At 70.9% G+C, this 44598-nt stretch carries 36 protein-coding genes and 2 pseudogenes (1 of these 38 cut by a window edge); 15 read left to right on the top strand and 23 right to left on the bottom strand.

The features are described 5' to 3' along the window. Position 1: 1 nt before the first annotated feature. Both ODJ79_RS35935 and ODJ79_RS35930 read right to left on the bottom strand, forming a co-directional pair. The gene (locus ODJ79_RS35935; protein WP_263028120.1) at positions 2 to 1036 is read right to left on the bottom strand and encodes an ABC transporter substrate-binding protein; all 1035 of its coding nucleotides are present in this window, start codon (positions 1034 to 1036) and stop codon (positions 2 to 4) included. Between the two features lie 325 nt (positions 1037 to 1361). Continuing rightward, positions 1362 to 1952 carry a TIGR03086 family metal-binding protein gene (locus tag ODJ79_RS35930; protein ID WP_263028119.1) on the bottom strand — a complete coding sequence of 197 codons (591 nt, stop codon included), beginning with the start codon at positions 1950 to 1952 and terminating at the stop codon, positions 1362 to 1364. A 132-nt stretch (positions 1953 to 2084) separates the two neighbouring features. On the opposite strand from ODJ79_RS35930, the gene ODJ79_RS35925 reads away from it, so the two are divergent. After that, a complete protein-coding gene (locus ODJ79_RS35925; RefSeq protein ID WP_263028118.1) occupies positions 2085 to 2735 on the top strand; it encodes a TetR/AcrR family transcriptional regulator in 651 nt (216 codons plus the stop codon). Positions 2736 to 2741: 6 nt separating this feature from the next. Here ODJ79_RS35925 and ODJ79_RS35920 read toward each other — a convergent pair whose 3' ends face one another. From ODJ79_RS35920 to ODJ79_RS35900, 5 genes are all read right to left on the bottom strand, one after another. Next, positions 2742 to 3209 carry a hypothetical protein gene (locus ODJ79_RS35920; protein WP_263028117.1) on the bottom strand — a complete coding sequence of 156 codons (468 nt, stop codon included), beginning with the start codon at positions 3207 to 3209 and terminating at the stop codon, positions 2742 to 2744. Between the two features lie 59 nt (positions 3210 to 3268). Then, a complete protein-coding gene (gene pflA, locus ODJ79_RS35915) occupies positions 3269 to 4084 on the bottom strand; it encodes a pyruvate formate-lyase-activating protein (protein WP_263028116.1) in 816 nt (271 codons plus the stop codon). After that, the gene (gene pflB / locus ODJ79_RS35910; RefSeq protein ID WP_263028115.1) at positions 4081 to 6342 is read right to left on the bottom strand and encodes a formate C-acetyltransferase; all 2262 of its coding nucleotides are present in this window, start codon (positions 6340 to 6342) and stop codon (positions 4081 to 4083) included. Before pflB ends, pflA begins: the two co-directional genes overlap by 4 nt. A 78-nt stretch (positions 6343 to 6420) precedes the next feature. Next, entirely contained in the window at positions 6421 to 9120 is a 2700-nt protein-coding gene (gene adhE, locus ODJ79_RS35905; RefSeq protein ID WP_263028114.1) for a bifunctional acetaldehyde-CoA/alcohol dehydrogenase, read from the bottom strand. A gap of 223 nt (positions 9121 to 9343) precedes the next feature. Then, entirely contained in the window at positions 9344 to 9886 is a 543-nt protein-coding gene (locus ODJ79_RS35900; RefSeq protein WP_263028113.1) for a hypothetical protein, read from the bottom strand. Between the two features lie 62 nt (positions 9887 to 9948). On the opposite strand from ODJ79_RS35900, the gene corA reads away from it, so the two are divergent. After that, positions 9949 to 11013, top strand: coding sequence for a magnesium/cobalt transporter CorA (corA, locus tag ODJ79_RS35895; protein ID WP_263028112.1), 1065 nt, complete (start codon positions 9949 to 9951; stop codon positions 11011 to 11013). Positions 11014 to 11016: 3 nt separating this feature from the next. Here the strand turns inward: corA and ODJ79_RS35890 are convergent, their stop codons facing one another. Then, positions 11017 to 11844, bottom strand: coding sequence for a patatin-like phospholipase family protein (locus ODJ79_RS35890; protein ID WP_263028111.1), 828 nt, complete (start codon positions 11842 to 11844; stop codon positions 11017 to 11019). A 186-nt stretch (positions 11845 to 12030) separates the two neighbouring features. On the opposite strand from ODJ79_RS35890, the gene ODJ79_RS35885 reads away from it, so the two are divergent. Then, positions 12031 to 12882 carry an SGNH/GDSL hydrolase family protein gene (locus tag ODJ79_RS35885; protein ID WP_263028110.1) on the top strand — a complete coding sequence of 284 codons (852 nt, stop codon included), beginning with the start codon at positions 12031 to 12033 and terminating at the stop codon, positions 12880 to 12882. 73 nt (positions 12883 to 12955) lie between these two features. Here ODJ79_RS35885 and ODJ79_RS35880 read toward each other — a convergent pair whose 3' ends face one another. The 4 genes and pseudogenes from ODJ79_RS35880 to ODJ79_RS47275 form a co-directional block, all read right to left on the bottom strand. Then, positions 12956 to 14221 (bottom strand): cation:proton antiporter, encoded by a 1266-nt coding sequence (locus ODJ79_RS35880; protein WP_263028109.1) that lies wholly within the window; start codon positions 14219 to 14221, stop codon positions 12956 to 12958. A gap of 69 nt (positions 14222 to 14290) precedes the next feature. Then, the gene (locus ODJ79_RS35875) at positions 14291 to 15481 is read right to left on the bottom strand and encodes a Dyp-type peroxidase (protein ID WP_263028108.1); all 1191 of its coding nucleotides are present in this window, start codon (positions 15479 to 15481) and stop codon (positions 14291 to 14293) included. Then, the gene (locus ODJ79_RS35870; protein ID WP_263028107.1) at positions 15478 to 16665 is read right to left on the bottom strand and encodes an EfeM/EfeO family lipoprotein; all 1188 of its coding nucleotides are present in this window, start codon (positions 16663 to 16665) and stop codon (positions 15478 to 15480) included. The genes ODJ79_RS35875 and ODJ79_RS35870 overlap by 4 nt, the downstream gene beginning before the upstream one ends. Before the next feature lie 1369 nt (positions 16666 to 18034). Then, positions 18035 to 18511: pseudogene (locus ODJ79_RS47275) on the bottom strand (cellulose-binding domain-containing protein); the annotation flags it as partial. 143 nt (positions 18512 to 18654) lie between these two features. On the opposite strand from ODJ79_RS47275, the gene ODJ79_RS35860 reads away from it, so the two are divergent. Beyond that, positions 18655 to 19530, top strand: coding sequence for a class II glutamine amidotransferase (locus ODJ79_RS35860; protein ID WP_263028105.1), 876 nt, complete (start codon positions 18655 to 18657; stop codon positions 19528 to 19530). Positions 19531 to 19557: 27 nt separating this feature from the next. On the opposite strand, the gene ODJ79_RS35855 is transcribed toward ODJ79_RS35860, so the two are convergent. The 4 genes and pseudogenes from ODJ79_RS35855 to ODJ79_RS35845 form a co-directional block, all read right to left on the bottom strand. Then, positions 19558 to 20541 (bottom strand): phospholipase D-like domain-containing protein, encoded by a 984-nt coding sequence (locus ODJ79_RS35855; RefSeq protein WP_263028104.1) that lies wholly within the window; start codon positions 20539 to 20541, stop codon positions 19558 to 19560. Between the two features lie 122 nt (positions 20542 to 20663). Next, on the bottom strand, positions 20664 to 20858 hold the full coding sequence (locus tag ODJ79_RS35850) for a transposase family protein (RefSeq protein WP_263028103.1): 195 nt from the start codon (positions 20856 to 20858) through the stop codon (positions 20664 to 20666). Between the two features lie 469 nt (positions 20859 to 21327). After that, a pseudogene (locus ODJ79_RS47270) lies at positions 21328 to 21423 on the bottom strand (NUDIX hydrolase); the annotation flags it as partial. 6 nt (positions 21424 to 21429) lie between these two features. After that, the gene (locus tag ODJ79_RS35845) at positions 21430 to 22152 is read right to left on the bottom strand and encodes a hypothetical protein (RefSeq protein WP_263028102.1); all 723 of its coding nucleotides are present in this window, start codon (positions 22150 to 22152) and stop codon (positions 21430 to 21432) included. 188 nt (positions 22153 to 22340) lie between these two features. Here ODJ79_RS35845 and ODJ79_RS35840 point away from each other — a divergent pair, with 188 nt between their 5' ends. Then, positions 22341 to 23171, top strand: a complete 831-nt coding sequence (locus tag ODJ79_RS35840) for a transposase (RefSeq protein WP_263028101.1) — start codon at positions 22341 to 22343, stop codon at positions 23169 to 23171. Here ODJ79_RS35840 and ODJ79_RS35835 read toward each other — a convergent pair. After that, on the bottom strand, positions 23143 to 24009 hold the full coding sequence (locus tag ODJ79_RS35835) for a DUF3626 domain-containing protein (protein WP_317620730.1): 867 nt from the start codon (positions 24007 to 24009) through the stop codon (positions 23143 to 23145). The genes ODJ79_RS35840 and ODJ79_RS35835 overlap by 29 nt on opposite strands. Positions 24010 to 24140: 131 nt before the next feature. Between ODJ79_RS35835 and ODJ79_RS35830 the strand changes: the two genes are divergently transcribed. Then, positions 24141 to 24866, top strand: a complete 726-nt coding sequence (locus ODJ79_RS35830; RefSeq protein WP_263028100.1) for a hypothetical protein — start codon at positions 24141 to 24143, stop codon at positions 24864 to 24866. Next, positions 24863 to 25192, top strand: coding sequence for a winged helix-turn-helix domain-containing protein (locus ODJ79_RS35825; RefSeq protein WP_263028099.1), 330 nt, complete (start codon positions 24863 to 24865; stop codon positions 25190 to 25192). The genes ODJ79_RS35830 and ODJ79_RS35825 overlap by 4 nt, the downstream gene beginning before the upstream one ends. Before the next feature lie 19 nt (positions 25193 to 25211). Here the strand turns inward: ODJ79_RS35825 and ODJ79_RS35820 are convergent, their stop codons facing one another. Beyond that, positions 25212 to 30692 carry an AAA family ATPase gene (locus ODJ79_RS35820; protein WP_263028098.1) on the bottom strand — a complete coding sequence of 1827 codons (5481 nt, stop codon included), beginning with the start codon at positions 30690 to 30692 and terminating at the stop codon, positions 25212 to 25214. 108 nt (positions 30693 to 30800) lie between these two features. Between ODJ79_RS35820 and ODJ79_RS35815 the strand changes: the two genes are divergently transcribed. Further along, positions 30801 to 31619 carry an isocitrate lyase/phosphoenolpyruvate mutase family protein gene (locus ODJ79_RS35815; protein WP_263028097.1) on the top strand — a complete coding sequence of 273 codons (819 nt, stop codon included), beginning with the start codon at positions 30801 to 30803 and terminating at the stop codon, positions 31617 to 31619. An 11-nt stretch (positions 31620 to 31630) separates the two neighbouring features. Here ODJ79_RS35815 and ODJ79_RS35810 read toward each other — a convergent pair whose 3' ends face one another. From ODJ79_RS35810 to ODJ79_RS35800, 3 genes are all read right to left on the bottom strand, one after another. Beyond that, complete coding sequence (locus ODJ79_RS35810; protein WP_263028096.1) at positions 31631 to 32032, bottom strand: hypothetical protein; 402 nt, start codon at positions 32030 to 32032, stop codon at positions 31631 to 31633. A gap of 4 nt (positions 32033 to 32036) precedes the next feature. Further along, positions 32037 to 34022, bottom strand: coding sequence for a cellulase family glycosylhydrolase (locus tag ODJ79_RS35805; protein ID WP_263028095.1), 1986 nt, complete (start codon positions 34020 to 34022; stop codon positions 32037 to 32039). 98 nt (positions 34023 to 34120) lie between these two features. After that, positions 34121 to 35245: a PLP-dependent aminotransferase family protein gene (locus ODJ79_RS35800; protein WP_263028094.1), complete on the bottom strand. Its 1125-nt coding sequence runs from the start codon at positions 35243 to 35245 to the stop codon at positions 34121 to 34123. Positions 35246 to 35530: 285 nt separating this feature from the next. Between ODJ79_RS35800 and ODJ79_RS35795 the strand changes: the two genes are divergently transcribed. From ODJ79_RS35795 to ODJ79_RS35775, 5 genes are read left to right on the top strand one after another with little or no spacing between them, the layout of a single operon-like run. Then, complete coding sequence (locus tag ODJ79_RS35795; protein ID WP_263028093.1) at positions 35531 to 36691, top strand: ABC transporter substrate-binding protein; 1161 nt, start codon at positions 35531 to 35533, stop codon at positions 36689 to 36691. 44 nt (positions 36692 to 36735) lie between these two features. Then, positions 36736 to 37647 carry a carbohydrate ABC transporter permease gene (locus ODJ79_RS35790; protein ID WP_263028123.1) on the top strand — a complete coding sequence of 304 codons (912 nt, stop codon included), beginning with the start codon at positions 36736 to 36738 and terminating at the stop codon, positions 37645 to 37647. A gap of 2 nt (positions 37648 to 37649) precedes the next feature. Continuing rightward, positions 37650 to 38483, top strand: a complete 834-nt coding sequence (locus tag ODJ79_RS35785) for a carbohydrate ABC transporter permease (RefSeq protein WP_263028092.1) — start codon at positions 37650 to 37652, stop codon at positions 38481 to 38483. A gap of 19 nt (positions 38484 to 38502) precedes the next feature. Beyond that, positions 38503 to 39672 carry an ABC transporter ATP-binding protein gene (locus ODJ79_RS35780; protein ID WP_263028091.1) on the top strand — a complete coding sequence of 390 codons (1170 nt, stop codon included), beginning with the start codon at positions 38503 to 38505 and terminating at the stop codon, positions 39670 to 39672. A gap of 13 nt (positions 39673 to 39685) precedes the next feature. Next, positions 39686 to 41248: a glycoside hydrolase family 13 protein gene (locus tag ODJ79_RS35775; RefSeq protein WP_263028090.1), complete on the top strand. Its 1563-nt coding sequence runs from the start codon at positions 39686 to 39688 to the stop codon at positions 41246 to 41248. Between the two features lie 42 nt (positions 41249 to 41290). Here the strand turns inward: ODJ79_RS35775 and ODJ79_RS35770 are convergent, their stop codons facing one another. Then, on the bottom strand, positions 41291 to 41488 hold the full coding sequence (locus ODJ79_RS35770; RefSeq protein ID WP_263028089.1) for a DUF397 domain-containing protein: 198 nt from the start codon (positions 41486 to 41488) through the stop codon (positions 41291 to 41293). A 33-nt stretch (positions 41489 to 41521) separates the two neighbouring features. Further along, positions 41522 to 42397 carry a helix-turn-helix domain-containing protein gene (locus tag ODJ79_RS35765; protein WP_263028088.1) on the bottom strand — a complete coding sequence of 292 codons (876 nt, stop codon included), beginning with the start codon at positions 42395 to 42397 and terminating at the stop codon, positions 41522 to 41524. 418 nt (positions 42398 to 42815) lie between these two features. On the opposite strand from ODJ79_RS35765, the gene ODJ79_RS35760 reads away from it, so the two are divergent. Beyond that, on the top strand, positions 42816 to 43217 hold the full coding sequence (locus tag ODJ79_RS35760; protein WP_263028087.1) for a hypothetical protein: 402 nt from the start codon (positions 42816 to 42818) through the stop codon (positions 43215 to 43217). Between the two features lie 70 nt (positions 43218 to 43287). After that, positions 43288 to 44598: the start of a bifunctional lysylphosphatidylglycerol synthetase/lysine--tRNA ligase LysX gene (lysX, locus tag ODJ79_RS35755; protein ID WP_263028086.1), read on the top strand. It continues 1989 nt past the right edge of the window; the window shows 1311 of its 3300 coding nt (coding positions 1-1311); its start codon is at positions 43288 to 43290; its stop codon lies off the right edge, out of view.

Raw genomic sequence — 44598 nt, 5'->3', positions numbered from 1 at the left:
GTCAGCTCTGCGTCACGAAGCTGAAGTCGGCAACCTTGTCGGGCGTCAGTCCGGCCGGCATCAGGCCGTTGCCCTGCAGGACGGCGATGCTCCGGGCCACCCGCTGCTGGTCGAGGTAGCCGAGCGGGGCGCCGTTCGGCGGCGACGTGTACGGCTTCATCGCGGTGATCTCGCCGATCGCGGCCGGGATCTTGGCGGACGGCTCGGCCTTGTTGAGGATCGCGGCCGCCTCGTCCGGGTGGTCCAGGGTGTACTGCAGGCCCTGCAGCATCGCGCCGACGAACTTCTTGACCAGTTCCTTGTCGGAGTTGATGACGTCGTCGCGGGCGACGATGACGTTGCCGAACAGGTCGCCGAGGTAGTCGCTGTACGGCATGACCACGACCTCCTTCTTGGAGGTCGTCTCGAGCGCCTTCTTGCTGAGCAGGAAGGTGCTCAGCGCGTCCACCTTGCGCTGCGCCATCAGACCGTTCAGCGCGGTGGGCTGCACGCCCTGCATGGTCACCGTCTTGGGATCCAGGCCGGCGAGCTTCGCGTACGCGGGGAACAGCAGCTCGCTGACCGTTCCGCTGCCGGTCGCGATCTTCTTGCCCGCCAGGTCGGTCGGCTTGGTGATGCCGGTGTCCTTCGTCGTCATGATCGAAACCAGCGTCTGCTGGTGGATCGCGGCGACCGCGCGCCAGTTGGTGAACTTGCCCTGGCCGGACAGCACCGTGGCGCCGGAGAAGTCCATGGCCGCGAACTGAACCTGCCCGGACTTGAGCAGCGTCAGGTTCTGGGTGTTGCCGGCGCCCTTCTGGATGTCGACGTCCAAGCCGGCGGCCTGGAAGTAGCCCTTCTCCTTCGCCACCCAGGCGAAGGCGTCCCGGCCCACCGCGCCGAACCCGGTCACGTAGCTGACCTTCGTGGGCTCGCCGCTCTTTCCGTTGGCCGCCGCGGCGCTGCTGTCCTTCTTGTCCGAGCCCGAGCAGGCGCTCGTGGTCACGAGCACTGCGGTCAGCAGTACCGCCGCCAGCGCACGAGAACGTCTGATCATCAATGGCCTCCTGAGCCGCCATCCGGCGGCGGAAATGGCTTCGTGCTCGCCGGGTCGATGAACGCCGATACGTCCGGCCGGTGTTCGGACGAGATCGTAGGGCAGGTGCGGATCGCCTGTCATGGCGGGCATTTGCCGCAAGTCGGTCCACACCGCGATTCCGAGACGTTCCGAAGTGGACATCGATGCAGGTCAGCCGATGGTTGACAATCCCATTGACCGAACGCGATGCTTCGCACCGGATTTCTGAGGATATTTTGCACGCGGTGGCCGGTGCCCACCGCGGTTTCCGGCTGACCACCTTTCATCGGGCGACGACGACGCCTCAGCGAGCCGGCGACCAGTGCGGGTCGCGGCCGAGGTAGCGCAGCAGCTCCGCCGCGGCGCCGTCGTCCTCGTGGGACTCCAGCGCGGGGGCGTAGGCGCCGTACGGGCGCAACGGCTCGACGATCGCCCGGGCCACGGACAGCAACCGCGCGGCGAGCTCGTCGTCGAGCGGCGAGCGCTGACCGGTCGCGACCGCGACGTCCCAGGCATGGACGCCGGCGTCGAGGGCGGCGGCACCGGCCGCGGTGGCGGCGGGCAGGGCACCCTGCGGCAGCGGGGTCGGCGTCGACGCGGCCGGGTCGACCGAGGCGAAGGCGACGGCCGACGCGGTGAGGGCGGGCTCGACCAGCTCGGCCGGGGTGCCGGCCAGGACGCCGGAGGGCGCGAACGGATTTTCCGCCGGGCCGCCCTCCCCGGTGATCGCCGAGACGTAGGCGAGCTGGTCGCCGGCCGCGTGCTGGAGCACCTGGGCGACGGTCCACTCGGCGCAGGGGGTCGCCCGGCCGAGGTCGGCGGTGGTCAGCGCGGCGGTCGCGGCGCGCAGCGCCGTGTGGGCGTGGTCCAGGATCGTCCAGGTGGAGGTGGTCATCATTTCTCCTCGGCAGTGCGGTCTGGCAACTTCGGAACGGAACGAATCGTTCCGTTCCTGCAGCGTAACGGAACGCTCCGTTCCGCACAAGTGCTAATCTGACGACGCTCCTTGACCAGGCGGAGGGTGACCATGAGCGAGCACACCGAGCGGAGGGTCCTCAACGGCCGACGGGCCCAGGCCGCCCGCAACGACGACGCGATCCTCGCCTCCGCGCGGACGGTCTTCATCGCGGAACCGGACGCCCCGATCGGCGAGGTCGCCCGGGTGGCAGGCGTCGGGATCAGCGCGCTGTACCGGCGCTACCCCAGCAAAGAGGCCCTGCTGGCGACGCTCTGCCTGGACGGGCTGCAGGAGTTCGTCACGATCGCGCAGCAGGCGGGCGAGCTCGCCGACCCGTGGGAGGGGTTCGTCCAGTTCCTGCGCGGGATCGTCGACGCCGACGTCCACTCCCTCACGGTGCATCTCGCCGGCCGGTTCACGCCCACGCCGGAGCACCGCGAGCTCGCCGCCCGGGCGGGTGTGCTCGCCGACGCCATCCTGCACCGCGCCCAGCAGAACGGCGCGGTCCGCCCTGACCTCCGGAACACCGACCTGACGATGGTCTACGAGCAACTCGCCGCGATCCGTCTCGGCGATGCCGAGCGGATCCGCGAACTGCGCCGGCGCTACCTCGACATGCACCTCGCCGGCCTGCGCACCGCGGCGAGCTCGTACGGCGCCCTGACCGGCACCGCACCCACCCAGGCCGAGCTGGGCGCCCGCTGGAACCGCGCCACCTGACCCCGGTCAGCGCAGGGTCAACCGGAAGGACCGGGCGCCCGCGACCCAAGCCGCTCGCAGATCCGCCGGATCGGGATTGCCACGCTCGTCGAACCCGATCCGGTTGAACTGGGCGAAGTTGCGGTTGTCGCGCGCGATCACGGCGTAATCCTCGACCACCGCGTCCTCGTCGGCGTGTACGACAACATCCGCCGTACGTCGTCGGCCCTTGTACCGGACCTCGATCGGATCACCGGTCCGCAGGTTGCGGCCCCATCCGAACGGCGACCCGATCAGCAGGGCCCCCTCGTGCGGGGTGTACGCAACCGGAACGGCGTAGTGCTTCCCGGACTTGCGCCCCACCACATACAGCGTGATCAGTCGTTTCCCGATGCCGCGGGACACCAGCGGCGCCCGCAACAGTCCTCGTACGATCCGGTTCGCCAGCCCCTGCCAGGCAAGGGTCTGTGCGACGCCGGCTCGTTCGTTCGTCATACGGCGACTCTCCCGCACGGCCGATGCCCCGGCAAGCACCGCCCCGGCCGAGGTTCGGGTCATTGCGTGGTGACGCGCAGGCCGCGGCTGGTGAAGTGCTCGGCGGCCGCGGCGAGTTGCTCCGCGGTCGGCGGCGCGATGTCCGCCAGCGGATACTCCAGCCCGAGCGCCTCGTACTTGGCCACGCCGAGCCGGTGGTAGCCGAGGATGTCGACCTGCTCGACCACGCCACCCTGCTCGACCGGACCCCAGTCGGCGGCGACCTCGGCGACGCCCGCGACGTTGTCCGGGGCGTCGGTCAGGCCGGGCACGAGCACGAACCGGATGCGGATGCGGTTGCCCCGGGCGGCGAGCCGGTCGCCGAAGACGATGGTCGGATACAGATCGACGCTGGTCAGCTTCCGGTACGTCTCCGTGTTGCTGGATTTGACATCGAGCAGGACCAGGTCGGTGTCGTCGAGCAGCTGGTCGCTGGCCCGGGCGCCGAGGTACCCGGCGGTGTCCAGGGCGGTGTGCAGCCCTTCCTGCTTGCAGCGGTGCAGGTACGCCTCGACGAAGTCGCTCTGCAGCAGCGGCTCGCCGCCGGAGACGGTCACCCCTCCCCCGGACGCCCGGATGAAACCGGAGAAGGTGAGCATCTTGGCGACCAGGTCGTCGAGGGTGATCCGCTGGCCGTTGCGGCCCTCCCAGGTGTCCGGGTTCTGGCAGTACAGGCAGCGCAGCGGACAGCCGGCCAGGAAGGTGACGAACCGGGTGCCGGGCCCGTCGGAGGCGGTCACCACGTCCCACGAGTGCACCAGCGCGACGAGCTCACCGGGCGTGCGCGTCCCGGCCGGGGCGATTCCCAGGTCGGGGCGCTGGACGACGGCGTTCACAGCGCGCCGTGGAAGGTGCGGGAGATGACGTCCCGCTGCTGCTCGGCGGTCAGGCGCACGAAGTTCACCGCGTACCCGGAGACCCGGATGGTCAGCTGCGGATAGTTCTCCGGGTGCGCCATCGCGTCCTCCAGGGTGGCGCGGTTGAGCACGTTGATGTTCATGTGGAACCCGTACTGCGTGGTGTAGCCGTCGAGGACACCGACCAGGTTGCGGACCTGCTCGTCGCGGGAGTTGCCCAGACCGTTCGGGGTGACCGTGGTGGTCAGCGAGATCCCGTCCAGGGCCTGCTCGTACGGCAGCTTCGCGACCGACAGCGCCGCGGCGACCATCCCGTGCTTGTCGCGGCCGTTCATCGGGTTCGCCCCCGGCGCGAACGGCTGCCCGGCCCGCCGGCCGTCCGGCGTGCTGCCGGTGTGCTTGCCGTAGACGACGTTCGAGGTGATGGTCAGCACCGACTGGGTGTGCACCGCCTGCCGGTACGTCGGGTGCGTGCGGATCTTGGCCATGAACCTCTCGACCAGCCGGACGGCGATGCCGTCGACGCGGTCGTCGTTGTTGCCGTAGGTCGGGAAGTCGCCCTCGACCAGGTAGTCGACGATCAGGCCGCGGTCGTCGCGCACCGGCCGCACGGTGGCGTACTTGATCGCCGACAGCGAGTCGGCGGCCACCGACAGACCGGCGATGCCGCAGGCCAGGGTGCGCAGGATGTCGGTGTCGTGCAGGGCCATCTCGATGCGCTCGTACGCGTACTTGTCGTGCATGTAGTGGATGATGTTGAGAGCGTTGACGTAGGTGGCGGCCAGCCAGTCCATCATCGTGTCGAACCGCGCGTCGACCAGCGCGTAGTCCAGCACGTCGCCCTCCAGCGGAGGCAGGGCCGGGCCGACCTGGGCGCCGCTGATCTCGTCGCGGCCACCGTTGATCCCGTACAGCAGGGTCTTGGCGAGGTTGATCCGGGCGCCGAAGAACTGCATCTGCTTGCCGACGGCCATCGCCGACACGCAGCAGGCGATCGCGGTGTCGTCGCCGAAGCGGGGACGCATCAGCTCGTCGGACTCGTACTGGATGGCGCTGGTGTCGATCGACACCTGCGCGCAGAACTCCTTGAAGCCCTGCGGCAGCCCGGCCGACCAGAGCACGGTCAGGTTCGGCTCCGGCGCCGGGCCCAGGTTGTAGAGGGTCTGCAGGTACCGGAAGCTGCTGCGGGTGACCAGCGGGCGGCCGTCGGCGCCGATCCCGCCGATCGCCTCGGTGACCCAGGTCGGGTCGCCGGAGAACAACTCGTCGTACTCCGGGGTGCGCAGGAACCGCACGATCCGCAGCTTGATCACAAAGTCGTCGACCAGCTCCTGCGCCTCGGACTCGGTGAGCCGGTGCTCGGCGAGGTCACGCTGCAGATAGATGTCGATGAAGGTGGACGTGCGGCCGAGCGACATCGCGGCGCCGTTCTGCTCCTTCACCGCGGCCAGGTAGGCGAAGTACAGCCACTGGATGGCCTCCCGGCCGGTGCGGGCCGGTCCGGCGATGTCATATCCGTAGCCGGCCGCCATCTGCTTGAGCTCGGCCAGGGCACGGATCTGCTCGGACAGCTCCTCGCGGCGGCGGATCCTGTCCTCGGTCATGGCATCCGTCGCGCAGGCGTCCTTGTCGGCCTGCTTCGCGGTGATCAGCTGGTCGACGCCGTACAGGGCGACGCGCCGGTAGTCGCCGATGATCCGGCCGCGACCGTACGCGTCGGGCAGGCCGGTGATGATGTGCGACTTGCGGGCGGCGAGGATGTCCGGGGTGTAGGCGTCGAACACGCCGGCGTTGTGGGTCTTGCGGTACTTCGTGAAGATCTCCGCGACGGCCGGGTCGGGTGCGTATCCGTACGCCTTGAGCCCGCCCTCGACCATCCGCCAGCCGCCGTTCGGGATGATCGCGCGGCGCAGCGGCGCGTCGGTCTGCAGCCCGACGATCAGCTCCTTGTCCTGGTCGATGTAGCCCGGCTGATGGCTGATGATCGTCGAGGGGGTGACCGCATCGACGTCGTAGATGCCGCGTTCCCGCTCGACCGGGAACATCGCCGACAGCTGCCGCCAGATGTCGCGGGTGCGGTCGGTCGGGCCGGCCAGGAACGACGCGTCCCCGGCGTACGGCTCGTAGTTGGCCTGGATGAAGTCGCGTACGGCGATACTGGTCCGCCAGTCCTCGCCGGCGAATCCGCGCCACGCGTCCAGGCCGGCGGTGGTGGTGTCGAGAACGGTCGCGGTCATGTCGATCCCCCCGGTCGTGTCCCTTCCCATGGTGGTCCGGTCGCCGCGGGATTTCCGACGAACGGCATCGGTCAGACATCACCGCCGAACACCGGACGGCTCGGCGGTGAGCTTGCGCGTGAGGCCCGTCTCGGGCCGGCGCCCCGGCAGCTCCCGGCCCGTGCCGTGGAACGCGGCGACCATGATCTGCTGCATGTCCTCGAGCATCGGCGCCCGCGGGTTGGCCGGCGCGCACTGGTCCTCGTACGCGTTCAGCGCCTGCTGCGGCAGGGCGGCGAGGAACGCCTTCTCGTCGACGCCGAGCTGGGCGAACGACGACTCGATGCCGACCGCGGTCCGCAGCCGCTCGATCGCGGTGGCGAGCGCCTCCACCGCCTCGGCGGGGCTGTCGGCGGGCAGGCCGAGCATGCCGGCGATCTCGGCGAACCGCTGCGGCGCCCGGTAGCTCTCGTACTTCGGCCAGCCGGACAGCTTCGACGGGGCGCCGCCGTTGTAGCGGATCACGTGCGGCAACAGCACCGCGTTGGTGCGGCCGTGCGCGATGTGGAAGGTCGCGCCGAGCGTGTGCGACATGGCGTGCACGATGCCGAGGAACGCGCTGCCGAACGCCATCCCGGCGATCGTGCCCGCGTTGTGCATCCGCTCCCGGGCGTCGGGGTCGCCCTTCGTCACCGACTGCTCGATGTTGGCGAAGATCAGCCGGATGGCGTGCAGGGCGAGACCGTCGGTGAAGTCGTTGGCGTAGACCGAGACGTACGCCTCGATCGCGTGGGTGAGCGCGTCGAAACCGCTGTCGGCGGCGATCGCCTGCGGCATGCTCGCGGTCAGCGCCGGGTCGACGATCGCGACCGTCGGGGTCAGCGCGTAGTCGGCCAGCGGATACTTCTTGCCGGTGCGGTGGTCGCTGATGACCGCGAACGGCGTCACCTCCGCGCCGGTGCCCGAGGTCGTCGGCACGCAGACGAGGCGCGCCCGCTCGCCGAGGGTCGGGAAGGCGAACGCCCGCTTGCGGATGTCGAAGAACTTCTGCCGCATGTCCTCGAAGTCGACCTCCGGGTGCTCGTACTTGAGCCACATCACCTTGGCCGCGTCCATCGCCGAGCCGCCGCCGAGCGCGACGATCGTGTCCGGGCGGAACGAGCGCATCAGCTCGGCGCCGCGGTCGACGGTGGTCATCCGCGGTTCCGGCTCCACGTCGTCGATGATCTGGAGCACCACGTGGTTCGGGTGGCTCTGCAGGACCCGGCTGATCCGGTCGACGAACCCGAGCCTGGTCATCGTCGCGTCGGTGACGACGGTGACCCGGCGCACGTCGGGCATGTCGCTCAGGTAGCGGATGGCGTTCGGCTCGAAGTAGATCTTCGACGGCACCTTGAACCACTGCATGTTGTTGGTGCGCCGCCCGATCCGCTTGATGTTGATGAGGTTGACCGCCGACACGTTGTCCGACACCGAGTTGCGCCCGTAGCTGCCACAGCCCAGCGTCAGCGACGGCAGGAACGCGTTGTACATGTCGCCGATGCCGCCCTGCGACGACGGCGAGTTCCAGATCACCCGGACCGCCTTGACCCGCTGCCCGAACTCGACGACGAGATCCGGGTCCTCGGTGTGGATCACCGCGCTGTGCCCGAGGCCGTGGAACTCCACCATCTCGGTGGCGGCCCGCAGCCCTTCCTCCCGCGAATGGACCCGCAGCACGGCCAGGACCGGGCACAGCTTCTCCCGGGTCAACGGCTCGTTCGGGCCTACCTCGCCGACCTCGACCAGGATCACCGAGGTGTCCGGCGGGACGCTGAACCCGGCGTGCTCGGCGATCCAGGCCGGGGACTGCCCCACCACGTCCGGGTTGAGCTTCGCGCCGCTGCACGCGGTCCCGTACGCCGCGGCGCCGAAGATGAACTCCTCCAGCTGCCGTTTCTCGTCGGCGGAGGCGAGGTGCGCGTGCAACCCGCGAAACTCCTCCAGCGCCGCGTCGTAGATCACATCGTCGAGGATCGCCGCCTGTTCGGAGGCGCAGACCATGCCGTTGTCGAACGACTTCGACAACACGATGTCGTTGACCGCCCGCGGGAGTTTCGCGCTCGCCTCGATCCAGGCCGGCACGTTGCCGGCGCCGACACCGAGCGCGGGTTTGCCCGCCGAGTACGCCGCCCGCACCATGCTGTTGCCGCCGGTGGCCAGGATCGTGGCGATGCCGTCGTGGTGCATGAGGGCGGTGGTGGCCTGGACGGAGGGCTGCTCGATCCACTGGATGCAGTTCTCCGGCGCCCCGGCGGCGATCGCGGCGTCCCGGACGACCTTCGCCGCCGCGGCGCTGCACCGCTGCGCGGCCGGGTGGAACGCGAACACGATCGGGTTGCGGGTCTTGAGCGCGAGCAGGGCCTTGAAGATCGCCGTCGAGGTCGGGTTGGTGGTCGGGGTGATCCCGGCGATGACCCCGACCGGATCCGCGATCTCGGTGATCCCGCTGATGTCGTCCTCGCTGATCACACCGACCGTGCGCAGCTTCGCCATGCCGTGCGTGACGTGCTCGCAGGCGAAGATGTTCTTGACCGCCTTGTCCTCGAAGATGCCCCGGCCGGTCTCCTCGACGGCGAGCTTCGCCAGCGCGGCGTGCTGGTCGAGCGCCGCCACCGACGCCTTCTTCACGATGTGATCGATCTGCTCCTGGTCGAAGGCGTCGTAGTCGGCGAGCGCCTTCAATCCGGCGGACACCAGGCTGTCGATCATGATGGTGACGTCGGAGGGTGCCAGGGCGGTCGGCTGGTTCGCGGTCATGGTTTCGGTCACCTCGACGGTCGTTGCGATGGGCCCGGGTATCCGCTTTCGCCGGTCGACTCCCGGATCGTGCGGGTGTGACCGCTCGCCGCGGGCCTGAGCCGATGGACAAGCCCTTCTGTCCGAGGATGGACCCCGCCCACCGCGACAGACCGCAGAATCGACGGTTACCAACGTCTGACCATCGAGCCCCTGGCGATCGCCGTGGCCGCGGCCGTGACCGTCATCGCCCGCCGGCGCCCCCGGCGGCCGCGCGATCGGAGCCCGGGGTGAGGTCGTGCCCGGCGCGTCCGGGCTCGTGGCCCGGATGGTCGCCGCGCGCGGCGCGCCGGGCGAGCCGGCGCATGCGGCGCTCGATGACCTGATCGACGTGCAGCGCTATCCAGCCGCACACCGCGGCCAGCGGCAGCTCGATGAAGATCGCGGACAGGATCGCCGCCGGCTGGTCGGCGTGGCCCGACGTGGTCACGTCGAACCAGGCGTCCACCACGAGCATCGTCGCGGTGACCGTGGCCAGCAGCCCGACGAGCCGGTTGCCTCGCGCGGCGAGGAATGCGGTCGCCAGCAGGACCACGACCAGCATCGCGTCGAACCCGACCCACGCCAGCCGGTAGTGCCGGGTGTGCGCGTGCGCCGGAAGCGTCATCGCAAGGTAGACGGTCCACGGCAGGGTGGCCGCGCCGAGCACCGCGAACAGTGGCGCGACCCAGCGTGGGGCGGGTTCCAGCCGTACCGAATCCGCGCCGGGCTCCTTCAGCGTGGCCATCGGTCAAGCATGCCACCGCCGCCCACCCTCGACGTACGCTTCGACCGGGGGTGACGAGAGTCTTGGATGCCCGACGCGACTGGCAACCGCTCCGGCCGGTCGGCCAGCGACGCGCCGACCACACCGCCATAGTGGGCTGTGACCTGTTCGTCGACGGCATCGCGGTGGAGAGCCCCGGCTCGGCCGCCGACCTGACGCGGCTGTACGAGACGGCACAAGAGCGGGACGGCGCCTTCGTCTGGCTCGGTCTGCACGAGCCCACCGAGGCCGCGCTCGCCCGCGTAGCCGAGGTCTTCGGCCTGCACCCGCTGGCGGTCGAGGACATCCTGCAGCGCGAGCAGCGGGTGAAGCTCGAGCGGTACGAGGACGTGGTGTTCCTGGTCGTCCGCGCCGCCCGGTACGTCGAGCACGAACGGGTCACCGCCACCAGCGAGATCGTCAGCACCGGTTTCGTCCGGCTCTTCGTCGGCCCGCACTTCGTCATCACCGTGCGGCAGGGCACCGTGATGGAGTTCGGCTCGCTGCAGGCCGACCTGAGCTCCCACCCGGAGATGCTGGCGCACGGCCCGTGGTCGGTGGCGCACGCCATTCTGGACCGTCTCGTCGACGGCTACGTCGACATCGCGGCGGCGATGCAGACCGACCTCGACCTGACCGAGGCGGCCCTGTTCGCGCCCGGGACGCCGGTCACCGTCGAGCAGATCTACCAGCTCAAACGCCAGCTGATGAAGTTCAAGGCGGCGGTGCTTCCGCTGCAGCGCGCGCTGGCCGACCTGATCGGCAAGCAGTTCGCCGACCCGCCCAAGGAGATCCGGCGCTATTTCGGCGACGTCGCGGACCACAACGCCGCCGCCGTGGAGCAGGTGGTTGCCCTGGACGATGTGGTCAACGCCCTTCTCCAGGCACGCCTCACCCAGGTGAGCGTGGACCAGAACAACGACATGCGCAAGATCGCCTCGTGGGCGGCCATCGCCGCGGTGCCGACCGCGATCGCCGGCATCTACGGCATGAACTTCGCGCACATGCCCGAGTTGACCTGGCGCTACGGCTACCCGAGCGTGATGCTCCTCATCCTGGTCAGCGCCACGACCCTCTATCTGCTGCTGCGCCGCGCCGGATGGCTGTAACCCTCAGGACCACACCGCGGCCACCCCGGCCGCTTCCCGGTCGGCCTGGGCGTGACCGGCCCGTGCCGCCGGCGCGCGGCGAGCCGGATCGAGCACGTTCCGGCCGAAGGCGCGCTTGGCCGCCCGGTCCGGCCGGACCAGGACGACCCGGGCGCCGAGCCCGTCCATCTGCCGGCCGATGCGGGTGCTGGGGCCGAAGCTCGCGGTCACCGGCGCGAGGATCACGACGCGGTCGTAGCCGGCGGCGAGGTCGGCGTTCACCGGCGATCGCACGCCGCCGTCGACATAGCGGCGATCGCCGATGGTGACCGGCGGCCACACGCCAGGCACCGCACAACTGGCGCCCACCGCGTCCACCAGGCCGGCGCCGTGCTCGCGGTCGAAGACCACGAACTCGCCGGTCCGCGCGTCGACCGCGGTGATCAGCAGCCGCCGCTCGGGCCAGTCCGCGTCGTTCAGCCGGGCGGCGATGACCTTCCGGCGGTCGGCCTCCGGCACGGTCTGCGCGGCCAGAGCCATGGCCCCGATCCGGGCCCGGGCCCGTTGCTCGTCGCGCCGGCCGGCCGCCACCCACGCCCAGCGCAGGATCGTCGGCAGTGCCAGCCGGGCGGGAATCTCCGCGACCGGCGGGGCGAGCTGGCCGGCGTACATGGTCTGCGGGTCGAGGCCGCCGGCCACCAGCGCGCCCACCACCGAACCGGCGGACGTGCCGATCACGACGTCGGCGCCGGACAGGTCGACCCCGGCCGCGGCCAGGCCGGTCAGCATCCCGATCTCCCAGGCCACGCCGGTCACCCCGCCGCCGCCCAGAACCAGAGCCCGTCTCGTCATACCGCGCACGCTAACCGAGCCGGCCCCGGCCGGGCCAGGGCGCGTACCTCGGCGCTGATCGGCCGACGCCGATGCCGATAGCTTGGTCCGATGGCGCGAAAGCCGGTCCAGGCCGGCGCGGAAGATTCAGCGCGGTCACAGCACACCCTGGGGTGATCCCTAGGAAGACCGGGCAGCCTTGCCGGCATGAGCGCGCACGCCGCCCGGGGTCGCCGCGCCGGCGGGTACGCGATCGCCGGCGTCCTGGTCGCCGCGACGCTGCTGCTGGTCGCCGGGCCGCAGGCGGCGCGGGCGCTGAGCCGGTCCGCGTCGCCGGCCGCCGCGCCGGTGGCTACACCGTCGCCGGCCTCGGCCGCAGAGACGAAGTCGCCGTACCGGGTGGTGGGGCTGGGCGACTCGGTGCCGGCGGGCAGCGCCTGCGACTGCGCCTCGTACGTCTCGCTGGTCGGCCGGCACGAGGCTCGCCGGATGGGCCGCGACGCCGTCGTGTCGAACCTCGCCGAGGGCGGCCTGACCACCGCCGGCCTGCTCGACCAGCTCGCGGATGCCGCCGTACGCCGCCGGGTCGCCGCCGCCGACCTGGTCATCATCACCGTCGGGGCGAACGACTTCGACACCGGCTCGGTCGCCGACGACTCGTGCGGCGCGCCCGGCCTCGACTGTTTCCGGTCCACCCTCCAGCGGCAGGCGGCCCGGCTCGACGCCGTGCTCGACCGGGTCGACGCGCTGCTCGGCGACCGGTCCGCGGCCGTCCTGGTGACCGGGTACTGGAACGTCTTCCTCGACGGCGACGTGGCCGCCGCCCGCGGCGACGCCTACGTGCGCAACAGCGTCGCCCTCACCCGGGCGGAGAACGACCAGATCGCCGCGGCCGCCCGGGGTGGGGGCGCCACGTACGTCGACCTCTACACCGCGTTCAAGGGCGCCGACGGAACGAAGAACGACACCGCCCTGCTGGCCGGCGACGGCGACCACCCCGACGCCGCCGGGCACCGCGAGATCGCCGACGCGGTGGAGTCGGCGCTCGCGTTGGCCTGAGCGCGTCCGCACGCTGCCAAGGCGAGCCGCCGCCGGCTTCTCACGCTGCCGAGGCAGGCCGCCGGCGGGCTTCTCACGCCGCGGAGGCGGGCCGCCGGCGGGTGCGCGGCAGCGGGGTCTCCTGAGCCTCGGCTCCGGTCGGCCCCGCCGCGCGGGCGCGGTCGTACCAGCGCCGGTACGCGGCGATCAGCGGCACCGCGGTCAGCCCGTGCAGCACCACGCTGAGCGCCACCGTCACGACGACGGTGGTCAGCACCGGGTTCGCGTTCGGAATGCCGTGCTCCAGCGCGATCAGGCCGAACACCACCGTGGCGAGACCGCGCGGGCCGAACCATCCGATGAAGACGGCGGTCTGCCAGCGGGCCCGGGTGCCGATGAAGGCGACCGCCACCGGGAGCATCCGCACGACCGTCAGGCTGAGGATCGCGTACGCCAGGACCCGCCAGGAGATCTCCGGCCAGACGGTGCGGAAGGCCACCGCGCCGAAGCCGATCCAGGTCACGGCGGCCAGCAGGTTCCCCGTCTCCTCGGTGAAGTACGTGGCCCGCAGGCCGTGTTCGCGGGACACCAGCCCGAACGCCCCGCCGCCGACGAACGCGGCGATGAAGCCGCTGCCGCCGAGCGTGACCGCGCCGGCGTACCCGGTCAGCGCCGCGGCGATGGTGAACAGCTGCACCCACTGACCGTGCAGCCGGCCCAGCTGCTCGGAGCGGCGGAAGAGCAGGCCGGCGACGACACCGCTGCCGATTCCGGCGACCAGCCCCCAGCCGATCTGCTCGGCGGCGTTGTGGACCACGGCCGACGGCAGGCTGTCGTGCAGGGTGGCCAGCGAGATGTCCAGGGCCACCAGGAAGAACGGGACCGCCAGGCCGTCGTTGAGACCGCTCTCCACGTCCAGCGCCTGCCGCACCCGGGCGGGCACCGCCGGGTCCTCCACCACCCGCTGGCCGAGCGCGGCGTCGGTCGGGCAGAGCATCGTCGAGAGCAGGAAGGCGCCGGCGAGCCCGATGCCGGGGAAGAGCAGCAGGCCGGCGCCGGTACCGAGGAGAATGGTCAGCGGCAACCCGATCAGCAGCAGCCGGCTCGGCCAGGCCAGGTGGCTCCGCAGCGCTCGCAGGTCGAGCCGGGCCGAGTCGCTGAACAGCAGGAGCACCAGGGCGAGCTCGGTGACCAGCCGGGCCGGCTCGCCCGCCGCCCCGGCGTGGAACCAGCCGGCCCCGCCGACGAGCAGGCCGGCGGTCACGAATGCGATCGCCGAGGTGACGCCCCACCGGTCGAGCAGGGCGGACGTCGCGGCGTACGCGATCAGGATGATCCCGACGATCAGCAGGGTGCCCACGCTCGAACAGCATCGCGGTGTCCGCCCCCCGGCGCCTCACCCGGCGCGAGTGACCTTGCCGCCCGCGACCTAACCGAGCAGGCCGCGGCCGTACCAGTCGTTCTCGGACGTCACGCCGGGCAGCGCGAAGAAGTAGCCGCCGCCGAACGGCCGGATGTAGTCGTTGAGCGGGTCCCCGGCGAGCCGGTTCTGCACCGCCTCGAACCCGCGCCGCAGGTCCCGCTGGTACCCGCAGAAGATCAGGCCCGCGTCCAGGCCGCCGCCGGGTACCAGCCCGTCGTCGTAGTTGTACGGGCGGCGGAGGATGCGGCTGCCCGCCGTCTCCGCGGTCCGCGGGTTGGCCAGCCGGATGTGCGCGTCGAGCGGGATCAGCACGCCCGCCGGGTCCCGCTCGTAGTCGGGCCGGTCCCGCTCGTGGACCCCGTCCAGCGGCGCCCCGCTGTCCCGCCGCCGGCCGATGATCGCCTCCTGCTCGGCGAGCGACACCCGGTCCCAGAATTCGGTGTGCATCCGGATGAACCGCAGCGCCTGGTAGCTGCCGCCGGCCGCCCAGTCCGGCTCGCCGGCCCCGGCCCAGACCAGCCCGGCGCCCTCGGCCTCGACCGGGTTGCTGGTGCCGTCCTTGAACCCCATCAGGTTGCGCGGCGTCCCGGACGGCCGGGGCGGGCTGAGGAAACCGGCGCGGCGGTAGCGCAGCACCAGGCTGCCCCGGGTGTTGCGGGCGATGTCCCGCAGCGCGTGGTGGACGGTGTCCGGGTTGTCCGCGCAGATCTGCAGCAGCAGGTCGCCGTGGCACCAGGCGGGCTCGAGCGCGTCACCCGGGAAGACCCTCATCGTGGTGAGCGTGCGCGGCTTGCGCCCGGTCAGGCCGAATCGCCCGTCGAACAGCGCGGCGCCGACCGAGACGGTGATCGTCAGCCGGTCCGCGGGGACGACCGGCCCGAGCACGCCGCTGTCGGCCGGTGGGGCGGTGATCGGGCCGGCCGCCGGCTCTCCCCCGGTGGTGAGGATGCGGGCCCGGACGGTCAGCGTCCGCATCGTCTGCCGAAGCTCCGCGACCGACGACACGGCGATGTCGAAGGCGGCGAAGATCGCGCTGCGTTGCGGCGGCGTGAAGATCCCGGCCTGGTGCGGGCCGTGGAACGAGGGCGCTGCGTCGGCGGCTTTCACCGAGGACGCGCCGGGCAGCGCCGCCACGGTGGCGACGCCGACCACGCCGGCGGTCAGCCGCTTGAGCGCGTCGCGACGGTTGACGGTCAAGATCCAGTCACCTCCAGCAGCCCGGGAGCCTGGGCGAGGGTTTCCAGCACACCGCCGAGAGCGGCGTCGACATCCCGGCGTACGGCAATCGCATGTCGAAGGTTTTCCAGCCTGGCGTAGGCGGCCGGGCGCAACGCCGGGCGGCGTTCGTCGAGCAGCGGGCCGAACAGGTCGAGCAGGGCCGCCGTGGCGTCGACGGCCGCTGCCGTCTCCGCCAGGCCGCTGCCGGCGCCCATGTCGGTCAGCCCGGTGCGATGGAAGCGCAGGGCGTCCTCCAGAATTTCGGGTACGCGCGGCGGCAGGTCGATCGCGTCCGGGGTGGCGGCGGCCAGGTCGCCGCGGAGTCGGGTGACCTGCCCGGCAACCGCGTCGACCAGCGGGAGCAGGGTGCCGAGCGGTGCGCCGTGCCAGAGCCCGTACTCGATCCGGCGCAGGCCGGTGAAGTGCGGGTCGCGGACCCCGCCGGGCAGGCCCTGCGGCAGGCCGTCGACGGCGTCCGCGTACTCGCCGAAGCTGCCGTACGCGGCGCCGACCCGGTCCCAGGTCAACTGCGCGGTGAGCCAGGCGGAACGGGCCTTCGCCCGGTCGGACCCGGCGACCGCGGCCCGCAGCGCGGCCACGTCCCCGGTGAGCCGGTCCAGCACGCCGCCCACGTACTGCTGGTAGGCCTCGCGTACGGAAGCCTGCTCTTGGGGAAGAACCGGGGGCGCGGGCGGGTACGGCAGCGTCAGGCACGGCGACGAGACGGCCAGGCGCAGGTAGCCGGCCGTGCGCCGGCTGATCCCGACGCGGAAGCCGGTGGCCGGGTCCTCGGCGAGCAGCTGCGAGTTCTGGCCCGGCACGTCGGTGACGACGCGGTAGCCGAGGTCGGCCCAGTGCGTTCGCAGGGCGTCGACGGCCGTCGCGCCGGCCGCGGCCGAGGGCGGCATCATGCTGTACCGCGCGGAGATCGTGTAGGTGCCCGGCGGGTCGGTGCAGGCGCCGGTCGTGCTGACCGCCTCGGCGTACCGGATGGTCTCGGAAATGTTCGTTGTGGAGTCGGTGCGATAGTTGTCGATCAGGGCCCGGGCCTCGGGCTCGGTCGGCACGGGAGTCGCGGCTTCGGAACGGGCCAGGACGAGGGCCCCCGCCGCCGCCACGACGGCTGTCGTGGCGGCGAGCAGGACAACTCGGAAACGCGTCATGTCAGTAGGTGAAGGAGTATCCGGCCGACGAGACACCGCACGCCGAGACGTACAGCGTGTAGGTGCCACGCGGCAGGCCGGAGGGCAGGGTGAAGTCGGTCGACTGGGCCTCGCCCGCCCGACTGGTGCCCATCGAGCTGAAGTTGAAGGTACGGGCGTAGTAGACGTGCCCGGCGCTGTCCCGCAGCGAGACGATCGGGTAGTTCTGCGGGTTCTGGTAGTCGTCCTCACCGAGGCTCACCAGGCCGCTGAGCTGCGTGCCGGACAGGTGGTAGGTGCCGCTGCCGGTGATCGAGGTGACGGTCGGCCGCCAGGCGTCCCGGGGGCCGCCGATCGGGGTGTAGACCCAGTTGCGGCTGCCCGCGGCGGCCAGCACCTGGCCGTTGGGCAGGTTGATGAAGTTGACCGGGGCGCCGCTGGGGTCGTTCGGCTTGCTGATCACCGCGATCGTGTTGGTGGCCGGGTCGAACTCGTTGACGTTCGCGCCGGAGGCGGACCCGCACTCGTTGGTCAGCCAGCTGCACTGCACCGAATCGAAGATCACCTTGCCGTTGACCTCGGGCGTCGCGTACACGTCGTCGGTGAACGAGCCCTGCGGGATGCCCGGGCCCTGCTCCCAGGAACCGGGGTCGCCGGGTCGCGCGCCGGGCGTGTAGACGACCGAGGTGTTGTGGCCCATGGCGAGGATCCGGCCGTCGTACATCAGCGTCACGGTCGAGGTGTCGACACTGCCGCTGGCGTACGTGGAGGGCGGGCGGGCCACGGTGTACCAGGCGTTGGCGGCCGGGTCGAAGCGGTAGGCGCCGCCGTTGCTGATCGAGACGATCGAGCCGTCCGGCAGCGGCACCCAGCCGTCCTCGGCAGCCGGCGCGGGACGGTTCGGCCCGGCGGTCCACGCGTTGGTCCTGCCGTCGAAGATCTGGGTACGGGCCTGGCGCTGGTCGCTCGCCAGGATCCGGCCGTCCTTGAGGTGGGCGGTGCCGGTGTCCCAGAGGTTGCCGTAGAGGCCGGACTGGCCGAGGGTCCACGTGTTGGCGACCGGGTCGTACAGCTGGACGCCGTTGTGGTCGTTCGACGAGCTGCCGGACGGCCACTGGTAGACGTACTCGCCGCCGGCCTGGTAGAACCGGCCGTCCGGGAGGATCTGCTCCTGGGCGGCGCCGACGCCGTACGGGCTGGTCGCCAGCTGCTTCCAGGTGCCCTTGGTGTAGTCGCCGAACTGGTCGGGCACGAGCTTCACCCACTGGTGCAGGTCGCTGCCGTTGGACAGGATGCTGCCGTCGGTGAGCAGCCACAGGAACGTGCCGGCGGCGCCGTTGTACGGGTTGACCGGCACCGCGGTCCAGGTGCCCGGGGTGCCGGGGACGGCCGGTGGCCCGCTGGACGGAGGAGCACTCGTCGGCGCGGTGGTCGGCGGGGAGGTCGTCGGCGTTACCGCGCCGGTACACGTCACTCCATTGACGGTGAAGGCGGTCGGCGACGGGTTCGAGCCGGTCCAGGAACCGTTGAAGCCGAAGCTCGCGGTGCCGTTGGTGGCGATCGTGCCGTTGTAGCCGACGTTGGTGGCGGTGACTGCGGCGCCGGTCTGGGTCACCGTGGCGTTCCAGGCCTGCGTCACCGTCTGGCCGGCGCCGTACGACCACCTCAGGGTCCAGGACGTGATCGGGTCGCCCAGGTTGGTGATCGTGACGTTGGCGCCGAACCCGCCGCTCCACTGCGAGCTGACCGCGTAGGTCACCTGGCAGCCTGCGGCGGCGGCGTGGGCGACGACCGCGCTGGTCACCGCCAGCGCGACCGCCGTGGCGGTGCTCGCCGAGACGAGCATCCGGCGGAATCCTTTCCGCATCGTCCTCTCCTTGCGGCTCGGTGGAGGGCCGCGATGTCCCACTCATCGACGGTCATCATTGAATCGCCAGCATGAGGGACGAAAACCTTTTCGGCAAGGGCTTACCAGCGTCGCCGAAACGTTTTCGGGTTATGGTCCCTCCTATGTGCCGGCTCTTCGGCCTGACCGCGGCGCCCCGGCGGGTGGCGGCGACGTTCTGGCTCCTCGACGCCTCCGACAGCCTTGCGGTGCAGAGCCGCCGCGAACCCGACGGCGTCGGCCTGGGCGTCTTCGGCCCGGACGGCACGCCCGAGGTGCACAAGGCGCCGATCGCGGCCTACCAGGATCCCGACTTCGCCCGCGAGGCGCGCGAGGAGCGGGCCGCCACCTTCGTCGCGCACATCCGGTACGCCTCCACCGGCGGCCTCACGCCCGCCAACACCCACCCGTTCGACCAGCACGATCGCCTGCTGGCGCACAACGGCGTCATCGGCGGCCTGCCCCGGCTGGAGGACCATCTCGGCCCGGCGATGAGCCTGGTGCACGGCGACACCGACTCGGAACGGCTCTTCGCCCTGATCACCACGTACGCGGAGCGGACCGGCGACGTCGCCGAGGCGATCACCCGGGCGGTTCGCTGGACCGCGGCGAACCTGCCGGTGTACGCGGTCAACCTGATCCTCACGACCGCCACCGACCTCTGGGCGCTGCGCTACCCGGAGACCCACGAGCTGTACGTCCTGCCCCGCGGGGCCGGCGGGCCGAGCGGCAACCGGCACCTCGACCACGCCAGCGCGGCCGGCACCGTACGGGTGCGCTCGGCCGACCTGGCCGTCACGCCGGCGGTGGTCGTCGCCTCCGAGCGGATGGACGAGGATCCCGGCTGGCGAGCTCTGGAGCCCGGCGAGCTCCTGCACGTCGGCCCGGGTGGGCGGGTGCGGCACGAGATCGCGCTGCCGGAGCCGCCCGCGCACCGGCTGACCCTGGCCGATCTCTCCCCGCACGCACAGGCGTCCCAAAAGCCCGCCCCGGCCGGCTGAACGGCCGGGCCGGGGCTGGTCCCGTTGCTACCAGGCGGTGCCGTCGGCGAAGTCGGTGGCGAGGGTGGAGTTGACCGACGCGAGGACGGCGCCGTTGCTGATGATCAGGCCGAGCTCGCGGTTGGCGTTGAGCGACGTGCCGGTGAAGTTCTGCGAGCCGACGTAGACCTTCGCGGCGCTGGTGCCATAGTCGGCGACGATCGCCTTCGCGTGGATGTAGAGCGCGTCGCTCGTCCCGTACGTCACGATGCCGGCGCCGGCGGCCTTGAGCCTGTGGTACGCCGCGGCGTAGGCGGAGTTGTACTCCGCGACGATCTTCACGGTGACGCCCCGGCCGGCGGCGCTCACCAGCGCGTTGACGATCGGGGTCGAGTCCATCTCGAGCGCGTAGAGGCTCAGCGAGGTGGTCGCGCCGTTGATCAGGGCCAGCAGCCGGGACTGGGCGTCGGTCGGGCTCCACACCAGATCGTCGCCGTCGGACGGGGTGATCGACGACTTGGCGTAGTCGGCGTTGAACACGGCCTGCATCGCCGCGACGTCCGCCGCATCGTTCTCGATCAGGTCGAAGTTGCGGTCCGCCGAATAGTAGGCGGGCGTCCAGTTCTCCGACATGACGACCGCGGTGGCGCCGTCGACGACCATCGACTTCTCATGCGTGTAGTAATAGGCCGACGACGAATGGACGACGCCGACCCCGTGGTTCTTCAGGTAGGTGTACGCCGTCGAGTTCACCGAGGTCTGCTTGCCGTCCAGGATCACCCGGACGGTGACGCCCCGGGCCTGCGCCGCCGCGAGGTCGGCCGTCGCGGTGGCGTCGTTCAGCTCGTACATCGTGAGGTTGATGCTGGTCGTGGCGTTGTTGATCAGGCGGTACAGCGCGCTGTGCCCGCTGCCGGGCTGGGTGAGCAGGGTGTAGGTGCTCGCCGCGACGGTGACCGCGCCGGCCGAGGCCGGTGCGAGCAGCGCGGCAACTCCCGCGCACAGCAAGGTATGGCGAGCGGTATGGCGCATGCGAACTCCCGGGACAATGACGGGTGATCCCCCGACCAGAAGAACACGGCTATACCGGCGGTGCGGCACAATCAGATGAACGTCGAGGGAATCAATTGACCAAGCTCAATTTATCCGGAGGGTCATTCAAAACCCGGTGTGGTGGCTCTGAAGATCTCCAGGGCGGTGACGGTGCGTAACACCTCGGGGAAGTCGGTCATGATCCGGTGGTAGCCGGTCTTGAGGATCTCCCAGTTCTTCAGATGAGAGATGGCGCGTTCCACTGCGGCGCGTAGCCGGTTGACGCTGTAGTTGTACGCCTTCTGTTTGGCGGTCAACTCCCCGCCGGGTGGCCTGCGGTAGGGGCGCGGTCGGGCCGGTGCCCTGGTAACCGTGGCAGCAGAACGGTGAACGGCTGGCGGTCGCGGTGTGGACCACGCAGCAGACCGCCGCCTTCCTGCGTTTCGTCGCCCAGGACCGGCTTTCGGTTATGTGGTGACTGATTGCCCTGCGTGGTCTGCGCCGGGGCGAGGCCGCCGGTCTCCGGTGGGCCGATGTTGATCTAGGCGCCGGGGTCGCGATGATCGAGCAGCAGCGCATCGCCAACGGCCACCTCGTCACGGTCGGACCACCCGAGACCGCCGCGAGTCGGCGTTTGGTCGCGTTGGACCGGCACACGGTGCGGCTGCTGCGCGAGCATCGCCGTCGGCAACGCGCCGAGCAACGGACAGCGGCTATGTGTTCACCGTCGAGGAAGGGGCGCCGCTGCACCCGGACTTCTTGACGCGGCGATTCCGCCATCTGGTGCTCGAGCTTGCCCTTCGGCAGGCTCCAGTCGGCGCGGTAGGGCCGGTGCACGACGCAGACCTCGATGCCGTCGCCCGCCGCTCTCAAGCCTCTCAGCCGCGGTCAGGCGCCGAAGGTCACTCCGCCCTTGAGGAAGAGGCCCACGTCGGTGCTGTCCTCCACCATGGACACGGTGTAGCCGATAAACCGGTGACGCGCCACTTTCCACGGCCGGCCCTTCTCCGGACGCGGCTCAGCCTGGCGGGCCCAAGCGGTGATGTCGGCGAGCATAGCCGTGCTGACCACGCCGCGCAGGCAGTATCCACTGAGCTCGCCGGGGGTCTTCGGGCCGGCCGGACTGCCGCCTTTCCGGAAGCGGTGGCAGGCGATGCTCAGCACCGCGCCGTCACCCTTGCCGATCCAGACGTCGAGCGTCGCCTTGCCGTCGCCGGGATAGGGGGCGGTGAGGTACACCTGGGGCGCGCCGACCGTGGTTTCCTTCGCCTTGGTATGCCACCGGGTCGTCAGGGCGCCCGTCGCCGCAAGGAGCGTAACCCCGGGGATAGGCGCCAGCGCCTTCGGCATCTCTGACAATGCTGGCCCGGCCGTCGCCACGGGTCCGCTCGACGCCGGCTCGGCCGCCCCGGACGTGGCTACGCTTGGTGGGCCGGTCACCGCCGGGCTCGGCGCATCGGCCCCCGCTTCGGTCGGCGCGTTGTACGTGCAGCCGGTGACGGTGACAACGGCCAGGACGAGCCCGGCGGCGGTCACGCCCGCAGCTCTTCGGCTCACCGATACTCCGCTCATGTTCTTTTCTGTCCCATGTTCGTTCCTGAAGATCGACAAGAACTCAGATTCTGACCGATCGGGTTCAGCCGTGGTAAGGGCTGGAGCCGCATCGCAGCTCCAGGAGGGCCATTCAAGCTAAGTCGACACTCATGGATGTTACAGTGAGTGAGATTCTAGGGTGGCCGCGATCCGGAGACGACTGTCCGGAGTAGACGCAGCGGCCGGGATCCGATAGATCATCTTTTGTGAGGAAGTTGATCGAGGGCCAGCCGCTGCGCTGTAAAAGTATGACAGGGCTCCAGACGGACCGGCTCGCTGACCTGATCGGCCGGGTCCGCGAGATCGTGGGCGATGAGTGGGAGAATCCGCCGGTCGGGCGTCCGCACGTGTTGCCGCTGCCCACGGCGGTGATCGCGGTGCTGTTCGGGCTGCGGCACAACATGGGCGACGAGACCGTGGCCGAGGTGTTCGGCTGTTCGCAGGCGACGATCACCCGCTATCACGAGATCCTGCAGCCGATCCTGCGCTGGGTGACTCGGCCCGAGGCCGACCAGCGCCTGGAGCGGACCCGCCGCGCCGGTGTGCTGGTCGACGGGTTCGTCGCCCCGGTAGGCGAACGCGAGTCCTATCACGGCCTGTTCTCCGGCAAGAAACACGTGTGCGGGCAGAACGTGCAGGTCGTCGCGGATCTCGACGGCCGGGTCGCCGACGTGGGCGAGCCCGTCAACGGCGCCCGCCACGACGCGGCGGCATTCTTCATCTCCGGCATCGCCGAACGCTGGGCAGGCCACCTCACCGACGGCGGACCCGGCATGATCGGCGACGGCGGCTACCAGGGCACCGGCCCGATCACCCCGCACAAGAAACCACCCGGCGGCGAGCTGACCGCCAAACAGAAGGCGTACAACTACAGCGTCAACCGGCTACGCGCCGCCGTGGAACGCGCCATCTCTCATCTGAAGAACTGGGAGATCCTCAAGACCGGCTACCACCGGATCATGACCGACTTCCCCGACGTGTTACGCACCGTCACGGCCCTGGAGATCTTCAGAACCGCCGCACCGGGTTTTGAATGACCCTCCCGCGCATTTCGGGGTTGCCGAATCTGGCCACGTAGTGCCAGACGCGTTTGACGGCTTGCTCGTCGAACTGGCCGGTGCGGGAGGCGTCGCCGAGGATGCGTGCATCGAGCCGGCCGGCGTGGGCGAGCGAGACACCGAGGTCGACGAACTCGGAGCCTCGGTAGTGGGGGTGGCGGCGCAACTCGGTCGTGGTCAGGGCGAAGCCGTCGTGCCATTCGATCGGGCAGGGCAGCCGTGCGGCGGCGGCCTCGATGGGAGTCGCCCGGTAACAGGGGTCGAGGACCAGGGCTTCGACGTCGCGGGCCAGATCAACCGCGCCGTGCACGTGTGCCTCGACGTAGTCGTCGAGCGGGTCCCGGTTGTCCGTTTCGGCCATCGCGATCAGTGTCGACAGCCGGGACGCGACGCCGAAGTCGGCGGGTTCGGACGCGCTGTCCGGATAGCAGAACGTGGTGCGGGACAGCGTGAGCGGGGTGAGGCGCAGGTAGGCGGAGCCGAATCGCGGTGAGCCGCCGACCCGGCGTCGACGGAAATTCAGCGATCCGTATTTGGGCCGGTCCGCTGCCGGGCCGTGGTCGTACGCGCCGGCGAAGATGCGGCTCTCCCACCGCCATCGGTCGCCACCGGGGTATGCGGTCAGACCGCCGTTGCTGGTGCCGGTTTCGAACTGCGAGCGGTACACCCCGTCGCGGGCCATCAGCCGCAGGATCGGTGTTCCGGACACCAGCCGATCGGGATGGAAATGCAGCGTCACCCGGCAGGACGGGTCTGCCGGTACGCCGGTGGCCAGCGTCGTGACGTGGGCGATGGCACGCTGCTGCCGGTGTTGCATGGTCGCAGTATCCACAACCGACGCCACTCGGATATTTGCGCACACCGGTTTGCTATGCAAACATGTTGGCCTAGTACACGACCGGGTGTTCGACGCCGTCGCGTTGAACCCATGGCCAGAGGGGAATCGGGATGTCCACTGCTGCACAGTCCTCGTCCGAGCCGGAATCGCTGTTGGCCGACATCGCCGCGCTGCGCCGTACGGTCCGGCGGGACCGGCATGCCTACTGGTTGCCGCTGCTGGTGTTCGGCGTGCTGGCGCTGGCCTCGGCGCCGTTCTATGTGGACCCGGCCGGGCCGGATGTGCTCCGGGCGCCCCGGCAGGGCCCCGCGCTGACCGGGCTCGGCGGCGACCTTCTACGACACTCGACCGGCATCGGCTGGTTCTGGCTGGCGGCGCTGATCGGCGGGTTCCTGGTCTCGCTCTGGTGGTACCGGCGACACGCCCTGCGGGCCGGCGTGCAGACGCCCACCCGGTCGTACGCCAAGGCCGGCATCGCCGGGGTGGTCGTCGGGCTGGGCCTGGGCCCGGCGCTGGGATGGCTCGGGACCAACGCGTGGAGCCCGCTCTCCGACGCGTCCCGGTCGGTGCTGTGGCCGGTATCGGTGCTTCTCGGACTGGGTCTCGCGCCGCTGGCCGTGGCCGGGATCGGCTTCCTGGTCCTCGCGCGACTGGAGCGCAGCCGGTTGCTGGCCGTGGTGGCCGGTGCGGTGCTGGTGACGCTGCTGCTGGGACCGGTCTACGTCAACACCGTCTTCATCGGCTCCGCGTACGGCTACCTTCCGGTCGTGATCGTGCCGGGACTGGTCCTGCTGGCCGGCGGCGTCGCCGGGCTCGCGCGGCAGGGCCGGAAGTGACCGTGGACAAGGAACGGCCCGCGCACCCGACCAGCGGCCTCGACGAGGTGGTGCATCAGCGGCATCGGCTCGGCATCCTGACGATCGCCGACGAGGCGGAGCGGGTCGAGTTCACCTACCTGCGCGAGACGCTCGGGCTCACCGGCGGCAACCTGTCGCGCCATCTCGCGGTCCTCGAGGAGGCCGGGCTGATCACCGTGGAGAAGGGCTATCAGGGTCGCTGGCCCAAGACCTGGGTCTCCATCTCGGAGCGGGGACGCGCGGCGCTGACCGCGGAGCTGGAGGCGTTGCACGAGCTCGTGCGGCGCCGCCGCAGCCGGGGCTGAGCAAGGAAATCCGCGGAAGTCAGGACGGTACGGCGGCCGGGGCCCGGAGCGTCAGCTCGAAGATCGAGCCGCCTCCGGGCGCGGGGTGGTAGGCGACCTCCCCGCCGTTGGCCCGCGCCAGCTCCCGGACGATGTAGAGGCCCAGACCGGTGCCCGGCACCGAACCGGCGGTGGACCCGGCTCGGGCGAACCGGTCGAAGAGCCGCCCCCGGAAGTCCGGGGGCACGCCGGGCCCCTCGTCGTGCACCTGGACGGTGACCGCCGACCCGGCCGCCGACCCGGCCGCCGCCGGGGCCGCGACGATGGCCGTGACGCCGCCGCCGTACTTGTCCGCATTGCTGATCAGGTTGGTCAGGATGTGGTCGAAATGGCTGGGTTGCACGGCGGCGACCAGGTCCGGCGGGCAGCTGACCCGGACGTCGGGGGTGGCGGTGGCGGCCAGTGCCGCGTCGATGTGCTCGGCGACCCGGATCGGGCGGGGCATCGCGACAAGCCGGCCGGCGTCGATCCGGACCAGGGCGAGCACCTCGTGCACGAGGTTGTCCAGGCGACGCGTGCTCCCGCGAATCTTCACGAGCTTCTCCTCGATCGGCCCGGACGGGTCGTCCTCGTCGAGGGCCAGGTCGACGTACCCGAGAATCGTCGCGAGCGGGTTGTTGATCTCGTGCCCGAGCATGCCGATCAGGTCGGCCTTGAGCTGGTTCGCCGCCTCCAGCTCCCGGTTGCGACCGGCCAGCTTCAGATTGGCGTCGTCGCGCGCGGCCTCGGCCGCCTTCCGGGCACTGATGTCCTGGAAGATGCTGACCAGGTGGTCGGGCCGGCCCTCGGCGTCGCGGACCGCGGAGACGGTGACGTGCGCGTCGAGCCGGCTGCCGTCGGCACGCATCAGGGTCAGCTCTCGACTGATCATCGGCCGCCGGTCCGAGATGACCGCGCCCAGCTCCCGCCGGTGGGTGGCCCGGTAGGAGCGGCCGAACAGGTCGGTCAGCTTGGTTCCGGCGAGATCCTGGGCGGTCGAACCGATCATCGCGAGGAACGCCGGGTTGGCCGTCTCGATCCGGTCGTCGGTGCCGTGGATGACCTGGCCGACGGCCGCGTGTTCGAAGTGCGACCGGATCCGCCGCTCGCTGTCGGCCAGTCGGCGGTTGGTGGCCGCGAGGTCGGCGGTGCGGGCCTTCACCGTGCTCTCCAGCGAGTCGTAGAGGATCGCGTTGTCCAGGGAGACGGCGAGCTGGGCGGCGATCAGCCGCACGGTCTCCAGCCGGTCGGTCGAGAACACGCCGCGCTGCCGGCGGTTCTCCAGGACCAGCACGGCGCGGGCCACATTGTGGCTGGGCACCGGCACGACCAGCAGCGCGCACATCTCCAGCCCGGCCAGGTAGGGATCGCCGGCGAACCGGTCGTCCCGGGTGGCGTCCGCCGCCAGCAGCGGTTTCCCGGTACGCAGTGCGTACCGGACGGCGGACATCGGGAAGCGCCGTTCGCGGCGGGCCGGGTCGCCGTCGGCCGGGCCGGTGAGCAGGGTGGCATGGTCGCCGCGGTTCTCGCCCGCGATCGACGAGACGTACCAGCTCGACGTCTCCCGCTGCTGCAGCACCAGGTGCGCGTCGGTGGCGCCGGTCATCGAGCTGAGCAGATCACCGACCTGCGCCTGCAGCCCGGCCACGGTGGTCTGCGAGCTGAGCACCTGGGAGGCACGCAGGATCGCCATCAGGTCGATCTGAGGTGACCGGTCGGCCTCGGCGCTGCCCCGCCCGGCGGGCGGCGTGGCGGCATTGCGCAGGAACGGGTGCGCCGCCTCCAACCCGTCGACCTTGCCGTCGGCGCCCCACCGGCGATAGCCGTCGCGGGCCTCGCCGAGCAGGTGGCGACCGATGTACTGGAGTCCCTGGCCGAGGTGGAACAGGCCGGCCCGCTCGGCGATCAGCGCGCGATGCCACGGTCGCCCGGACACCTCGGTCAGGGCGGCGTCGAACTCCTGGGCCGCGGTCGCCGGGTCGCCGCACGCCCAGGCCCGCTCGGCGTCGACGAGTCGTAACAGGGGCCGGAAGTTGCGGGGGCAATCGTCGGCGCGCCTGGCCAGCCATTGCCGGGCGCGGTCCAGCTCGGCGACCACCGCCGGGTCGTCCTGCCCGGCGCGGATCCGGGCGGTGAGGCTGAACGCGCGGGTCAGCCGGGCCAGCATCGACACGTAGTAGCCGCGCATCGACGGCACGCCCGCCATCGCGGCGGCGGAGTATTCGTCGAGCGTGACGGGATCGTCGAAGAGCAGCGCGGCGAAGGCACGATTGGCGTGGTAGGTGGCCCGCGAAGTCCCCAGTGAGCTGATCGCCGACCGGTACTCGGCCTCGTCGAAGTCGCCGGAGATGAACGATCCGGGGCCGGCGGTTCGTCCCTGCAGGGCGAGAACGAGCTGCCGGTAGCCGGTCATGACGAGGGCGGCGAGGTGGCCGCCGGTCCGCTCGGCGAACGCCAGGTGCGGGGTCAGCTCGTCACTGACCGCCTCCAGGGTTTCGGCGCCGTCCAGCAGCGCCGCGATCAGCCGGTACGACAGCATCCCGGCGACCTGGACGTCGCCGACCGCCAGCAGATCGTCGCGGGCCTGGCGGGCCGCGTCGAAAATGTCCTCGAGCGGCTCGAACCAGTGCGCTGCCTCGCAGAGGTAGATGTATCGGGCGACGGCTGTTTCGGCCTGATAGCCGTGCTGCTGCCCGACGCCGACAATGTACTTGGTCAGCAGGCAGCCGGTGCGGTAGTCCTCCCGCAGCCCGACGGTCACGCACATCACGGAGCTCAACCCGCCGACGAACGGCGCGCAGACGCCGTGCCGTTCCCACAGCTCCTGCACCTTGAGGACGAGCCAGTCGTACAGGTCCAGGCGGTCGAGCTGCCGGGTGGGTGCGAGCAGCCGGTAGATCAGCCGGCCGGCCGCCACGATACGCGGGTCGGTGGTCTCCGCGTCGGCATCGGCGCGCGGGCCGGCACCGAGTTGGGCGAACCACCGGTACAGCCGCTCGATGCGCGCCTCGATGGAACGGGCCAGGTCCCGGGGCGGGACGATGTCCAGCCGGCGCAGCACCGCCAGGCCGAGGTCGATGGCGGCCATGGTGCTGCCGCGCTGGGTCAGGCTGTTGATCTGAGTGGCCGTTGCGCCGGCGAGCGTCAGCAGGTCCGGGGAGCGGCCGACCAGGTCCTGGTAGACATGGTCGGCCTCGGTGAGGCGGCCCAGGCAGTAAAGCGCGGCGTGCCGGTCCACGGCAATGGCGTCTTCGGCCTGCTCGCCGAGCCGACCCGCCGCCGCGAGCATGGCGGCGCGGCTGAACAGCTCGTCGGCGACCTGGAAATTGGTCAGCTGGGCCGCGCAGCGCCCGGCCGTGTGCAGCAGCGTTGCCGCGACCCGCTGCTCGTGCGGCTCCACCAGCAGGCCGGCCGCGGCAAGGTACTGCGCGGCGGCCACTTGCCGACTGTCCTCGTCGACCGCCAGGCGCCGGGCCATGGCGAGTTGGAGCCGGTCCCGCTCGGCGCCGGCAAGGTCGTCGTGCGCGGCGCCCTGGATGAGGTCGTGCCGGAATCGGATCGTCCCCGTCGGGGTGCCGGGCCGGTCAACGAGGACCATGCGACCTGCCACCGCCGGGGCGAGGTGCTCGACGAGGGCTCGTTCCGGCATGCCCAGGGCCGTGGCGAGTAGCGCCGGCCGGGTGTCACCGCCGAGGCAGGCCAGCGCCGTGAGCGTGCGCCGGGTCTCCGCCGGCAGCTGCTCGATGCCGGCCGCCACCAGCTGCGGGACGCGGTGCCGGGCGGCGAACGTGCGGACCGCGTCCGGTTCCCAGTGCCAGCCGTCGTCGGTCAGCGCGAGCAGCCCCTCGGCACGCAGCGCGTTGAGCAGTTCCACCGACGCGTACGGGTTGCCCTCGCTGCCGTGGTGGATCAGCTCGGCGAGGTCGCGGGCCGCGGCCTGCTCGATCCGCAGGACCGCGCCGACCAGTTCGGCGAGGCCGGCCGGGGTGAGCCCGCCGAGCCGTACCGTCGGGGCGGCCCGGCCGTCGCGTTCCCAGCGTGCGGCCAGCGGGGTCAGCGGGTGGCCGGCGTCCGCCTCCTGGTCGCGATAGGTGGCCACGACGAGCAGGCCGGGGATCGGGCCGGACGAGATGATCGCGTCCAGAAGCCGCAAGGAGGAGTCGCTGGCCCATTGCAGATCGTCGATGACAAGGACGACCGGGCGGCCGATCCCGACGGCGCGCAGCAGGCCGACGAGTGCGGTACTGATCCGGCCGGATGCGGTGCCCGGGTCGTCGGGGAACGAGCCGTCCGCCGAGTCGAGCAGGGAGGTCATCTCGGGGACGGCGACGGCGAGGGCGGCGGTGTTCGGGCCGAGCGCGGCGGTGATCCGGTCACGGTCGACGGCCATCTCCGGTTCCGGCTCGACCAGCAGCAGGCCGGCGACGGTGGCCATCGCGCGGCGGACGCCGCCGCTGCCGGTACCGGTGCGGAACTGGTCGTACTTGCCGGTGGCGAACCAGCCGCCGCGCGCGGTGACCACCGGGCGCAGGCCGGCCACCAGAGTGCTCTTGCCCACCCCGGGCGGCCCGGCGATCAGCACGGCGGGGCCGCCGCCGGCCTGCGCCTGGTCCAGCGCCGCGGTCAGCCGGCGAATCTCGTCGTCCCGGCCGATCAGATGGTCCGGGCCGGACAGGACCGCCGGGAAGTCGCGTTCGCCGAGACGCCACGGGATGCCCGGCCCGGCGTCGAAGCGGCGCAGGTCGTGGGCGAGGGCCTCGGCGCTCTGGTACCGGAGGTCCGGATCCTTCGCCAGCAGCCGCGTGATGATCTCGCTGAGGCGCCGGGGAATCCGCGGGTCGCGGTCGGCGGGGACCGGCGGAACCCGGACCAGGGTGTCGCGGACGACTTCGAGCGGGTCGTCGCCGGGAAACGGCGCGGCACCGGTGGCCAGCGCGTACAGGGTGGCGCCGAGGCCGTACAGGTCGGAGCGCCGGTCGACCGGCCGCCGCAGCCGGCCGGTCTGCTCCGGTGGCAGGTAGCCCAGGGTGCCCAGTGGCTCGTCGGGCGGCGCGGACCCGCCCGGCCCGTCCCCGACGACCACGGCCAGGTCGAAGTCGATCAGCAGCGGCCGGCCCGACTCGGGAATCACAAGGTTGGCCGGCGTGATGTCGCGGTGCAGGACCCCGGCCCGGTGCACGGCGGCGACGGTGTCGGCGAGCCGGCGGGCGACCTCGACCAGGCGACGGACCGGCAGCCGGAGGCCGGGCGGGGTGGGCCCGCCGTGGTCGTCGAGGGTCAGGAACTGGCGACCCTGCCGGGCTGCCAGCCGCGGGATCCCGGCGATGCCGGCGAGGTGGCGCAGGACGGAACGTTCATGGTCGATCCGCCGGACCGCTCCCGGTCCCAGGGCGCGTTTGCAGATCAGCGGGCCGGTGCCATCGGGTGCGCTCTGGCGGAGGACGTTCGTTCGATAGCTGCGATACAGCAGCTCCTCTGCCATAAATCGCAGGTTATGTCACTCAAAGGGTTATTATGATGATTTGTCGCTGACAACTGCGGCGCGGGCGGCACGGGTATCGCCCGGGGCCGAGATCGCCGATGATGGGTCGTGCCTACCACAGTGTCCTCGGCCGACCAGGCAACCGCTCTCCTCGGCCTGCACCAGGGCCCCGGCTTCGTCCTCCCCAACGCCTGGGACGCCGGGTCCGCCCGGATCCTCGAACGGGTCGGCTTCCCGGCCATCGCCACCACCAGCGCGGGCATCGCCTGGTCCGGCGGAGTCCCGGACGGCGGGGCGCTGGACCGCGACACGATGCTCGAGCACATCGGCCGGATCGTGGCCGCGGTGGGCGTGCCGGTCACCGCCGACCTCGAAGCCGGGTACGGCGACACCCCCGACGAGGTCGGCCGCACCGTGGCCCGGGCGGTGCGGCTCGGCGCGGTGGGCGGCAACCTCGAGGATGCCGGCCAGGGCGGACTGTTCGGCATCGACGAGGCGGTCGACCGGGTGGCGGCCGCCCGGGCCGCGGCGCCCGCCGGCACCTTCGTCCTGAACGCCCGCACGGACACCTACCTCGCCGGGACCGCCGGCGACGTGTTCGCCGAGACCGTCGAGCGGGCGACCCGATACCTGGCGGCCGGGGCCGACTGTGTCTTCGTGCCCGGCGTCGTCGACGAGGAGTCGATCCGCCGGCTCGCCGCGGCCATCCCGGGCCCGCTCAACGTGGTGGCCGGGCTGGCGAGCACCATCGACGCCCGCACGCTGTTCTCCCTCGGCGTGAAGCGGGTCAGCCTGGGCGGCAGCCTCGCCCGAGCCGTGTTCAGCATGCTGGAGCGGGCCGGCCGCGAACTGCTCGACTCCGGAACCCTCGGCTTCCTCGACGGCGCGATCTCGTACGCCGACATGCAGCAACGCTTCCGCCCGTAACCGCCGGCAAGTCACCGCCGGTAATACGGCTCGGCGAACGGCAGGGTGAACTGTTCGCCCGCCACCCGTACCGTCGCCGCCTGGGCCGGGGAGAACCATTCGCAGGCCCACACCCGTCCCAGCGATCGCACCGGCGGACGACTCCCGTCCGCGAGCACGACGCTCGGGGTGGCGCGGCCGGGGAGCTCGCCGTGGACGAGCCACCAGGCCGGGCCACCGTCCCAGCCGCCGCCGCGGGCCTGCGGCCGGGAAAGCCCGCTCCAGCGCACCCACTCCTCGGCGGCCGGCAGATGCGAGCCGTCGAGCTCGGCGCGGTGCTGCGCGTCGTTCAGCTCCCGCCAGCAGCCGTCGCTGCGCCATTGCAGGAGCCGGCCCGATCCGGGCAGGTGCAGCGTCGCGATGTGCCGGGCCACGGAGCTACTCGAGGCGCACGGTGTCGAGGTCGACGGTGCCCGGGTTGATGTAGACCCAGAGCACGCGTACGTCGCTGAGCGCCGCGCTGTCGCAGGACATCTCGGTCTGCAGGTCGATCGACGCGGTCGTGGTGGTGTCCTGGTTGATCCAGGTGAAGCCGGACTGGCACCAGGCGTACCCGTCGCCGGTCTGCACCGCGATGGCGGCGTTGGTGCCGGCGGCCGGGCTGGTGCGCACGTCGTATTTCAGCGCCGAACGGTGGGACATGTCGACCGGCTCGCCGAAGGTGACGCCGAACCAGCCGCCGTCGGCCGCCGCGATCTGCAGGCCGTGCGTGCCGTCGGTGGCGAAGTCGGTGGTCTGCGCGACCGTGCCGGCGTTGGTCTGCCAGGACGCGGACGCCCAGCCCTGGACACCGTCCTCGAAGGAGTAGAGCACCTGCGTCGCAGCCGGGTCCGGCTTGACCGTGACCGTCACGGTGGCCGCGTTCGACCACCGGCCGGCCTGGTCCTGGATCACGTACGAGGCGACCGCCTTTCCGGCGAACCCGGCCTGCGGCGTGAAGGTGACCGCGCCGGCGCTGTCGGCCGTGAAGACGCCGCCGGTGACGGTGGCGCTGGTCTGCCGTCCGGCGGCGGCCGGGTCGAGATCCAGCGAGGCCGGGCGGATCTTCGTGCGGTACCCGATGTCGTTGGCGGCCGCCTGCACGGTCACCGGGGTGTTCGCCGCGGTGGTCGCGGTGTCGTTGTCGGCGACCGGCGGGAGGGACCGCTGCCCGTACGCGATCTCGGTGGTGGCGTTGGAGATCGTGGTGCATACCGGGCTCGGGCAGTAGACGGTGAACCCGTCGTAGTCCGGGTAGAGCGTGCCGTCGTCCTGCGAGCCGGAGAGGATCCAGTACAGGAAGCCGTTCCCGCCGGTCCGCGCGAAGGTACTCGTCCATTCCTGATAGACCGGATTGCGGGTGGCCTTGTCCTTCCAGCCGAACTCGCCGAGCATCACGGCCTTGCCCAGTTTCCGGGCCGCGGTGTTGTGCCGGGTGATGTAGTCGTCGGCCCACTGCGCGGTGCGGTTGCCCCAGCTGTCCGGATAGAGGTGGTACGACATCACGTCGACGTCCGGCAGCGAGGCCAGCGCGATGCTGTCCACGCCCTCGCCACAGTTGTCGATCCAGTCCGGGGCGTCCGGGCCGTCGCAGAAGAAGCCCTCGTCGCCGACGCTGACCAGGTGCCTGTGGTCGAGCGACTTGAGGTACGCGGTCATCTCGCCGGCCCAGCCGGTCAGCGTGGACGTGCTACATGCAGTGCTCGGCGGGTAGATACCGGAGCCCTTGCAGCGCGGCTCGTTGCCGAGCTCCCAGGTCATGATCGTCGGGTCGTCCTTGTACCTGACGCCGGTGATCGTGTTGACCCGGTTGAGGACGTGGTTCAGGTAGTCCTTGTACCAGCCCTTGATCACCGGGTCGGTGTAGAAGTCGTCGTGGTACGCGTCGCCGCGCCAGCGGACGTACTGGTCGATGCCGCCGAAGTCGGACCAGTTGTTGGTCAGCGCCAGCACCAGCTTCTGCCCGGACCGCCGGGCGGCGTCGACGACGTAGTCGAGGCGCTCCAGGCCGTTGGCGCCGTCGTTGAAGGCCGGCTTGGTCCCGTCGAAGTACTGGAAGTACACGCCGTCCGGCGCCGGGGCGACCGAGTTGCTGCCGTCGGCGTTGCCGATCAGGGCGAACGCCCAGGTCCGCATGACGTCGAAGCCGGCCGCTTGTGCGTCGGCGAAGACGTCGTCGACCATCGCCCGGCTGGAGTAGAACAGGTAATAGTTGTTCGTGCCGCCGAAGCGGAACGGCTTGCCGTCCAGCTTGAGCGTGCTGCCGGCCCGGGTGACGAAACCCGCGGACGGTACCGGGTGGGTCGCGGGTGCTGCGGCGGCGGGGCCGGCGGCGACGAGAGCGCCGGCCAGGGCCGCAAGGACGGCGACGAAGCCTCTCCGCATGCCACGGTCTCCTCGACGGTCGATGCCCGATCGCATCGACCGGGGCCAATGGAGAAGCTAGCACCCGCGAAGGGAAACCGGGAGCGCTCCCAAACCCTTTACCCGAGGCCGGTCAGGGCCGAGCCGAGCCGGGCGGCGGCGCCCGCCAGGTCGGCCGGCGCCAGATGGGAGAAGCTGAGCCGGATGCGGTCGTCGCCGCCGGCGCCGTCGACATAGAACCGCGGGCCGGGAACGAACGACGTGCCGTTCCGCTCGGCCCGGGCAAGCAATCCGGTCGCTCCGACCCCGGGCGGCAGCGCGACCCACAAGAACCAGCCGCCGGCCGGCGCCTCGACCGGCAGGTACGCGCGCACGGCCGAGACCAGGGCATCGCGCTGCGCACGGTACTCGGCGCGCACCGCGGCGACATGGCGCCGGTACGCCCCGGACGCGGCGAAGCAGTACATGGTGGTGGCGACGGAATGGTTGACGCCACCGCCGCTGTGCACATAGCCCAGCGTGGCCAGGCGGGTGATCAGCGCGGGGTCGGCATTGATCCAGCCGAGGCGCAGGCCGGGCGCGACCGTCTTGGCGAACGTGCCCAGCCGGACGACACGGTCGCCGCCGGACAGTCGCCACAGCGACGGCGGGGCCACGCCCTCGTAGCACAGCTCGCGGTAGGTGTCGTCCTCGAGCAGCGTCAGGCCGGTCCGGCGGGCCAGGGCCACCAGGTCGCGGCGCCGTTCGGCCGGGAGGCTCCGGCCGGTCGGGTTCGCGAACGTCGGCACCAGGTAGAGCAGCGGGACGCGCCGGCCGCCGGCGCGCAGGGCGGCGAGTTGCTCGGCCAGGGCGGCCGGGTCCACGCCGTCCGCGTCGGCGGGAGCCCGCACCACCGTGGCGCCGGTGTCGGCGAGGATCCGGAACGCCAGGTGGTACGAGGGCGAGTCGACCAGGATCACGTCGCCGGGGCCGGCCAGCAGCGATGCCACCAGCGCCAGGCCGTGCGAGGCGCCCCCGGTGACGAACAGCTGCTCGGGGGCGGTGCCGCCGCCTTCGGTGTCGCACAGGTGCGCGGTCAGCCAGTCCAGCAGGGGCGTGGGACCGGTGGCCTGCCCGTACGTCAGTTGCCGCCAGCCGAACTCCCGGGCCGCCGCGGCCGACGCCTTCCCCCACTCCCCCACCGGCAGCAGGCCAGGGCGCGGATGCCCCCAGCTCAGATCCAAAATGCCGGGACGACTCTCCATTTGGATCATTCCCGCCATGGGCCGAGCCTCGAACCTCGGACCGGACAAGTCAACGCCCTTTGCAAAATCGTGTTAGCTCTCCACTCGCGCTTCTGACCGGGAAGTGGCAGCCTGAAATCAGTTGTGATCTACGTCATAACGCAGCGTATGGCGGACGGAGGATCAATGAGGCTTCATCATCCGACAGAGGCGAAGGGGCGCCCATCACGACGCATCGCAACCCTCGGCGTACTGGCCCTGACGGCATCTCTCACGGCAGCCTGCTACGGCGGCCCGAAGGGGATCGTGGTCAACCTGTACGGCGGAGCGAGCGGCACCGGCTTCGACAAAATCATCGCCAACTGCAACCAGGCGGCCGGCGGCCGCTACACGATCGTCGGCAACCTGCTGCCCAGCGACGCCGACGGCCAGCGCGACCAGTTCGTACGCCGGCTCGCCGCCCACGACGACGGCATGGACCTGCTCGGCATGGACGTGACCTGGACGGCCGAGTTCGCCGAGGCCGGCTGGATCCGGGAGCTGACCGGCGACGAGAAGGCGCAGGCCACCAAGGACACCCTGCAGCCGCCGATCGACACGGCCACCTGGAAGGGGAAGCTCTACGGCATCCCCCGCACCACCAATGTCCAACTTCTCTGGTACCGCAAGTCCCTGGTGCCGACGCCGCCCAAGACCTTCGACGAGATGCTCACGATGGCCCAGCAGCTCAAGGCGCAGGGCAAACCGTACGAGATCGGCCTGACCGCCGCCCAGTACGAGGGCTACGTCGTCAACATCAACAACCTGGTGACCGCGTACGGCGGGACGCTGGTCAACGCCGACAGCACGAAGCCCACGGTCGACGACAAGACCGTGCAGGCTCTCGCCATGATGCGCCGGCTCGCCAGCACCGGCGTGACCAGCCAGTCGCTGTCCAACGCCCAGGAGCCCGAGGTGTTCGCCGACCTGCAGGCCGGCCGCTCGGCCTTCTCCCTCAACTGGCCGTACGTACTCAGCGCCATGCGTACGGCGAATCCGGCCATCGTCGACGACCTCGGCTTCGCCCCCTACCCGTCGATCGACGGCGGGACGCCGAAGGTGACCTTGGGCGGGATGAACTACGCGATCAGCACCTACAGCAAGCACCCGGCCGAGTCGTTCGAGGCCGGTATGTGCATGCGCGACGAGAAGAACGCGCTCAGCGCCGCGCTGGACGGCGGTGACGTGCCGGCCCTGGCCACCGTCTTCGACGAGCCGGACTTCATCAAGGCGTACCCGATGAAGGACGTCATGCTCACCGAGCTGAAGAACGCCGTGCCGCGCCCGGTGTCGCCGGTCTACCAGAACATCTCCACGATCGTCTCCACCACGCTGTCGCCACCGAACCAGATCAACCCGCAGAAGTCCGCCGACAAGCTTCGCAGCGCGATCCAGGCTGCGATCGATGGCAAGGGGATCCTCCCGTGACCGCTACGCCGACCCCGGCGGCCGCGGAGGCGGCCGACCTCGAAATCGAAGAAGAAACCACCGCGATCGCCCGCAAACGGTTCAACGAGGCCAAGCGGGCCGAACGCAAGCTGGGCCTGCTGCTGGTGGCGCCCGCGGTGATCATCATGCTCGCCGTGACCGCCTATCCCGTGCTGTACGCGATCTGGCTCTCGCTCAACAAGGCCGACCTGCGTAAGCCCAACGACAACCAGTTCATCTGGTTCAGCAACTACATCACCGTGCTGTCCAGCCCGATCTGGTGGACCGCCTTCGGCGTCACCACCCTGATCACCGTGGTCAGCGCGGCTCTCGAGCTGGCCCTGGGCATGGCGCTGGCGGTCGTCATGCACCGCACGATCGTCGGCCGCGGGCTGGTGCGCACCTCGGCCCTGGTCCCGTACGCGATCGTGACCGTCGTCGCCGCGTTCTCCTGGCGCTTCGCCTGGACCCAGGACCTGGGCTGGCTGGCGCCGAAGGGCTCGGCGCCGCTGACCCAGTTCTGGTCCTCGATCGGGATCATCATCCTGGCCGAGGTCTGGAAGACCGTCCCCTTCATGGCGCTGCTGCTCATGGCCGGCCTCGCCCTGGTCCCGGAGGACCTGCTCAAGGCGGCCTCGATGGACGGTGCGTCCGCCTGGAAACGCTTCTGGATGGTCACGGTGCCGCTGATCAAGCCGGCCATCCTGGTGGCGTTGCTGTTCCGCACGCTCGACGCGTTCCGGATCTTCGACAACATCTTCATTCTCACCAGCGGCGCCAACCAGACCAGCTCGGTGTCCATGGTGACCTACAGCAACCTGATCCGCGGGCTGAACCTCGGCATCGGCTCGGCCATGTCGGTGCTGATCTTCATCACCACCGGGATCATCGCGTTCGCGTTCATCAAGCTGTTCGGCGCGGCCGCGCCGGGCGTCGACCCCGGTGGGAGGCGGTAGCTGTGCAACCCGCGACGACCAACCGCAAGCTGATCTGGTGGGGGATCAACATCCTGGTGCTGCTGTACGCGTTCGTCCCGGTGTTCTGGCTGCTCTCGCTCTCGCTCAAGAACGCCGAGACACTCAACGACGGCAAGTACTTCCCGACCCACCCGACCGGCGCCAGCTACAAGGCCATCTTCCAGAACGAGGACTTCGTCCGCTCCCTGATCAACTCGATCGGCATCTGCCTGATCTCCACGCTGGTGGCCATCGTGGTGGGCACCATGTGCGCGTACGCGATCGCCCGGCTGCAGTTCCCGGGCAAGGCGGCGATCCTGGCGATGGCGCTGCTGGTCTCGATGTTCCCGCAGATCGCGCTGGTCACTCCGCTGTTCAAGATCGAGACGGCGATCGGGCTGTTCGACACGTGGCCCGGCCTGATCATCCCGTACATCACCTTCGCGCTGCCGCTGGCGATCTACACGCTGTCGGCGTTCTTCCGGGAGATCCCGTGGGACCTGGAGAAGGCGGCGAAGATGGACGGCGCCACGCCGTACCAGGCCTTCCGGCAGGTCATCACCCCGCTCGCGATGCCCGGCATCTTCACCACGGCGATCCTGTGCTTCATCGCGTGCTGGAACGACTTCCTGTTCGCCCTGTCGCTGACCTCGACCTCGGCGGCACGCACCGTGCCGGCCGCGATGAGCTACTTCACCGGCGCCACCACGTTCGAGAAGCCCACCGGGCCGATCGCCGCGGCCGCCATCGTCATCACCATCCCCCTCGTGCTGTTCGTGCTGGTCTTCCAGCGGCGCATCGTCGCCGGCCTGACCTCCGGCGCGGTCAAGGGCTGACATTCGAGAGGAGCCGAAAGTGGCCGAGATCGTTCTGGAGCACGTCGTCAAGCGCTACCCCGACGGATCGCTGGCGGTTGACGACTTCAACCTCGACATCGCCGACGGCGAGTTCATCATCCTGGTCGGCCCGTCCGGCTGCGGGAAGTCGACCACCCTCAACATGGTGGCCGGCCTCGAGGACATCACCGCCGGCAAGCTGATCATCGACGGTCAGGTGGTCAACGACAAGGCGCCCAAGGACCGCGACATCGCCATGGTGTTCCAGTCCTACGCGCTGTACCCGCACATGACCGTCCGGGAGAACATGGGCTTCCCGCTGCGGCTGGCCGGGATGGACAAGCTGACCATCCGGAAGAAGGTGGACGACGCCGCCGAGCTGCTGGAGCTGACCCAGCACCTGGACCGCAAGCCGGCGAACCTGTCCGGGGGCCAGCGTCAGCGCGTCGCCATGGGACGCGCCATCGTCCGGTCCCCCAAGGCCTTCCTGATGGACGAGCCGTTGTCGAACCTGGACGCCAAGCTGCGGGTGCAGATGCGTACCCAAATCTCCCGCATCCAGAAATCGCTGGGCACCACGACGCTCTACGTGACGCACGACCAGACCGAGGCGATGACCCTCGGCGATCGGGTCGTGGTCATGCGCGCCGGCGTGGTGCAGCAGGTGGGCACCCCCGCGCACCTGTACGCCCACCCGGCGAACCTGTTCGTGGCCGGCTTCATCGGCAGCCCGTCGATGAATTTCCTGCCCGGGCAGCTGCGCGGCGGTACGGTGGTGACCGCCCTCGGCGAGGCCCAGCTGCCGGAGCAGACCCGGCGGGCACTGGACGGCGCGGTCACCGACCGCGACGTGATCGTCGGCATCCGGCCCGAGCACTTCGAGGACGCGTCGGTCGTCGGGGACAAGCCGGGGGCGGCCTTCGAGGCGCCGATCGACATCGTCGAGGCGATGGGGTCGGACGTCTTCGCGTACTTCACCGTCAAGGGCGAGAGCGCACACTCGGCCGACCTCGACGACCTGGCCAAGGACACCGGCAACGACCTGCACGGCGCCGGCACCTCGATCACCGCCCGGCTGGACGCGTCCTCCGGCGTCCGGCGCGGCAGCAACGCCCGGCTCTGGTACGACACGGCGAAGCTGCACCTGTTCGACGCGGCATCCGGCAAGAACCTGCTGACCACCGACTGAAGGGATCTTTAGGATGAGCCCCTGGTGGCGCCACGCGGTGATCTACCAGGTCTACGTGCGCAGCTTCGCCGACTCGGACGGCGACGGGATCGGCGACCTGCCGGGCGTCCGGTCCCGCCTGCCGTACCTGCGCGACCTGGGCGTCGACGCCCTCTGGCTCAACCCGTTCTACCCGTCACCGCAGGCCGACGCGGGCTACGACGTGTCGGACTACCGCGACGTCGACCCGCGCTTCGGCGCCCTGGCCGACGCCGAGGCGCTGATCGCCGACGCGCACGCGTACGGCCTGCGGGTGATCTTCGATCTGGTTCCCAACCACACCTCCGACGAGCACCCCTGGTTCCGGGCCGCTCTGGCTGCGCCGCCGGGCAGCCGCGAGCGTGCCCGGTACCTGTTCCGCGACGGCCGCGGGTCGCTCCCGCCCAACAACTGGGCGAGCGCGTTCGGCGGCCGTGCCTGGACCCAGGTCGCCGACGGGCAGTGGTACCTGCACCTGTTCGCGCCGCAACAGCCCGACCTGGACTGGACCAACGACGAGGTACGCGAGGAGTTCCGGTCCATCCTGCGGTTCTGGCTCGACCGCGGGGTCGACGGCTTCCGCGTCGACGTCGCACACGGGCTGGCGAAGGACCCGGAGATGCCCGACCTCGGCGCCGGGCAGGCCACCTCCGGCCCGGCCGTCGCCGGGCACCCGCACTGGGACCTCGACGAGGTGCACGACGTCTACCGGTCCTGGCGCCGGATCAGCGACGGCTACCCGGGCGACCGCACCTTCGTCGGCGAGATCTGGGTGGCCGACCCGGCCCGGCTCGCCCGCTACCTGCGCCCCGACGAGCTGCACACCGCGTTCAACTTCACCTTCCTGCTCGCGCCGTGGGAGGCCGGGGCGCTGCGCCGGGCGGTCGACGAGAGCATGCAGGCGCTGACCGCGGTCGGCGCGCCGGCGACGTGGGTGCTGTCCAACCACGACGTGATCCGGCACGTCACCCGCTACGGCGGCGGCGCCACCGGCGTCCGGCGGGCCCGGGCCGCGGCGTTGCTCATGCTGGCCCTGCCCGGCGGGGCGTATGTCTATCAGGGCGAGGAACTGGGGCTGCCGGAGGTCACCGACCTGCCCGCCGAGCTGCGCCAGGACCCGACCTTTCTGCGTACGCGGGGCGCGGATCCCGGCCGCGACGGCTGCCGGGTGCCACTCCCCTGGTCCGGCACGGCGCCGCCGTTCGGCTTCGGACCGGGCACGGCGTGGCTGCCGCAGCCGGCCGAGTGGGCCCGGCTGACCGTGGACCGGCAGGCCGGCGATCCGGCGTCGATGCTGTCGCTCTACCGATCGGCGTTGCGCCACCGGGCGACCGTCCCGGCCCTGACCGAGGGGCCGCTCGGCTGGCTGCCGGCCGACGGGGACGTGCTGGCCTTCGACCGCGGCCCGGGGTTCGTCTGCGTGGTCAACGCCGGCGACCGGCCGGCCGCGGCGCCCGACCGCGTACGCGGGGCCCGGCTGTTGCTCTCCAGCGATCCGCTCGGCGGCAACGGCGTCCTGCCGCCGGACACCGCGGCCTGGTATATCGCCGAACTGTAGTGGGGTGTGGTCACAGATGGTCACCAACACCCCACCACGGGGTCAGCGGTCGAACTCTCCGTCCTTCACCGCGCCGACGAATGCCTTCCACTCGTCCGGCGTGAAGGTGAGCACCGGGCCGGTCCTGTCCTTCGAGTCCCGAACTGCAACTACGCCGGGGAGGTTGTCAGCCACTTCGACGCAGTTGCCGGAGGACCCGGACCGCGTGCTCTTGCGCCATCGTGCGTGAGACAGATCCATATCGCGCCTCCTTCTCCATGTCGCCCGATCGCTCTATGTCGCCAGATCGGCAGCGATCTTACTGAGAGTATCCCGGGTCACCGTCGGCCCAAGCGCCGTTGCCTGGAGTTGTTCGTAGGCCGCGGAGTATGTGGAGACCTCCGCCGGCCGCTCGAGATAGAGGGCGCCGGTGAGCGTGTCCACGTACACCATCTGGTCCTCGGCGGCGTCCGGGTAGGGCTCGGGCAGCGGCGGGAAGCTGAGGATGACGAAGCTCCCGTCGAAGCCCACGCCGGCCGCATAGGGCAGCAGGAGAATCTGGACGTTGGACCGCTCGCTCGCCTCGATCAGTCGCACGATCTGCTCCCGCATGACCGCCCGGCCGCCGACCAGCCGGCGTGCGGCACCCTCGTCGATCACGACCCGGAGCAGCGGCGGCTCGTCCTGCGCGAGAATGGCCTGCCGCTCCATCCGGAGCGAGACCTGTTTCTCGACCTCTTCCTCGCGCGTCAGCACCGGCGCGCCACGGAATGCCGCCCGCGCGTAGTCCTCGGTCTGCAACAGGCCCGGGATCATCTGGCACTCATACGTGCGGATGACCGACGCCTCGGACTCCATGCCGACGTAGGTCGTGAACCAGTCCGGCAGGACGTCGCTGTACCGCTGCCACCAGCCGCGCTGCTTCGCCTGCCGAGCGACGGCGATGACCGCCTCGGCCTGGTCGCCCGCCACTCCGTAGAGGGACAGCAGCGCCCGTACGTCGTTCGGGTGAGGCCGGACCTCCGCGCTCTCGATCCGGGACAGCCAGCTCGCATCGTGGTCCACGCGCCGGGCCGCCTCCGCGGCCGACAGCCCCGCGGAGTCTCTGAGCTGCCGCAGCGTGAGGGCGAGGCGTCGCCTTCGGACCGTCGGGCTCTGGCGCTGGGTCACGGCTCATCCTCCCGCCTAGATCCGTTGCAGACAACATGAGCGGCATTCGCAAGTGTCATTCGGGATCATGTAGTACGCATGTTGCGGATTTCAATATCTCCGTGCGACGGTGGCGATGGCGCGGTGGCTGCGTTGTCTCCCCATAACTTGCCGCCGCGTCCTCCGCGGAAGGAGCGAGGCGTCGATGACCCACACCGCCGAGCGACCGTCCTGGGACTGCCGATCCTGTGGCGATCCCTGGCCCTGCGATCATGCACGGAAGCGTCTGGTCACCACGATGGACCGGATCGAACTCGCGATCTCCATGTGGGCGAACCTCGAGGACGCCTGCTCGGACATACCGGACGGTCCGCCGGCCGAGCTCTTCGACCGCTTCATCAAGTGGACCCACTGAACGGCGCAGCGATACGTTCTGGGCATGCGGCGTGAGAGTGTCTCCGTCCGGGTGGGGTGGATCTGTCTGCTGGTGGTCGGGGCCGGCATCCTCCTGTTCGGTCTGGTTGCGGTGGTGGCGCCGGGAGGTGGGGATCGGGCGCTCATGCGGGCCGACGGGCTCGCCTCGGTGGGGCTGGGGCTGTTCGGGGTGCTGATGGCCGCCATTCCGTTCCGGCGCGGGGAGCGGTGGGCCTGGTATGCGTTCTGGTTCTATCCGGTCTTCTGGGCCGTGCACCTGATCGGCCGGCTGCCACCGGGCAAGGACCACGTTCATCAGGTCGTGTTCATCGTGCTGTCCCTGACCGGGCTGCTGGTCACCGTCGGCTGGTTCTTCCCCCGCCACCCCGGCCGCGACACCGGCACGGCGGTCCCGAAGGACCGCTGAAGACGCGCGACGGTCGCGCCGATCGTGGCGCCCGGCGCGGCGGTCGACGCGGCTGACTAACGTCATCGTCGTGGTGAGCACAGACGATGGTCCGCAGGGGTGGCAGGACCGATTCGCAGCCTGGCCCGGGCGGCTGGTCACCCTGGCCGGCATCTGGGTGCTGATCAGCTTCCCGCTGCGTACGTTCCACTTCACCTGGTGGGTGGACTACGCGTTCGGCCTGTTCAACATCCCGGCCGAGCCGAACCTGTTCATCGCGGCCGCGCTGCTGGTCCTGGGCAGCGCGCTGCGCCGCCGGCTGCGGGCCGCGTATCTGCTGCTGCTGGTCTACCAGGTGTGCGCCACGATCGTGGACGCCATCACGGCCGCGGTCGGCCTGGTGTTCTGGACCGATCCGGGCAAGGCCGACCTCGACATCTCCCGCGCCGAGCTGGTCTTCACCGTGGTGGCCGTCCCGATCGGCGCGACCGTCACCGTCCTGCTGTGGCGGTCCCGGGCGGCCTTCCCGGCCCGGCTGGCGGCCGGCTCCCGCCGTGCCGCGCTGGCCGTGCTGGTCGCCGGCCTCGCCGTGTCCTGGGCGCTCGCCTTCAGCCTGTCCTGGGTGTTCCCGAGCACCCTGCACGGGCCGGGGGAACACGCGATCTGGGCCAACCGCACCTCGCTCGGCCTGGACACGGCCGGCGGCACCGTGGGCCTGCACCACCACCACGGTCATCACTGGGAGGCGATCGTCGCCTCGACCGTCTCCGCGCTTGTGCTGCTGGCCGCGGTCAGCGTCTTCCTGCGGTCGGCGCGCGCCGCGCAGTACATGAGCGCCGAGTCCGAGGTGCACCTGCGCCGGCTGATCCTGACCGACGGCGAACGCGACTCGCTGGGCTACTTCGCCACCCGGCGGGACAAGTCGGCGATCTTCTCGCCGGACGGCCGGGCCGCGGTCACCTACCGGGTGGTCGCCGCGGTGAGCATGGCCAGCGGCGACCCGATCGGCCACCCCGCCTCGTGGCGGGCGGCGATCGACGCGTGGCGGGACGAGGCACGCCGGCACGGCTGGTTCCCGGCGGCGCTCTCGGCCGGCGAGGACGGCGCCCGCGCGTACGTGGAAAGCGGTTTGAAGGCCCTCACCATCGGCGACGAGGCGATCCTCGAGGCGGCGACGTTCACCCTGCAGGGCCGCACGATGCGCCCGGTCCGCCGGGCGGTCACCCGGGTCCGCGAGGCCGGCTACACCGCTCAGGTCCGCCGGCAGGGCGCCATCGGCGCGACCGAGCTGGCCGAGCTGGACCAGCTCGCCGCCGCCTGGCGCGGGGACGAGACCGAGCGGGGCTTCTCGATGGCGCTCGGCCGGCTCGGCGACCCGGCCGACGCGCGCTGCGTGGTGGTG

The sequence above is a fragment of the Actinoplanes sp. KI2 genome, from assembly GCF_025630775.1.
GTDB lineage: Bacteria > Actinomycetota > Actinomycetes > Mycobacteriales > Micromonosporaceae > Actinoplanes.
Note: the sequence above shows the minus strand (reverse complement) of the source record. Positions and strands in the feature narration are given on the sequence as shown.

Excerpts from the sequence above, each read along its gene's own strand:
- ODJ79_RS35890 (WP_263028111.1), bottom strand. The coding sequence starts at position 11,844 with ATGACGAGACGGGCTCTGGTTCTGGGCGGCGGCGGGGTGACCGGCGTG.
- ODJ79_RS35805 (WP_263028095.1), bottom strand. The coding sequence starts at position 34,022 with ATGCGGAGAGGCTTCGTCGCCGTCCTTGCGGCCCTGGCCGGCGCTCTC.
- ODJ79_RS35820 (WP_263028098.1), bottom strand. The coding sequence starts at position 30,692 with ATGGCAGAGGAGCTGCTGTATCGCAGCTATCGAACGAACGTCCTCCGC.
- ODJ79_RS35935 (WP_263028120.1), bottom strand. The coding sequence starts at position 1,036 with ATGATCAGACGTTCTCGTGCGCTGGCGGCGGTACTGCTGACCGCAGTG.
- ODJ79_RS35920 (WP_263028117.1), bottom strand. The coding sequence starts at position 3,209 with ATGACGAACGAACGAGCCGGCGTCGCACAGACCCTTGCCTGGCAGGGG.
- ODJ79_RS35855 (WP_263028104.1), bottom strand. The coding sequence starts at position 20,541 with ATGCGCCATACCGCTCGCCATACCTTGCTGTGCGCGGGAGTTGCCGCG.
- ODJ79_RS35835 (WP_317620730.1), bottom strand. The coding sequence starts at position 24,009 with ATGCAACACCGGCAGCAGCGTGCCATCGCCCACGTCACGACGCTGGCC.
- ODJ79_RS35930 (WP_263028119.1), bottom strand. The coding sequence starts at position 1,952 with ATGACCACCTCCACCTGGACGATCCTGGACCACGCCCACACGGCGCTG.
- ODJ79_RS35830 (WP_263028100.1), top strand. The coding sequence starts at position 24,141 with ATGTCCACTGCTGCACAGTCCTCGTCCGAGCCGGAATCGCTGTTGGCC.
- ODJ79_RS35770 (WP_263028089.1), bottom strand. The coding sequence starts at position 41,488 with ATGGATCTGTCTCACGCACGATGGCGCAAGAGCACGCGGTCCGGGTCC.
- ODJ79_RS35885 (WP_263028110.1), top strand. The coding sequence starts at position 12,031 with ATGAGCGCGCACGCCGCCCGGGGTCGCCGCGCCGGCGGGTACGCGATC.
- ODJ79_RS35860 (WP_263028105.1), top strand. The coding sequence starts at position 18,655 with ATGTGCCGGCTCTTCGGCCTGACCGCGGCGCCCCGGCGGGTGGCGGCG.
- ODJ79_RS35925 (WP_263028118.1), top strand. The coding sequence starts at position 2,085 with ATGAGCGAGCACACCGAGCGGAGGGTCCTCAACGGCCGACGGGCCCAG.
- adhE (WP_263028114.1), bottom strand. The coding sequence starts at position 9,120 with ATGACCGCGAACCAGCCGACCGCCCTGGCACCCTCCGACGTCACCATC.
- ODJ79_RS35870 (WP_263028107.1), bottom strand. The coding sequence starts at position 16,665 with ATGACGCGTTTCCGAGTTGTCCTGCTCGCCGCCACGACAGCCGTCGTG.
- ODJ79_RS35775 (WP_263028090.1), top strand. The coding sequence starts at position 39,686 with ATGAGCCCCTGGTGGCGCCACGCGGTGATCTACCAGGTCTACGTGCGC.
- ODJ79_RS35760 (WP_263028087.1), top strand. The coding sequence starts at position 42,816 with ATGCGGCGTGAGAGTGTCTCCGTCCGGGTGGGGTGGATCTGTCTGCTG.
- ODJ79_RS35800 (WP_263028094.1), bottom strand. The coding sequence starts at position 35,245 with ATGGAGAGTCGTCCCGGCATTTTGGATCTGAGCTGGGGGCATCCGCGC.
- pflB (WP_263028115.1), bottom strand. The coding sequence starts at position 6,342 with ATGACCGCGACCGTTCTCGACACCACCACCGCCGGCCTGGACGCGTGG.
- ODJ79_RS35900 (WP_263028113.1), bottom strand. The coding sequence starts at position 9,886 with ATGGCCACGCTGAAGGAGCCCGGCGCGGATTCGGTACGGCTGGAACCC.